The sequence below is a fragment of the Sphingobacterium sp. JUb56 genome, from assembly GCF_014191365.1.
GTDB lineage: Bacteria > Bacteroidota > Bacteroidia > Sphingobacteriales > Sphingobacteriaceae > Sphingobacterium > Sphingobacterium anhuiense.
The window spans coordinates 1-57,671 of record NZ_JACHWL010000003.1 but is presented as its reverse complement, the minus strand read 5'-3'; the positions used below and the strand labels follow the sequence as shown (position 1 = coordinate 57,671).

Genomic DNA, 57,671 nt, shown 5'->3' with positions numbered 1-57,671 from the left:
GATAATAAATTTCAACAAACGAAACACAAAGACCACAGTTTAGCACAGCTGCATGAAAACAGCTGATTATACAGTACATATGTTTTACGATACTATTTCAGACGTGCTATATATATACCACTGCCACTTACAGATGTCACGCGATCAATAAAATCACCAGAGTCATCAAATTCTAGAAAATGGTACTTGTCATCATCTGCCCCAAAATTCGAGTAATATTGCTTTCCATCCACCTCCCCTACAGGATAAAGGGCGCCATAAGTATTTAAATAATCATTAGTTTCCACATTCAGTGTCTCCAAGTTCACCCTTGCAACCTGCGTTGGTCCACTATACCATTCTCCAGGATCTTTAGGTACATTCCAGTCATGCTCAATATATTGAACAAGAGCCTCTTTATTTCTAACATTGATCACCGAAAGAATACAATGTGCATTCAAGATCTTTTCCAGATCTATAAAAAAATCAGGATCATAAGTACCATCTGACCTCATACGTAATATACCACCTATCGGAGGATTGTGCTGAGCCGGAATATAGTCGCGAATACGGGCGATATACTTTGAAGGTCTATAATACAGCTCTCCATTCGCTACATCCTGAGCAAAATTATGATAGCCAATCGACATCCGGCTATCCATATTGTATTTAACTACCTTTGTTTTAGTATTGAATACTGCAACTGACGCACGATCAGGAAATCTGCCAAAATTACCAGGATTGGCTCCTACTGGTAAAAGAACTGTTGTATCATTGGTTATAAATGAATAGTAAGTATTTGTGCCAATTTTAGGATCGGGACCTCCAGGTAAAACATCGGTCACGACTAACTTTGAAACCTTCATCGTACTAGGATCAAACTGCACGACTTTGCCCTCCCCTAGAAAAAAAACATAAGCTTCGGTCTCAGAAATGAAGGCAACAGAACCAAAAGAACTGCGATTAGCTATACCTCCCAGATCTATAGAATCTAGAGCTTCAAGATTCATCTTATTATTTACAGCATACTTTTTTAATCGAGAAGTGGTACCATCCCACACATAGGGATGTTTACCGTAAGAGTAAATAGATACATCACTGCCCAACATAAGCATATCCTGTGCATCCACCTGCTCCGGAATACCAGCGTAAGCCCCAAGATAAAAAACACGTCCTTTTGGTGTATTAACCCGGGTGCCAATCACAATAGTTCCATCATCATCCAGTGGCCTATTGAAAGAATCGCAAGATGTCAGATAAGTAAAGAATAAAAAAAGCAACGTCCACATTCTTTGTTTTTCAATAATTCTCATCGCTCAATCCTATAGGCTAAATTGTCTCTGTAAAAACTTCAACATCACCAGTTACAAACCGCACATAATTATCCTCAGGAGAGAGTGTTTCCTCAGCAATTAAATAATTTCTGCCAGCAATCGTCTCCATATAATAAGTCTCTCCTGGAGCTAACGTATACTTCTCACCATTTGTACATTCAATAGACTTAGGTTCGTGCGATTTATTGATGATTTGAAGATATCCTGAAAATTCAATTCTAAAATGATTGCCCAAAACTTCCATAGGCCCCTTACCGGAAGTAAAGACAACACCTTCAGAAGTAGTATGATCTAATAAAGCCGAATTAAACTTATGATATATTCCAGCACTGAATAAAAATAATAGAACAGCGGCTGCCGCCACTTTAGTATAGAGGCGACTTATCTTTGGAACAGATCTTGAAATAACTCCATTTCCATTCTGAGTGATATTCTGAATATTACTCCAGACCTCCGATCTCATTTCCTGAAGTTCATCGGCCATAAGAGTGCTTTCAGCCTGATCGTCATTTTCAAGCCACAACTCCACCGCGGCATTTTCCGCAACAGTAGCAGTTCCATTATTATAACGCTCTAAAATTTCTGGGTTTATTTCCAAAATAATATATCTTTTAATAAACTAGTTGGCTAACTGGACAAATACCCTTAGTCGGATTTGTTTTTTTTAGACTTTTTTTTCGAGATAATATCTGATGGTCTTTAAAGCCTTTGTTAAATGAGCTTCCACCGTCTTTTCAGCAATAGCAAGTTTTTTCGAAATCTCACGGATGTTTAATCCCTCTTCCCGGCTTAATAAAAATACCGTTCTACATTTAGGAGGAAGTTGATCTGTAATCCCATTGATCTGAAACTTCAGATCATCAAATAAAATAGCGTGCTCTGTTTCCTGAGTTACGCGTACTTGTTGACCTAGAATCTCCTCTAGGTGATGTTTTCTTCGTGATACAGTTTTTAGGTAGTCTAATGCGGCAAGTTTTGCTGATCGATTGAGATAGTGCTCTACAGGAAGATCCAACTTGAGTTCAAATCTTCTTTCCCACAATTTCAAATAGATATTTTGAACCAAACCCTGCGTAACAGATTTATCACCAGTCTGCCGAAAAATAATATGGAATAGTTGATCCGCAGTTCGTCTATAAAGGAGCTCAAATCCTTCAGAGAATCGAAAATCAATACCATTATTATTTTGCTCCTTCATCACTATTTAGAATAAATCTAATTTAATACAAGTATAGGAAAGTCTAAGAAATTATCCTAATATTTTTATTCCTACATTTTAAAAGCTTGATTTGTTGGAGTATCTCCAAACTTTCATTCATGAGATATGGAAAAAGTTTCATCGCGACTTAAAAAATAAAAGGCAAATAAAATAGGTAGAATGAGCGGATTTTTTATTGATAATAAAAACGGAACACAAAAATAAATTACGAAATGTGAACACTAGCAGTAGAAATATTACTGTTAATGTAGACGTTAATCACATTTTCTTTAAAACGTAGCAATCCATTAAAAAAATGTTAAAAATAGGAAAAGTAGTTAGCTCTAATGAGTAAAAGAGAGGGCATCATTTTAAAGTGATTGATGTGCAATTAAGAAGAAATACAATGGAACAAGCCCAAAAACAAAAAAGAGCTATATCAATGTGTTGATATAGCTCTTTACGTATATGAAGATCAGATTAAATTAATCCCTTTTCTCTTAATGTTTCTGCAATTTGAATGGTATTGGTTGCAGCACCTTTACGCAAATTATCCGCAACTACCCACATATTTAATGTATTCGCTTGTGAGTCATCACGACGAATACGGCCGACAAATACTTCATCTCTACCATGTGCATCTTTTGGCATCGGATACTGCAAATTAGCCGGATCATCAACGACAATCACACCGCTTTGAGCAGCTAATGCTTCACGAACATCTGCTAAATCAAAATCACGCTCAAACTCAATATTTAATGATTCAGAGTGTCCACCCATTACTGGAATACGAACGGTAGTCGCAGTCACTTTAATGGAATCATCACCCATAATCTTATTTGTTTCCAAAATCATTTTCATTTCCTCTTTTGTATAACCATTTTCTTGGAATACATCAATTTGAGGAATAACATTTAAATCGATCTCGTAAGCATAAGCTTTCTCGCCATCCTTAATACCCGCACGCTCATTCATCAATTGCTCAACAGCTTTAACACCTGTACCAGTCACAGACTGATAAGTAGAAACGACAACACGCTTAATTTTATATTTGTCATGCAACGGCTTTAAGGCAACTACCATCTGTATGGTTGAACAGTTTGGATTAGCGATAATTTTATCTTCAGCAGTTAATACATCTCCATTAACTTCCGGAACAACCAATTTCTTGGTCGGATCCATACGCCAAGCAGAAGAATTGTCAATAACTGTAATTCCAGCTGCGGCAAATAATGGCGCATACTCTAAAGAAGTACCTCCACCAGCAGAGAACAAAGCAACATCAGGTTTTAAAGCAATAGCTTCAGATGGAGTAACCACCTTATACTTCTTTCCCTTAAAATCAATTTCCTTACCCTTACTACGCTCTGAAGCTACTGGAATTAATTCTGAAACTGGGAAATTGCGCGCTGCTAACACTGTTAACATCTCAGTACCTACAAGGCCTGTTGCGCCGACTACTGCGACTTTCATCTTGCTACTTTTTCTTTAATTTGTTATAAAATGTATTATAAATGTTCTAATGAGAACAATCTTATTTCTCAAACTTACGAAATTAAGGGCTAATATTTAATGATTATTGCAAAAAAATAGATTAATCAATAGTAATATCAATAGCCTAGTCCTATTTTAATAAAATATCTTAAAATAATATCTTGCTGAACTATTCTAAAATTAGAACTTTTAAATATAAAATAGAACAAACTGATAGCACGACAGACGCTGCAAAATAAGCAATCGATTGCTCTCAAATAAAACCATGTTTAATCAAAAATAAAAGCAAATAAAATTTGCTAAAAAATCAGAAAAAAAACGCTAAAACGAAACAGCAAACGGACCGAATATCGTGACAATAAAGACTTTATAAAACTAAAAAAAGAATAACTGTTAATCATTTCAATGGTTTCGAAACATTGATTAGGATAATAAAAATACTATATTTGCATCGATGAAAGAAAGCATTATTATAATCGGTGCAAATGGTCAAATCGGAACAGAATTGGCCACAGCTTTAAGAGAAAAATTTGGTATTGAAAATGTCGTTACTTCCGATATTAGAGAACCTCAAAATTTAAAGGATGGGGAAATCTTTGAAACCCTAAATGTACTTGACAAAAGTGCAGTAGAATCCCTATTCCAAAAATATAAACCAACACAAGTATATTTATTAGCGGCCATGCTATCGGCGACTGGTGAAATCTATCCACAAAAAGCCTGGGACCTTAACATGAACGGTCTGCTCAATGTGCTCGATCTTGCTGTTGAATATAAGGTATCAAAAATATTTTGGCCGAGCTCAATTGCAGTATTTGGACCTCATTCACCTAAAACAAATACAGATCAATACTGTGTGATGGATCCAAATACCATTTATGGAATCAGCAAACTTGCCGGCGAGAGACTTGTAGAATGGTATCAGGAAAACCGTGGATTAGATATCCGCAGTATTCGTTACCCAGGTATTATCTCCTGGAAAGCAGAACCAGGAGGCGGCACAACAGATTATGCTGTTCATATTTTCTATGATGCACTTAAGAAAGGAACGTATGAATGTTTCTTATCTGAAGATACAGCACTACCGATGTTATATATGGACGATGCTATCCGCGGTACTTTAAAGTTGATGGATGCTCCAAAAGAAAGTTTAACGATTCGCTCAAGCTATAATTTAACAGGTGTAAGTTTTACCCCAAAAGAACTAGCTGAAGAAATTAAAAAAATTCTTCCTAATTTTACAATCACTTACTCGGAGAATGATCCTAGACAAGCCATTGCAGATTCTTGGCCAGCTAGTATTGAGGACTCTCCAGCAAGAGCAGATTGGAACTGGAAGCCTGCTTTTGATTTAGCAAAGCTTACTGTCGATATGATAGAGAATCTTAAAACAAACAAAATATAACATGGGAAGAGCTTTCGAATTTAGAAAGGAACGTAAGTTTAAACGCTGGGCCAAAATGGCAATCCAATTTACGCGTTTAGGAAAAGAAATTGCAATTGCGGTGAAGGAAGGTGGTCCTCACCCAGAATCAAATTCTAGATTACGTACAGCGATAAACAATGCGAAAGCTGTAAATATGCCTAAAGATCGTGTAGAAGCTGCTATCAAAAGAGCTTCTGAAAAAGATTCCAAAGGCTATGAAGAATATGTATATGAAGGATATGGGCCTCACGGAGTACCTATCTTAATTGAAACAGCAACCGACAACACCAATAGAACTGTAGCCAATATACGTAGCTATTTCACCAAAGCTGGTGGAACATTGGGTAAAACAGGATCTCTAGACTTTATTTTCAACCGTAAATCTCTTTTTAGATTTCCTGCAACAGAAGATCTGGATGTAGAGGAACTAGAATTAGAACTCATTGATGGTGGTCTTGAAGAATTGTATGTGGAATCTGATGAAGAGGGAAATGATGTAGTTGTTGTCCAAACTTCATTTGAAGATTTTGGAAATATGCAACGTTTACTTGAGGAAAAAGGAATCGCGGTATCTTCAGCAAAATTAGAACGTATTGCTTTATCTCATTCTGAAATTTCGGAAGAAGATGCTGCAGATGTATTAAAACTAATCGACAAGATTGAAGAAGATGATGACGTTCAAGCTGTATACCACAACATGGCTTAATATTTTTCGAACAACATAAAAAAAGAGCGCTTGTCGCTCTTTTTTTATACCCAAAATTATTTCAAAATAGCACTCAAGCTATTAAAGCTTAATAAAATAGTATACATTTGTAATAGACTAAATACTTTCAGGATGACTTTTGAAGAATTTTTCGCTAAAAAAAAGATTGACTTAACTGCTTTAAAAAAAGCGGACAACTCACTTTATGAAGAATTTAAAAAGCACTATGTGGCCATGGGTGCAAAAAGTTTTGACCATACCAAGAAATTTTGGTTCAATAGACTCCGAAAAAGTTATCGATTAGAGGAGCCAATAGTTGACAAGAAAGAAATACAACAACCTGCTCCAATTGTAAAAGAACAACAAGTTGTTGCCGCTGAAACGGCCACTCCATCTACAGGTTTTAAACCACGCTTTAAAACACTGGTAAAACCTGCCATAGCTCCTCCTATTGAAGCAGAAGTGAAAGATGAGGATGTCGAAAAAATCCAGAATGCTGCCATATCACAAGAAGTAACAGCAAAACCGGCCGGATTCAAACCTAGATTTAAAGCCGGAATAACATCGTCCCCTGTATCTGAACCTTCGACCAATACAGAAAGCGTCGACGATAAAAAAGAACAAGCTGATCCTACTGCAGATATCGCGACTAAACCTGCTGGATTTAAACCCAGATTTAAGGCTGGAGTAACAAAACCGGCGACTGCAGCAGAACCGACAGAAGCGGAACAAAATGTAGATGCACAGCTTGATAAAACGGATCAACAGAACACGCCTGCTGAAACAGCAAACAAACCTGCTGGATTTAAACCTAGATTTAAGGCTGGAGTAACAAAACCGACGACTACAGTGGAACCGGCAGATGCGGAACAAAAAGTAGATGCACAGCTTGGTCAAACGGATCAACAGAACACGCCTGCTGAAGCAGCAAACAAACCTGCTGGATTTAAACCCAGATTTAAGGCTGGAGTAACAAAAGCGGCGACTACAGTGGAACCGGCAGATGCGGAACAAAAAGTAGATGCACAGCATGATCAAACGGTCCAACAGAACACGCCTGCTGAAGCAGCAAACAAACCTGCTGGATTTAAACCCAGATTTAAGGCTGGAGTAACAAAACCGGCGACTACAGCAGAACCGGCAGATGCGGAACAAAAAGTAGATGCACAGCTTGATCAAACGGATCAACAGAACACGCCTGCTGAAACGGCAAATAAACCTGCTGGATTTAAACCCAGATTTAAGGCTGGAATAACAAAACCGGCGACTACAGCAGAACCGGCAGATGCGGAACAAAAAGTAGATGCACAGCTTGATCAAACGGATCAACAGAACACGCCTGCTGAAACGGCAAATAAACCTGCTGGATTTAAACCCAGATTTAAGGCTGGAGTAACAAAACCGGCGACTGCAGTAGAACCGACAGATGCGGAACAAAAAGCAGATGTACAGCTTGAAAAAACGGATCAACAGGACACGCCTGCTGAAACAGCAAACAAACCTGCTGGATTTAAACCTAGATTTAAAGCAGGACTAACAAAACAAGCTACTGCAACAGAACCGATAAATACGGAACATAAATCAGAAGAGCAAAAGGATCAAACTGTTAAAGAGGATCCACTTGAACCAGCTAGCAAACCGACTGGTTTTAAACCGCGATTTAAAGCGGGAGTAACGCAGATAAAAAATAAAGATAACGGTTAAAATACTTTTATTTTTTATACCTTCATTTAATTACATTTGTATATAAATTATTTCGACTATATAAACTATCTGTCATGTTAAAAGAGGAAAGACAAGCTTTTATTATACACCAAATAAATCTGCACAATAAAGTATTATCTTCAGATTTAAGCATTCAGCTCAATGTTTCTGAAGACACCATACGTCGTGATTTAAATGAATTAGCGGAAAATGGCAAAGTACTAAAGGTTTACGGTGGAGCCTTATCCAAATCTTTTCAATTTCCTTTTCAAGATGGAAATGTATATGCGAAAGAAGCTAAAAAGGAAATTGCTAAAAAAGCAATTACTTTACTTCAAAATGGCATGACCATTCTTGCTGGTGGTGGAACAACAATGATTGAACTTGCTCGACTAGTACCGGACAGTCTTCAATGTACCATATTTACGATCAGCCCCCTTGTTGCATTAGAATTAGCTGAAAAACCTAACTTAGAGGTTATTTTAATTGGTGGAAAACTTTCTAGAAATACAAATATCGTATCTGGATCTCAAGTAACCAATGAGCTCTCTGATATCAAAGTAGATCTTTGTTTATTAGGAACAAATAGTCTTTCCACTCAAGATGGCGTTACAGATTCTGATTGGGAAGTTGTCCAAATTAAAAAAGCCATGATTAAATGTTCAAGCAAACTAGTTATCTTAAGCATTGCCGAAAAATTAAACTCGGTTCAGAAAATGAAAGTTGTTCCAATTCATGATGTCAATTACCTTGTAACAGACCTTAATCCAACACACCCCAGCTTATCCGAATTCTCCAATACGATTAATGTATTGTAATATTACGGAAGGATTCTCATGCAAACCTCTAAAAAAAATCAGTAGGTTTGCATCATAATGAAAATACCGGCATTACCAGGATTTAATCCAGAGGCATTCGAAAAATATTTCAAAAACACGGGTTGGCTTTTAATGGCCCGTGTAGGATCCCTGTTTATCAAGATGTTGGTCACAACTGTTGCATTACCTTCCTATTTAGGTAGTGCAAATTTCGGTACTTACAGTTATCCCTTAGTTTTGCTTGCTTTCTTTACAGGCATTTCCACAATGGGTACCGATGGCCTCATTACCCGACAAATCATTCAACATCCTGAAAAGGAAAATGAGCTTTTAGGTTCGGCATTACGTATACGTATCATAACGGGTTTACTCGTCTTGCCACTTATTTACATCACTTACTTTTTCATCGCTCAATACGCACCAGAGGCCCCAGCTGCTACCTTCAAACAAATTGTACTAGTCTCCTTTATCTGCATTATACAGGCCGTTCAGATCATCGACAGCTTCTTTCAGGCCAAAGTGAAAGGTAAGATGATTATGATCGTACAGGTAGGAGGAAACATTCTTTCTGCGGCTATAAAACTGATATTAATTCTTTTAAAAGCACCACTAGATGCCTTCATCTGGACTTTAGTGATTGATGTTCTTATTTTACAAATCGGGTATTTAGCACTCTACCGTAAACTGGGGCATCATATTTCCAAATGGAAATATGACGCCACTACCGCTAAAGAATTGATCAAACAGGGCTGGCCATTGGCCTTCTCTTCTTTGTTTATTACCTTTTACATGAAGATCGACCAATTGATGATCGATGCGATATTGGGTAAATCAGCATTAGGAGTTTATACGGTTGTCGTAAATTTTAGCGAAAGTTGGTATTTTATACCTGTTGCTATTTCCACATCATTATTCCCCGCCATAATGAATGCACGAAAAGGGAGTCCTGAGTTATATCAAAAAAGACTTGGAAACTTATATGAGCTTATGGTTTTTGTTAGCGTATCTGTTGCTTTGGTTGTTACATTCCTTGCTCCCTTTATATTTAAATATTATAAGCCAGAGTACGCACCTGGACTGCATACACTTCAAGTACATATTTGGGCAGGGGTTTTTACGTTCTTAGGAACAGCAAGTGCGCAATATCTCATTGCTGAAGGCCTGACAAAGATCACCTTATACCGAACAGCTTTTGGTGCAATTGTTAATGTCGTGCTGAATTATTTCTTCATACCAAAATTTGGAATTATTGGAGCTGCTTACGCAACGCTGATCGCCTATTTTGCTTCGACTTTTTTCCTTCTTTTCATTAAAAGAACTCGCCCAAATGCTATTTTAATGATCAAATCACTTTTTCTTTTAGGGCTTTTATCTACGATAAAAGAAAGATTTTTGAAAATAAATCGCTAAGTTTATTTCCACTAATAAAATCTAAAAAATGGAAAAAACAGGTAGCTATCAATCATTATTCAATAGTAAATTAATTAAGGGGTTATTATCCTTGGCCTTTAAGGGATATTTCGTTCAGACAGGCTGGATCAACTCCTATTTAAACAAAGAATCATTAGATCCGAATGGGAATCCGATCCCTTGGCTCACTTACTCCTTTTTAGATTTTATTGATGGCCGTTTAAATAAGAACTTATTACTTTTTGAATACGGAGCAGGAAATTCAACCTTATTCTATGCCAAACATGTCAAAAAAGTTACTGCTGTAGAACATGATAAAAATTGGTTTGAACGTATTAAAAATCAAATGCCAGCCAATGTTGCCATTAAAAACATTTCACTAGAAAAGGATGACTATATCAACGCAATAAAACAAGAAGAGCAACTTTTTGATATTGTTATTGTAGATGGCAGAAAGCGCGTTTCCTGTTGTAAAAGTGCCATTGAAAAATTAAGTACTGGTGGCGTATTGATATTGGACGATTCTGAAAGGGCACACTACCAACCTGCTATTGACTTTCTTTTACAGCAAGGATTTAAACATATCCCATTTTCAGGTATAGCAATCGGTGCTATACATCGAAAAGCCACATCCCTATTTTACAAAGAAAATAACTGCTTAGGAATATAACCATAATGTCAACAGCTCCCATTATCTTATTTGTTTACAATCGACCAGATCACACTTTACGTACGTTAAAGGCACTGGAAAATAATAATCTGGCTTCCGAGTCTGAATTATTTATTTATGCGGATGCTGCTAAAAATGAGCAATCAAAGGCTGCAGTAGAACAAGTGCGGGAAATTATCAATAGAAATTGGAGATTTAAATCTGTAACCCTTACTTTAAGGGAGTCAAATTGCGGATTAGCAGCAAATGTCATCGACGGTGTCACTAAAATTGTAGAACAATATGGTCAAGTCATTGTTCTAGAAGATGATTTAGTAACCTCCCCATTTGCTTTGGAATACTTTAATGATGCTCTAGAACTTTACCGACATCAAGATCAGGTCATGCAGATATCTGGCTATGGTTATCCCGTAAAAGATATTGAAACTCTACCTGAAACCTTTTTCTTTAGAGTAGCAAATAGTTGGGGCTGGGCAACATGGGATCGCGCTTGGAATCGTTTCAATAGCGATATTAATGCCTTAACAGATGATTTTACTGCTGAGCAAATTCACCAATTTAGTATAGAAGGCAAGGAGAATTTTTGGAAACAGGTGAAAGAATTTAAAACTGGAAAAATCAACTCTTGGGCCATCCGCTGGTATGCATCTGTTTTTAAAAACAACGGGTTAGTGCTTTATCCCCGCAATTCATTGACACAGAATATCGGTAATGATGGATCCGGAACACATACAGCCGCAGAGACGACCTACCAAGTTGTACTAGCAAATAAAAAAATAACACAATTTCCGCAAGAAATTCAAGAGCATGCACAAGCTTATCAATCAATTAAGTATTTTTATGCCCATAGAAAAGGTTCACTTTTACAAAGAGGGATCCGTTTTGCAAAAAAGAAACTCAACGAATTAAAAAAATAATATGTATAATAATCCCACGTTTTCCATCATTACAGTCGTTTACAATAATGTGCGGGATATTGAATATACCTTAAAATCTGTTGTGAGTCAAACCTACAAACATGTAGAGTACATTGTTATTGACGGTTTATCTACAGATGGAACTTTGGATGTGATCGAAAAATATAGACCAGAAATATCCGTTATTTTATCCGAAAAGGATAACGGGATTTACGATGCAATGAACAAAGGTCTAGCGCTGGCCACAGGTGATTATGTCCTATTTTTGAATTCTGGAGATGAGTTGTACAGTAAGGAAACGTTAGCAAGCCTAGCAGAAGTAAGTGAAGGAGCTGATATTATTTATGGTGAAACTTTCTTAATAAACGAACAGCGAGAAATAATTGGTGAACGCCGGCATAAGGTTCCTGCATATTTTAACTGGAAAAGCTTTCGCTATGGTATGAATATCTGTCATCAGGCAATCTATATCAAACGCACTATTGCAGAACCTTATGACTTACAGTACAAATTGTGTGCAGATATAGATTGGGTCATTAAGGCCGCAAAAAAATCATCTATCGCTGTTAATGCCCATCAGCATGTTGCACGTTATTTAGTTGGTGGAATGTCGAAACAAAGACATCGCGAATCTTTGAAAGAACGCTATGACATTTTTCAAAAATACTACGGTACAATTCCCAATCTGTTCAACCACGTTATAATAGCATTGAAAATGATTGTATACCGTATCAAAAATGGTAATCCTGAAGACTAATGATGAACCCTGAAATACTTACTGAACTTGTAACCGTTAAAATGCCTTTTGGAAAATACCAAGGCTATACGCTCTGTAACTTACCCGAACCTTATCTCGTATGGTTCCACCAGAAGGGTTTTCCACCAGGAAAGCTGGGGATTCAGCTGGGTACATTATATGAAATAAAATTAAACGGACTCGAGTATTTACTAGAGCCCCTAAAGAAAAAATGACGAATATCATTGATGTAACGGTTGTAGTTTTTTATGTTCCATACCAATGATCGTCCTTCGAAGGCCGATGTGAAAAAGTTAAAAATTGTATAATTTCCAATTTTTAACTAAATTTGCCCTATAATTCATTTGCATTAAACGCCGTTTGCAGCGGTATCAATGAAAACTATGGCACAATATCAAACTTTACTGTACTATTGCTACAGTCCTATCGCTGACGCTGAAAAATTCGCGGCAGATCATTTAGAATTTTGTAAATCATTAAATTTAGTTGGACGTATTATTGTTGCTGACGAAGGTCTTAATGGAACGGTTTCGGGCTCACCAGAGTCATGCCAAGTATATATGGATGCCATTTATGCCGATGGAAGATTCAATCATACGGAGTTTAAAATAGACGATGTTACGGAACCATCTTTTATAAAGATGCACTGCCGTTACAAAACTGAAATTGTTCACTCGGGGTTACGGGATCCAAAAATTATTGACCCCACTCAGAAAACAGGAATACATCTTGAACCTAAAGACTTCATGGAAATGAAAGACCGAGATGATGTTGTTGTTCTTGATGTACGCTCTAATTATGAACATAATGTTGGTCACTTTAGAAATGCAGTTACTTTAGACATTGAAAATTTCAGAGAATTCCCTGAAAAAGTTAAAGAACTCGAAAAATATAAAGGTAAAAAAATCTTAACCTACTGTACTGGTGGTATCAAATGTGAAAAGGCATCAGCATTATTACTGGCAGAAGGTTTTGAAGATGTTTATCAACTACATGGCGGTATTATCAAATATGGTAAAGAGGCCGGAGGTAAAGACTTCGATGGTAAATGTTACGTCTTTGATAACAGGGTTACTGTTGATGTCAACTCTGTAAACCCCGTAGTAGTTTCAAAATGTAAAAACTGCGGAAAAGAAACACCGAAGATGATTAATTGTGCCAGCCCGATCTGCAATGAGCATTTCACACAATGTGATGCATGTGGTGAAAAACTTGAAGGCTGTTGCTCAACAGCTTGCCAAGAAGATCCGTTGAAGCGTATATATGATGGTACTGGATACTATGTCAAGATCCCTCAACCGGTCAATATCGAAAAAATAAGCAAAAGAAAACATAAAAACTTTCCTCCTAAAGCGCAAGTAGAGGCATAAATAAGAAGGCTCCATCCTAATCGGATGGAGCCTTCTTATTTATGAAATGCATTTCAGAAAAGAATTATATCTGATCGAATGACCATTTAACATAGTTTATATTTTTATCAACAGCCAAATATTTCTTCTCATAATATGTTTTAATAGACAACACCTCATCTACTAAATCAGAATGATACAAATCTGCTGTTTCGACATGTTTAGGCAGTCCTAAGATTTCAATCTGTTCTAAAGTGTAATTATAAAAACCATCGTTGTCAGTTTTCAGGTTCATAAATCCACCATCATTTAAAACAAACTTATAACGGCCTAAGAAAGTTGGATTGGTCAGTCTTTTTTTCTCACGGCTATCCTGCGGTTGTGGGTCTGGGAATGTAATCCAGATTTCAGAAACTTCATTCTCTGCAAAATATTCCAAAATCGTTTCAATCTGAATACGTAGAAATCCAACATTACTAATACCTTCTTCAATAGCAGTTTTTGCTCCTCTCCAAATCCTGTTACCCTTATAGTCAACACCAATAAAATTCTTTTCAGGGAAAAGCTTGGCCAAATTAACAGTATATTCACCTTTTCCACAAGCCAACTCTACAACAATTGGATTATCATTTTTAAAATGCGTTTTAGCCCATTGACCTTTAAGCGCTTTACCTGCATCAAGTTCTACGACATTGTCAAAAGTACCAATTTCTGCAAATTTTCTAAGTTTGTCTTTACCCATTATAATAAAATATCCTGCAAAAATAATCTTATTCTTGCAGTAATCAATAGTATACTAAAATTAAGTGGGGAGTATAACCGATCAAAGTTTAGCCAGGGGTCATGAAATCTTAGATGCCAGTGCAACATTCGAAAGTTCATCTCATAAAATAAGAATTACTATTTTCAACGAAATAACTAAGTATTAGCAGCACTATATGGGGCCAAAGTAAGATAGCTATCGCCAACAGTTCGTTAATAAAGTAAATGGCAACCTTGGCTACACCGACTCTGGGAAACTGGTATCGTACTAATAGGTTTCACTGTAGGAAGGTATACCATATTCATTCACCTGATCTTCAACTACGGGAAGCTTCTCCACATCGACCTGCTTTTTCTTCTTCTTTTTAGGTTTGATAAAATCTGTCACCTTCTCGATAATACTTGAAATTTTATCTTGATTAACCTGACCAAGAGCTTTTTCTGAAGCTAATAGAAGAAGAGCTTTCTTTAAAACACCAGCTTTTTTAAAGAAAAATCTATTCATAACAAAAGGTACACCAATGCGCAGGGCTTTTGTTACCCAATCTGAGTTAGGATTTCCACTACTTTTATTCGAAGCAAAAAGACCTGTTATGATATTTGCACCTGGAATGTTAGATTTAAGCGCATTAAAAATACGTACAGGCGTCTCTATTTTATGATTCAGTAATTTAACTTGAGACTTTAAATATGCTTCCTGTTCGTTTTTTAAAATCTTGAGACGCGCGATTTCAGCCTTAAGCTCTGCGAGGTTATGAATTTTGCTTTTTTTCGTCATCTTCTAAGTTTTCTTGTTTCAAATTATTTTCTTCTTCATCTGCTTCATCATCCCATTTTGCAGAGAATCTGCGGATAGACAAATCCATAAATTTAGTCTCCAATTTTGGTTCTAATACACGAATCAATAACAGTATCACCAAAAATATTACTGCTGTCGCTAAAAATCCTAAAGAATTACTACCTAGTACTTCTCCCAAATAAAAACCAAGGGCAAGACAAAGGAAAAATATAATAAATAAGGTTAAAATAATTTTTGCTCCATCGACAATCAAGCTTGCGATCAAACGGGAAGATCGCTCAACGGTCTTTAGCCGAATTAAATTTAATTGCGAATCTAAATATTCCTTTGTCTTTTGGAATGTTCCACTAAGCGAGAATTTTTCTTCTTCCATTTATTTTTATTTTAACAATCAGAGGCTTTTTAGCCTCTGATAATATGGTCTATAATATTTTTTTAAGCTCTAAAACCAACAGCCACTTACGCGTGTTCTGTTATTTCGTCTTCGAAGATTTCTTCCCCTTTATTGATTTTTGTTTTGAGGGTTGAAACTATTTTTTCTTTGAAGTCATTAAGCTGATCAAACTGCTCTTCTGCGCGTTCACGGATAGCATCTCCCAAATCTGCTAATGATTCATTTAACTTGTCTCTTGTCTCTGTTCCTTTATCAGGTGCGAATAAAATTCCTAAAGCGGTTCCTGCAGCTAACCCTGCCAATAATGCCACTACTACTTTACTAGTATCATTCATATTCTTAAACTTTAAATGTTAATTCTTTGCAATCCGTTCTATTCATTAATAATACAAATAGAGTAGCAAATCGTTTGCCAAAACCAATTATTTTTTGACATATGATAAATATCAATTACTACAATATAATGTATTTTATCTAAAACCACAACTTCATGCTGTTCCTCAAAGGAAAAAAATAATTCTCAAGAAATAGTTAAACCTTTTTATTAACTTTAATGATCAGTTAGACCAATTATATGTTAACAAAGACCTATAGTAGTGCAGTATATGGCATTGAAGCAACTAGTGTAGCTGTTGAAGTAAATATAACAGCTGGAACAAGATATTATATTGTTGGATTGCCCGATAATGCTGTCAAAGAAAGCTTACAGCGTATAGAAAGTGCCATTGTGTCTTGCGGTCTTCGCATGCCCAGACAAAAAATCGTTGTCAATCTTGCCCCAGCAGATATTCGCAAAGAAGGCTCAGCTTATGATCTTGCAATTGCGACAGCAATACTGGCTTCATCTAATCAAATTAATGTCGACAAATTAACGGATTACCTCATATTGGGTGAGCTCTCGCTAGATGGTAAGATTCAAGCTATAAAGGGAGTGCTACCCATCGCTATTCAGGCGCTTAAAGATAATTTCAAAGGAATTATTCTTCCGAATACAAATGCAAGAGAAGCCGCAATTGTTTCTAATTTACAAATCTTCGGCGTTGATAATCTGACGGAAGTTGTGGATTTTTTTAACGATAAGCATGATCTTATGCCAACCGCTATCAATATTGAAGAAGAATTTTTAAAAAAAATCGATCATGCTGAAACTGATTTTGGTGATGTTAGAGGTCAGGAAAACATTAAAAGAGCTTTAGAAATTGCGGCGTCAGGCGGTCACAACGTCATTTTAATAGGCCCGCCAGGAGCTGGCAAAACAATGCTAGCGAAGCGATTAGCGACGATCTTACCCCCATTAACAATAGAAGAATCATTAGAAACTACTAAAATCCACTCTGTGGCTGGACAGCTGTCGGCCAAGGAATCTTTGATGACAACTAGACCCTTTCGGTCTCCCCATCACACCATTTCTGATGTTGCTCTGGTCGGGGGTGGCGCAACTCCTCAACCTGGAGAAATCTCATTATCACATAATGGTGTTTTATTTCTGGACGAACTTCCGGAGTTTAAAAGAACTGTATTGGAAGTGATGCGACAACCATTAGAGTCACGGAATATTACAATCTCAAGAGCAAAATTTTCGGTCGATTATCCAGCAAGCTTTATGTTAATTGCTGCCATGAATCCATGCCCATGTGGATATTACAATCATCCCGAAAAAGAATGCATATGTGGTAGCAATGCCGTGCAACGTTATTTAAGCAAAATATCAGGACCACTACTGGATCGAATCGACCTCCATGTGGAAGTCACACCAGTGGCATTTAAAGAGCTTGTCTCTAATGAAACATCAGAAAAAAGCATAGTGGTGCGACAACGGGTCATTGCTGCTAGAAAAATTCAAAACGAACGTTTTAAACAGTATAGTGAAATTCATAGTAATGCTCAAATGAGCAGTACCCAGGTTCGTGAACGCTGTCAGATAGATCAGCAGGGAACACAGCTCCTTAAGGTCGCTATGGAGAAATTAGGTTTATCGGCAAGAGCATATGACCGAATCTTAAAAGTAGCTAGAACAATCGCTGATATGGAACAAGAAACCAACATCCAAAATCATCATCTTGCTGAAGCAATACAATATAGAAGCTTAGACCGCGAAAACTGGGCAGGATAGTGCTAAAATTGACTTATAAAATGCTTAAAAATCCATGGATAGAGTAACAAGGTTATAATCACTCCCGAGATTGCTCCAAATAAATGTGCATCGTGGTTGACACCGTCTCTTGAATTTTTAGATGCCCAAATACAGTAACCAAGAAAAAGTACAGCAAATATGTATGCAGGCATTGGAATGATCATAAAGATACCGAGCATCATTTTAGGATCAAACATGATATAGCTAAATAAAACAGCACAGATTGCTCCTGATGCACCTAAACTATAATAGCCCGGATTATTTTTGTGCTGGAAAATGGTAGGGATATCACTCAATATTAAACTGGAAATATAAATGATTGCAAACTGAAGGTGTCCCCAATCACTGACCTGTATCAATATTTTTTCTAAGCCAAATCCAAAATAATAAAATGTGATCATATTAAAAAGGAGATGTCCCCAATCTTTATGAACCATGCCGCTGGTTAAAATAGTGTAAATGCGTTTTTTACGATATATACTGTAAGGATGTAACATCATCTCTCCCAATACTTGGGGATTGGAAAAACTATAGATACTTGAAGCCACTGTCAAAGCAAAGATAATACTCGCAACTGGAGTTAAAAAAAGGTATTCCTGTATCATATAATTAAAAACGATCCTCTAATAATAAAACATATAATTCTTTTGGCCCATGAGCCCCCAGGACCAGGCGTTTTTCGATATCTGCCGTACGGGAAGGTCCTGTAACTGTAGAAACCATTGTGGGCATTTCATTGCCATAGCGTCGTTGCATATAGGATAATGCATCTTTAATATCCCATACCATCTGCGAAGCTTTTGCAATCACAATATGGATGGGCGGATAAATTCCCAATCTACGTCCTGATGCATTAGCATTGCTGACCATGATACTACCGTTACGCGCAATCATAACTTCACAAGAAGTTATCCCTGCATCCGCGGCATCAAATTCAGTTTCATCAGTATGTATAGGAAAACCGTAAGGGTTTAAAAGGTCTTGCACACCTTTTTCCCAGGTAAATATTTTTTTTATATTATTTTCCTCCGTCAGGTTAATCAAATTCTCAATCAGTTCAATCTCGCCATCACAATACAAAAACTTACCCCCTACTGCTGTTAATTCGCGTGCAAAGGTCACATCAACAAGCTCATCTTCCTCCTGATATAAAGGTGTTTTCTGAAATTTGGGGTGTGGATTTTCTGTCTTTTCTACCAGAGCTTTTCTTATTTTACTAAGCATTTGCTCTTTGCTGCTGCTATTTTTAACATTCATACGGTGGAACTGATAAAAAATACAGCGCTTCTTTTCAGAAGCGCTGTAGAATTAAAATTTATACGTTTGGATTATCCTCTTCTTTAATACCTACTTTGGGTTCTGCGCTGCTCGCCTCTTCAGGTAACACATCTAACGGAAGATCTGTTTGCGGAACACCGCCACCATCTCCACTATTCACAAACTCATCATACGTTGTTTTTGTATCAAAAGGGCGTTTTCCCAAAATTTCTTCCAGGTCACTTTGAAATAAGATTTCCTTCTCTAATAGTTTTTCGGCGATCGCAATCAAACCTTCTTGTTTATCTAACAATAATTGTTTTGTTCTTGCATAAACGTCAGTAATTAAATTACGTACCTCAGAATCAATTAACTCTGCCGTTTTGTCAGAATAAGGTTTATGAAATTGTTCAGATCCATCTCGGAACGAAACATTCCCAACTTTATCATTCATACCATAGATAGCAACCATCGCGTATGCTAATTTTGTGATTCTTTCCAAATCATTTTGCGCACCCGTCGAGATACGTCCAAATGTGATATCTTCAGCTACACGTCCACCCATTGTCATACACAGACTATCAACTAACTGTTCGGTCGTATATAAGAACTGCTCTCTAGGTAAATACTGCGCATAACCCAGTGCAGCGACGCCGCGAGGCACGATAGATACTTTCACTAATGGATCTGCATGCTCTAAAAACCAACCTGCAATCGCATGACCAGCCTCATGGTAAGCAACAATTTTCTTCTCTTCTGGTGAAATGATTTTATTTTTCTTCTCAAGACCTCCAATAACACGATCTACCGCATCTTGAAAATCTTGCATATCAATTTCTGTCTTATTCTTACGTGCAGCAATTAAGGCAGCCTCATTACAAACATTGGCAATCTCTGCTCCAGCAAATCCCGGAGTTTGTGCCGACAGTTTTTTAGCATCAACTTCTTCCGATAACTTTAGCGGTTTCAAGTGAACTTTAAAAATATGCTCACGACCGATTAAATCGGGTTTATCAATAGAAACCTGTCTATCAAAACGTCCCGGACGTAACAGTGCACTATCTAATACATCAATACGGTTGGTTGCGGCTAAAATAATAACACCTGAATCCGTTCCAAAACCATCCATCTCAACAAGAAGCTGATTTAGAGTATTTTCACGTTCATCATTACCACCCATCATGGAGTTTTTACCGCGTGCACGGCCTATAGCATCAATCTCATCGATAAAGATGATACATGGTGCTTTTTCTTTTGCCTGCTTAAACAAATCACGAACACGAGAAGCACCAACACCCACAAACATCTCAACAAAATCAGAACCTGATAAAGAGAAGAAAGGAACTTGTGCTTCACCTGCCACAGCTTTCGCAAGTAACGTTTTACCGGTTCCCGGAGGGCCTACTAATAATGCCCCTTTAGGAATTTTACCCCCTAGGTTTGTGTATTTGCGTGGGTTTTTCAAGAAATCCACAATTTCCATTACTTCTTGTTTGGCTTCTTCTAAACCTGCAACATCATTAAAAGTAATATTAATAGAAGACTCTTTATCAAACAGCTGTGCTTTAGATTTACCAATATTAAATATCTGACCACCACCGCCAGCGCCACCACCATTCATACGGCGCATCAAGAATAACCATAATAATACCATCACAACAAGAGGTAAAATAAAGGTCACAAAATAATTAGCCCATGGGTTAGAACGATCTTCATAACTTACACTCAATCGCGGTGTACCTGCAGGAAGATTTTCTTGCGCCGCTTTTAAATTTGAAGCCAAAATATCAGCGGAAGCTTCAGTAAAGTAATATTGAGGGCCTACTTCAGGGTTCAATGACAATGCATTAGCTCCTGGAGCAACATTTTTATATTTTTCATCTTTTAAACGATCTTTCTTGATATAAACATCAATATGTACAAGATCATTTTTCTTAGTACCTTCTAATCTTTCTACATCACCTGTTGGTAAAATGGTAGATTCAAATTCACTGTACGTGATTTTTTTAGCCGAATTATCACTAAAAACGTATTGTAGGGCAAAAAAAACCAATATCAAAGCAAAACTAAGCCACATGACATTAAACTTGGGCGGTTTTGGGGTTATTTTACCAGTTGGTATTTTCTTCATTCTTTCTTATTTATATCGTTTTAATTCTATTTTTTCTATCTTAATTAAGCACTTTGAAAGTCTTGAATTTGAGCGTCGCCCCATAGATCCTCGATCGCATAGAGTGCCCTTTTTTCTTTCTTGAAGATATGAACAACTACATCTACAAAGTCAAGGATCAACCATTCGCCAAGACTCTGGCCTTCTTTATATTGTGGGTCTTGACCAAATGTCTTATAGACTTCATCTTCTACACTTTTCGCGATTGCTTGCGCTTGAATATGGGAATCTGCATGACAAATTACAAAATAATCGGAAACAGAACTGTTAATATTTCTCAAATCCAATCGCACTATTTCATTTGCTTTCTTCTCTTGCATTCCATATACCACCACCTCTGACAGTCGTGTTGACAATTCTGAACTTTTATTTTTATCCATTAAAAAAAATTATAGTTTTGACTATTGTATACAATTAAAAAATTATCACCTTGCAAAATAACACATTTTCAGGACTTATTATCGGTCAAAATGTAATTACTGTCGATCGAGTGGCATCCACAAATGATTATTTTAAAGAAAACTTGTCAAAATTCAAGCCACAGGACGAAGGTTCTGCCATTTTAGCAGTAGAACAATTCGCGGGGAAGGGGCAGAGGGGTAACATTTGGAAAAGCGAACCTGGTAAAAATATCATTACATCAATCCTCATTTACCCGCATTTTTTAAGAATAGATCAACAATTTACCTTATCGTGCGCCATATGTCTCGGAATATTTAACTGGTTAAAAACAAAAACCAACCAAAAAGTGCAAATCAAATGGCCAAATGATATTTATATAAATGACCAAAAAATAGTGGGTGTACTAATTGAGAACACGATAAAAGGAAATAAAATCGCAACAAGTATTATTGGGATCGGTATTAATATAAATCAGACTTCATTTGGCGATACGCAACATATTACCTCACTAAAATCGATCACCAAACAAGAAGAACCCTATCACATACGATCGCTAGCGACAGAACTTTATCAATTTTTAAATACAGAGTACAATCGCTTAAAAAATCTGGATCAAGATCAGCAACTATTAGCATTCAATCAAAATCTTTTTAGAAGAAATGAGATGAAAAAATATCTGATCAATGAAACAGAAATTGAAGGGAAAATAATACAAGTACTTTCAAATGGCCTATTACAGATTCAAATCGCAAATGAAATAAAAGAGTTCAATCTCCAGGAGATTAAATATGTCCTTTAAGCAAAAAAATATTTACCCTGCTCCGATAAATATATTATACAAAAAAAGTAAATTTGCTAAAAGAAATTAAACTTTAGCTATTTTCGACGGTCTTATAGCAAGAGCATGATTTGTATAGAAAGTTTTTAATATTAAAATATTCTGATGAAACCATCAATGCCTATCGTTTACTAAAAACAATCAATATGCTAATGATAGCTTTGTAACAATAAAAAAACAAATATATTCCATGAAAAAATTAACATTATTAATAGCAGTATTATTTTTTGCTATTTCAGGAGCAGTAGCTCAAATCCACGATCCTGTTAAATGGACTGTTGCTTCAAAAAAATTAAATGATAAGGAAGCAGTTATCTTTATCAAAGCCACTATTCAGGACGGTTGGCACATTTATTCTCAAAATGTGGGTGAAAATGGTCCTATACCAACCTCATTTACGTTCCCTGCATCTAAAGATTATACGCTAAACGGTAAAACAGCTGAACCTAAAGCTGCAACAAAATACGAAGAGGTATTTAAAATGAATGTAGGCTACTTTAAAAAAGAAGTAATTTTTCAGCAAAAAGTAAAATTAAATAAAGGAGCAACAACTGTAAAAGGAAGTGTAGAGTACCAAGCATGCGATAAGACCCAATGTCTTCCACCAACAGATTACGCATTTTCTGTAGTGATCAAGTAAAAATATAACAGCAAATATTTGCACAAAACGCTATTCAGCGAACCTCAATATGGTTAGTTGAATAGCGTTTTCTTATTAGCGTGGAAATCCAAATCACTTCATGAAATGTTAATTTTCTGCGATTTATTATAAGTACGCCTGTGATGAAGGATAAATGCCTGTAAGATTACCTTTAGATAGTAAAATTGACTTTACAACTACTAAACAATAAGGTGATTCTCAATGTCTTTTTTTAATTTTACAAATTATCTTAGAACTCTATATATAATGGCTAAAAAGAAACTATTTTTAATCTACTTCGTTATTTTCAGTTTATTTATTCCTGTTCTTTCTTTTGCAACAGCACAAGACTCATTACTTAGTGTAGAAGGAATCGAATTTTCAGAATCAGCTGATACAACATCCCCTGTGGAAGTGACAGAGGATTTGGTTTTCTCTGAAAGTCCTGATACCCTCAGTCAGGATACAACTAAAGCCCTGACGCAATCAGCAATTGATCAAGCTCCCGAAGAAAAAAAATCACTCTGGGGTATTTTCATCGCAGGTTTAGTTGGAGGTTTTATGGCATTATTGATGCCTTGTATCTTTCCGATGTTACCGTTGACCGTCAGTTTCTTTACAAAACAATCAGGATCAAGAGCCAGTGGAATAAGTAAAGCTTTACTATATGGATTATTTATCATCATCATCTACGTTGCACTGGGCATGATCATTACCATTTTATTTGGTTCTGATGCTCTTAATGCACTTTCTACAAATGGTATCTTTAATTTCTTATTCTTCCTACTACTAGTCGTCTTTGCAGCATCATTTTTTGGCGCATTTGAAATCACACTACCAAGTTCATTTGTCAATAAAATGGATGCAAAATCAGACAAAGGTGGTTTGGTAGGTCTATTTTTCATGGCATTTAGCCTTTCTTTAGTTTCCTTTTCCTGTACAGGACCTATTATAGGTACGTTGTTGGTAGAAGCAGCCTCTAAAGGCGAGCGCTTAGGACCAGCAATCGGTATGCTTGGTTTTTCTATTTCATTAGCAATTCCTTTTGCATTATTCGCAATGTTCCCTTCATTATTAAAATCCCTTCCAAAATCAGGAGGCTGGTTAAATAGTGTCAAAGTAGTCCTCGGATTTCTGGAGTTAGCCTTAGCATTAAAATTCCTATCAAATGTTGATCTTGCCTACCATTGGAATTGGTTTGATCGTGAAGTATTCCTTTCTTTATGGATCGTTATATTCGGTTTAATGGGTCTCTACCTGATTGGTAAAATTAAGTTTTCTCATGATAGTGAGCTCAAATTCTTATCCGTACCACGTACATTTTTAGCGATAACAGTCTTTGCTTTTGTGATGTACATGATACCAGGACTATGGGGAGCTCCTTTGAAATCCATATCCGCATTTTTACCACCATCAGCAACTCAGGATTTTGATTTATCTGCTGGAGTAGCAAGTACGCCAACGCACTCGGACGGTAAAGTAAAAAAATATGCAGAGATATTCCACAAACGCGGTACTCCCAAAGGATTTGATCCTTACTATGACTATGACCAAGCCTTAGAAGCCGCTAAAGAATTGAATAAACCTGTTCTAATTGATTTTACAGGTTGGGGTTGTGTCAATTGCCGTGAAATGGAAGCAAATGTTTGGACCGACCCCGGAGTTGCAAAATTATTGAAAGAGGAATTTGTTATGGCGGAGTTGTTTGTTGATGATAAGACAGATCTACCGGCAAACGAGCAATTTGTATCTAAATATAGTGGCAAGAAAATTAAAACAATTGGCAATAAAAATAGTGATTTTCAAGCTTCGGCTTTCAATAGTAATTCTCAGCCTCTATATGTTATTGTAGATGCATCAGGCAAAGTATTAGTCCCGCAGTCAGGTGCCAATAGAAATATTGCTGAATATAAAGCTTTTTTACAAAGTGGTATTGATGCATTCCATGCAAAAAAATAAAGACTCTATGGGGCGTTGATTTTGTTGAATCGCCCGCAGTACGAGCAAAGAATAAACGCAATCGCAACTTATTTGGGTGATCAATTTACAAATAGATAACCCAAATAAGTTGTTTTTTTCATTCAACTGGTTTATATTGCAAATCGAAATAAGATTTATTAAGTTTGAATTATGAGTAATATTAAAAATATAGCAGTATTAACTTCTGGAGGAGATGCTCCAGGAATGAATGCTGCCATTCGCGCGGTAGTTAGAGCAGGTATATATAATGGTTTAAATGTTTTTGGTGTTAAAAGAGGTTATGACGGCCTGGTCAGTGGTGATATGTATGCCATGGACGTTAAATCTGTCGCGAACATTATACAACGCGGTGGCACCATTTTAAAAACAGCAAGAAGTGATGAATTCAGAACTATTGAAGGTCGTCAGAAAGCTTATGAAAATGTAAAAGCGGCCGGTATCGATGCTTTAGTCGTAATTGGTGGCGATGGAACTTTTACAGGTGCATCCAAATTTCTAGAGGAATTTGATATTCCTATCATCGGTCTTCCGGGTACAATTGACAATGATCTTGCTGGTACTGACTTTACAATAGGTTATGATACAGCTATAAATACTGTTATTCAAGCCGTTGATAAAATTAGAGATACAGCAGAATCTCATGACCGTCTTTTTGTAATTGAAGTGATGGGTAGAGATTCGGGATTGATTGCGCTAAGATCGGGTATCAGTACTGGTGCTGAAGCCGTTTTAATCCCTGAGTTTAATGTGGATTACGACGCCATCATGAAACGCTTAGATAAAACACGCAAAAGCAAATCTTCACGTATCATCATTGTTGCCGAAGGCGATTCGGAAGGTGGCATGGTTGTGTCAGAAAGAATCAAAGCAAACTTTCCTAAATATGATGTTCGTTTATCGATATTAGGTCATATACAACGTGGTGGAAGCCCAACATGTATGGATAGAGTATTGGCCAGCAGATTAGGAGTTGCCGCTGTGGAGGCCCTGCTAGAGGGACGCAAAGGTGAAATGGCAGGTTTAGTTCATGGCGAAGTACAATTTATATCTTTCAACAAAGCAATTAAACACATTGATTCAATCAATCAGGATTTATTAAGAATAGTTGAAATTCTATCTTTATAAAAGCTAACAACATAAAAAAACCGGGGTTAAAATATTAACCCCGGTTTTTTTTATGTTGTTAGCATGATACGCGCCAAGCTTTATATTGATTTATCAAACCATTTGTCGACGAATCATGTGTCGTAATGATATCTTCTGACTCTAATTCAGGTAAAATTTGACCGGCAAGTTGCTTCCCTAATTCTACTCCCCATTGATCGAAACTAAAGACATTCCAGATAATCCCCTGTACAAATATTTTATGCTCATAGAGCGCAACCAAAGTACCCAAAGAACGTGGTGTTACTTTTTTAAGTAAAATAGAGTTACTAGGTCTGTTTCCTTCAAACACTTTAAATGCTTTCAGCTTTTCAATTTCTTCTTCCGATTTACCCGCGGCTCTTAGTTCAGCAACAACAACTTCCTCAGATTTTCCATTCATTAATGCTTCTGTCTGAGCGAAAAAATTAGAAAGTAACATCTGATGATGCTTGCCTATAGGATTTAAGCTAATAGCAGGTGCAATAAAATCACAAGGGATTAATTTAGTTCCTTGATGTATCAATTGATAAAAAGCATGCTGTCCATTTGTACCAGGCTCACCCCAGATAATTGGACCTGTTTGATAATCCACAGCATTACCGTTACGATCCACACACTTACCATTACTCTCCATATCTCCCTGTTGGAAATACGCTGCAAAGCGATGTAAATATTGATCATATGGTAAGATTGCGTGACTTTCTGCTTCAAAAAAATTATTATACCAAATACCTAACAATGCCAAAGTAACCGGAATATTCTCTTCAAATGCTGCTGTTCTAAAATGCTCATCGGCCTCAAATGCGCCCGTTAATAATTCTTTGAAATGATCAAAACCAACAGCTAAACTGATCGATAAACCGATCGCAGACCATAGCGAGTAACGTCCACCAACCCAATCCCAAAATTGGAACATGTTTTTAGTATCGATACCAAATGCGGCAACAGCAGCGGTATTCGTACTCAACGCTGCAAAATGCTTCGCAACATCAGTCTGTTGTGCCCCACTCTCTAAGAACCAATCCCGAGCAGTATTTGCATTTGCCATCGTTTCCTGTGTTGTAAAAGTTTTTGATGCAATCAGGAACAAGGTTGTCTCTGGATCAAGGTTTTTAATAGCCTCTGCAATATGCGTTCCATCCACGTTAGATACAAAATGCATATTTAAATGTGTGCGATAAGCCTTTAAAGCCTCTGTCACCATTACTGGACCTAGATCAGATCCTCCGATACCTACATTCACCACATCGGTAATCGTTTTTCCAGTATAGCCTTTCCATTCACCTGATAAAATGCGGTTCGTAAATGACTCCATCTGTGCCAAAACAGCATTCACATCTTTCATCACGTCTTGACCGTCAACAAATATTGCTTTACCAGATTGATTACGCAAAGCCGTATGCAATACCTGACGCCCTTCCGTTTCATTGATTTTTTCACCCTGAAACATTGCTTCTATAGCTTCGCTTAATTGGCATTCTTTTGCCAACTGACGTAACAAAGCTAACGTCTCATCGTTCACTCTATTTTTTGAATAATCTAAGAGCAAATCATTAAATTCAATACTATATTTCTCAAATCTAAAGTCATCTGCAGCAAATAAATCTTTCAAGCTATGCTCGTTTATGCGAATATAATGATCGGCTAAATAGCGGTAAGCCGCTGTCTCAGTAAAATCTATTTTTGGTAACATATTTTTCTATTTTAATCAAACTTAGATAAATTTGTTTTATTTACAATGTTAATTGTACCATATCTATAAACAAAGTTATCGATTTCTCCTCTTCCAATAAAAACTATACTATTGAGGAAATATAAAAATTTATCCCGATTACCGAAGTTCATATCGCAGCTTTTTGGGCATTTCCTATAGAAAGCCGTATCTTTGTTATTATGACCAAAGAACAAATTCAAGATTTGAGGGATCGTGTAACTTCCCTGAGGAGGCATCTTTGACATCGATGTCAAAAAAGAACTGCTAGAAAAAGACCAAGAAATTACCTTACAGCCTAATTTTTGGGACGACTCAAAAGCTGCAGAAAAAATATTACAGTCTATCAAAGTACAGAAGGTATGGACGGATCACTTTGATTCGGTCGCGGCAGCTGTCGATGATACGGGTGTATTATATGAATTCTATCAAGCCGGCGACGCTACGGAAGCGGAGCTCAATGAACAGTATCATATTGCTTTAGAAGCGGTGGAAGAATTAGAATTCAAGAACATGCTAAGTGCCGAAGAAGATCAGCTAGACGCCATTCTGCAGATTACTGCTGGAGCCGGCGGAACAGAAAGTTGTGACTGGGCGGCCATGTTGATGCGTATGTATATCATGTGGGGTGAGAAAAATGGTTATAAAGTAACTGAACAGGATTCGCAAGAGGGAGAAGTTGCAGGAATAAAAACTGTCACACTCCAAATTTCCGGAGATTTTGCATATGGTTATCTAAAGGGTGAAAATGGTGTCCACCGTTTAGTTCGTATTTCACCCTTTGATTCAAACGGCAAGCGTCATACTTCATTTGCCTCTGTATATGTCTATCCATTAATTGACAACAACATTGAAATCGAGGTCAAAGATTCCGAAATTGAGTGGGATACTTTCCGTGCAGGTGGTGCTGGAGGTCAAAACGTAAATAAAGTAGAAACTGCAGTACGATTACACCATAAGCCAACTGGTATTATCATTAAGAATCAGGAATCTAGATCACAATTACAAAATAAAGAAAATGCCTTTCGACTTTTGAAATCACAACTGTATGAAATCGAAATGCGGAAACGCCAAGAGGCAACCGACGCAATCGAAGGTAATAAAAAGAAAATCGAGTGGGGATCTCAAATAAGAAACTATGTATTACACCCCTATAAATTAATTAAAGATTTAAGAACCAATTACGAAACCTCTAATACACAATCTGTGCTAGATGGTGACTTGGACGAATTCTTAAAAGCCTATTTAATGGAATTTGGAGGTTAAGCAGATTTCAAACGAAAAGAGCAAAGATTTTAAAGTCTTTGCTCTTTTTTATTTTAAAATGAGTTTTTCCACATCATAGACTCCACAGGCTTGGTCGTCTTGGTATTATATTTTGCATTACCCTTTGTATTATACAGAGTTTCCACCTCTCCCTCAACTACGAAATAAATAAGTTGTCCTATCGGCATTCCCGCGTAGATGCGAACAGGCTGTGCACAGGAAATTTCCAATGTCCACGTATTACAAAATCCAACATCACCCTTTCCGGCAGTAGCATGAATATCGATACCTAAACGACCCGTACTCGATTTTCCTTCTAAGAAGGGAACATGTTTATGTGTTTCGGTATATTCTAACGTAACCCCGAGGTATAATGTATTGGGCTCTAAAACAAATCCCTCTTCCGGAATTTCAAAATGATCAATCTCATTATGATGTTTCGCATCCAAAACACGGTTTTTATAGGTCGCCAGATGTTTACCTAAGTGAACATCGTACGAGTTTGTCCCCAAGCATTTACGATCATATGGTTCAATAACGATATTGCCATTTTCTATTTCTTCTAGTATACGTTTATCCGATAAAATCATGATTATTCAATATTTGTATAGGTTAAAGCTGACTCCCAATCGTTTAGAAAAGTGAACAGCAACCATTTTTTTCAAAAATACGGTAATCGTTGATATTTTACAGCATTTCCTAATATTTCTTATGGAAATATTAGGAATTAATTTTTATCATACTTCTTCAGGTCATAGTAAGTTCATATCAAAAAATAAAGCTGAAAAACCGCTTATTTACAGACGAAGCTCCTTTTAAATGAAAACAAATTTAACTAAGTTTGATTATGAGCTTAGTATACCTACGAGAATTGGATCAGCATACCAAATTTGCAATTTGGCGTATTGAAGAAGATGAACAAACATTGTCTAATCAACTGCAATTAGACGCGCTAGAAGAACAGAAACTCATCAGCCTATCCAATGGTAAACGTCGTTTACATTGGCTCGCTACACGCGTCCTTTTACGCACGTTATTGAACACGACTGCTTATATTGATTGTCCTTCTGATGCAAATGGAAAACCATACCTAGCTAATTTTCCTCAAAAAATATCACTCACTCATTCTTTTGATTATGCAGGAGCGATCATCAGTTCGGTGGGCGAGGTAGGTATTGATATGGAGCTTATCAAATCCAAAGTGGAACGCATTGCACATAAATTCTTAAAAGAAGAAGAACTGGACTTTATCACCTCAGGCGAAAACCGTATAGCGCAGCTCTATGCTTGTTGGAGTGCTAAAGAGGCTGTGTATAAATTGCAGGGTAATAGTGGCGTCTCCTTTCTACATAATATGACCATTGCTCCTTTTCAATATCAGGATGAAGGAATTTTGAAATTACATTTAAAAAGTGAATATCACGATTGTCACTTCGATGTTCATTATGAGAAGTTCAATGCGTATTTACTAGCTTATGTGGTCGAATAAGCTTGATTTATTCTCAAATAAAGACCTTGTAAAAAAATAATTTTATTCAAATTCAAAGAGTTACGTAAAAGGGGCCACATTTATTTTGCAAGAGTAAAAAATGCGCTTATCTTTGCATCACATTAATAAACAAATGGCCCGTTCGTCTAGGGGTTAGGACGTTAGATTTTCATTCTAGAAACAGGGGTTCGATTCCCCTACGGGCTACGAAAAGCGACTTCAAAAGAGTCGCTTTTTTTATTGATCAAAATTTGAGATGCAAATAATGCCACACCTCCCTCATGATAAGATTGCGTAAAACATCTTATCTTTATGCAGTTTCTTAAATAATATTTTTTCAAATTAATGAACATAAAATCTTTCCTAACCCTATTTGCGCTCATCATCTGTTATCGAGCAGTTGCTCAAAAACCAGCGATAAGCCACATTGTTACGCATAACCGTGCAACTATTATTTGCGATCCTATTAAAGGAGAAAATCCATACCCTGCATGGGGTCTATTTCCCAAAACAGATGCCTCCATCAGAAAAATAACCATGCACGTTACTCTGGGAAGCCCCGATAGCCTTCATACTGCCCACTGGGATTATTTAGATCATATTATATTGCGTCGCAAAGGCGGTGCAAACGCTCCTGAACTTTCCTATGAACTGGGTAGAATGCTCACGCCATATGGAAGTATTTACAACAAAGGATGGAATTGGAAATGGCAGGTCGATGTCACAGACTTCGCCCCGTTTCTCCGAGATAGTGTGGAAATTGTATATGTGCATTCAGGCTTTGAAGATAAAACAGTCGGTTGGGCGCTTACGATAGATTTTGAAATCTTATCAGGTCCTCCCGTTGTTACACCACTTGGTATAAAACCTTTATGGAATAAGGCCTATAAATATGGAGATCCCAACGAGAAGATTGAGGATAATCTTTTACCGGTAAATTATAATTCTACAGCTGGAGCGGCATTAAGCAGAATACGCATACAGCACACCGGTCACGGTATGGACAAACCACGTGGATGTAGTGAGTTTTGCAGCCGCTGGCGCGAAATTTCTGTGGACGGAAAAATCGTTGATAAACGTGATATGTGGAAAAAATGTGGCGACAACCCGCTCTACCCACAAGGTGGTACCTGGATATTTGACCGCGCGTACTGGTGTCCCGGAGACCTACAACAACCTGATGTGATCGATGTATGGACAAAGCCAGGTAGTCATCAAGTCTCTTTATTAATGGAACCTTATACAGCCACCGACAACATACAGGCTGCTGAAAATATAGCGGCATATTTGTTTGAGTACACCGCCCCGAATCAAAAAACAGATGTCGCTGTGGAAGCTATAATGGTCCCCAATGATGAACAACGATTTTCCCGTTTAAATCCGGCTAGCTCAGACCCTCGTATAATGTTTAGAAACTTAGGATCAGACCCTGTTCGTTCACTAACTATTGTATATGGAACACAGGGTTTTCCGACTAAAACATTCCATTGGAAAGGAAATCTTCCTTTCAATCAAGTTGCCGAAGTGATACTCCCCGGTGAGATTCAGGAAAAAGATGGCGAAAATCTATTTCTTGTCACGCTTAATCAACCCAACGGAAAGAAAGATGCTTGGTCCGGAGACAATAACATGCAAACGACCTTTACTGCTGCACAGAAATTTCCAGCAACTTTTGTCCTACAATTATTAACGAATAATAAGCCTAAAGACAACAGTATTTTCCTTTTAAATGCTAAACAAGATACGATCTTTCAAAAAACCGCGGCGCAATTAGAACCTGTAACCCTATACACTGATACGATACGCCTCTCGGAAGGTAAACATTCACTACGTCTTGTCGATACTGCAGGCAATGGGTTACAATTCTGGGCACAGCCGGCAAATGGAGATGGTCATCTTCGCATATTTGATCTGAAAGGAAATTTGATCCATGCATTCGAAAGCGATTGTGGGACCGGTGAAATGTTCAGTTTCAATGCTGTGAAGGGGTTAGAATTCAATACCACAACAGGCAGATACGCATTTTCTCTCTATCCACGATCAGTAGTGGACCACACGCAATTGAATGTCGTATCGAATAAAGCAAGCGATATGACCGTTCAGATCACTGTGGATGGCACCGTATGGCAGAAACATGAGTATAAAGCTATTAAAAATGCCACATTCGACTATGATCTTAAACACCTCCCTGCAGGAAGAATAATTGTGGAAGCCTTTATGGATGGAATTAGCCAATTTAAAGGCCGCATCAACAAAAGATAATAGTAGGAAAGTAGTTACAATCTTCAACTTCTCCCTCTAAAAAAAGCGACCTAACCGTCGCTTTTTTTAGAGGGTATATACTTTCATAACATTTTGTATTACTCTTTGCTAAGTCAAATATTCGTTCACAACTTTAAATATGCAATTAACTCTCTTGCGGCTGCCCCTCCAGCACGATTAGCTCCAATTGTAGAAGCTGACGGACCATACCCTGTTAAGTGAATGCGTGGATCCTTTGTAACCTGCGTGGCCAGTCTTCCTGATAGCTCGATACCGCCCTTATCGTTGATCAGACTTAGTGGAGCAAGGTGATCCAGAGTATGCTTAAAACCTGTATTCCAAAAAATAACAGCAGCATCTAAAGTCGTCCCATCTTCCCATCTTACACCTGTTTCGGTAATCTCTTTAAACATTGGCTTACGATCCAGAACACCATCACGTAACATTTTTTCAATAGCTGGTGTAAGAGGCAAGCCTGTGACCGATACAACCGAGTTTGGAGCCAAACCTTCACGTACTCTTTTTTCTACGAGAGCAACAGCCTCCCTTCCCGCATCGGGAGTGAATTCATCTTTTCTAAAATTTACGGGTTTACGGGTTACCCATGTGGTCTGGGTAACCTGAGAAATTTCACCCAGTAGTTGAATGGCTGAAATTCCACCACCTATAACGATAACATGCTTTCCAACAAACTCATCCGAATTTATATATTCTCCAGTGTGCAACTGTCTTCCTTTAAACTTTTCCCACCCCGGATACTTAGGACAATTGGGAGTTTTCCAGGTTCCGGTTGCATTTATCAATCCGCGAGCACTAAATTGAATACCATTCGTATGTATCATAAATCGTCCATTACGCGCTGTTACTTCACTCACCCGAACAGGACGAATAATCGGAAGTTCAAACTTTTTTTCATATAGTTCGTAATATTTCGGAATAGCGGTATTCGCTTGCAGTGTAGTATCCGTGGTATCCACGGCATCCGAAAATCCCATTCCCGGCAAATCATTAATCCCATTGACATTATCAAGCGTTAATGAATCCCAACGATGTTGCCAAGCTCCACCTGCGGCAAACTCATCATCCAATACGACAAACCCCTTCCCTGGCTCGATTCCCAACTTTTTGAGATAATAGGCCGCAGATAAACCCGCCTGCCCTGCACCAATAACAATAATATCGACCTTGTAGAAAAGATCAGGACGTATATTTTTAAGTGTTTTATGAGCTTCCATTTTAATTATTTTTGATTTAATTTGGTCACTTTAGCCATTTTAGGGTTCATCACAGTTTATCATCTCTAAATATACAGCATGTAAAATAGGATATTTAATTTTTTGGGACAAATTTCATCACTAGTATTATACCATAAAAACATGTTACCATTCCTAGAAAAGAAACTATAAGTATATATTAAGAACGCATTTAATTTCATGTAACCTTCATTTCGCGCTGTGGCGGAACGAATCTCCCGAGTGCCTGGTTCATTCCCCTGAGAGGCGAAATCGTTTCGACCTACGGCTGATTCATTTCCCCGCGTTGCAAAATCATTTCGACAACCGGCTGTGTCATTTTCCCGCGTAGCAGAATCGTTTCGACAACCGGCTGTGTCAGTTCCCCACATGGCAGAATCGCTTCGACCTCTGTCTGCATCAGTTCCCCAGGAGGCGAAATCGTCTCGACCTACGTCTGTGTCATTTCCCCACGTAGCAGAATCATTTCGTCCTATGCCGAAAGCTTGCCGCCATAGTGCGAAGACACGCTCCCGTTGCGCAATAACGTTTAGATCAACATCGATCTCGACCACCTTCAAGACGCTATCGGCCATCTCTACCTTGGCGCCAACTTGCCATCCTTGCATCTTTCAAATAACCTTGGCTTCTATTTGTTGAGATACGACAGCATGGTCATCATGGTCATACCTGTCAATACACGATACCGCGACGCTATATGCCTATAAAACAAATGTCCACAGAAGAGAAAAAAAATACTGCTCCAGCTATCATCATTCAGTTATCCATCAAACAAAGACTAATCATCCAAGCAAACGTCTTATGAACTACAGGTAAGGCAATGATTAGTTTGGTAGCAGACGGGATGGATAGAATGATGTGAGACGATGATCAATAAATATAATAGCTTAAAACGCGATATGAAGAAGCAAATAATAACTAGAAGTTTGGCTTTCTCTTGGTTAAAAAGGCATCAACACCTTCTTTAAAATCACGCGTTACAAAAAGTTCAGCAAAATGATTAATCTCCACCTGAAAGCCATCCCTTGTTTGTTCGTTTGATGCATTAACCGCATCTATTGCTGCTGTTACCGCCGTTCCTGATCTTGAAAATATACGTTCCAAAACCTCTTCCACTCGATTCATTAAATGAGCAGCATCCAGTACTTCATTAATAAGCCCGATTCTCAGTCCTTCTTCAGCACTGATCATATCGGCTGTCAGGATCATCTGTAATGCACGTCCACGTCCTACCAATTGCGTCAATCGTTGTGTGCCGCCATAACCTGGAAGAAGACCTAAAGAAACTTCTGGAAGACCCAATTTTGCGTTTGCTGAAGCAAAGCGCATATGACAGGCAAGCGCTAATTCTAAACCACCGCCTAGCGCAAATCCATTTATTGCGGCGATGACAGGTTTCGGTGATTGTTCGATCAATTCCGTAAAAATATAATGCCCCTTTTGTGATAGAAGTTTCGCTTCGGCCTCACTTAAATCTATAAATTCTTTAATATCAGCTCCTGCTACAAATGCTTTTTCACCTGCGCCTGTAATAATAATTCCTTTGACATCATGATCCTTCTTTGCTTCGACAAGCGTTGCTTCTAGCTCTCTCAATGTTTGTTGGTTCAAAGCATTCAACGCTGATGCTCTGTTGATTGTAATATAAGCAATATGCTTATCCACTTGATATAAGAGATGTTGATATTCCATAATTTCTAAAAATTTAAATGAAGTGATACACCATAGGTATCACGGGATACATTTGGATAATTTAAATACGTTAATCTTCTTTTATATTCAACTCGAAAAATTTTAAAAATATTGTCAATGCCTACTATTCCTTCCATGTAAGGTTGATTGCCCATAACCCGCGTTTTAACAAGACCATCGTCATCACGGTCAAACTGAATCTGATTTTCATTAAATTCCGGATTATTTCGATCACTGATTTGTCCATAGTAAAACTTGAAACCTGTTACTTCGCGCCACTTTAAACGTTGCAATAAAGGTATCCTGTTGAATATGTAGCCATCCCAATGGTGATAATAAGCAAGCTTTACAAAACGATCTGCAACAAATTCCATATTTGATATCAAATCAAAATTTTGCAAAGGACCCGATTTATCCGTTTGAATATCTGGCATCTCTAATAGTGGATAATAGACCGTGCCCCATATCTTACCAGCACTAAATTCGATATCAGCTGTTCCTGCAGGAGACATAAATATCTTTTTAAAGATCTTAAACCTCAAAGCATCATAACGTTGATTTGCATTCCAGAAACCATCTAGTCCTTTGTTATATTGCAAAGTCAGAATCGGAAATTTATTCCTGATCTGCGTTCGCTCTAAATTTCTATAATAAAACTGTTCTCCAGGTGCCCAACGTAACTTGATCTGTATATCATTTGTGTTGATCGCTGCAATCGTATCTGGCGAAGCGTTTCCTGTCACAAAAGACAAGGTCCCAGCGGCCTGTCTTTCATGTCTTGTCAACATGGTACTCACACTAAAATGATTTCCAAATTCAATTAAATGCTCAAGACGGTAGATATCATTCCATAACCATTTAGTCGGTTTATTCTTTCGAAAGGACTGAAAAAAACCATCGCCTTTCAGATAACTTAAACCTCGACCAGGTTCCATAACATCATGTTGAATCGTTGCCGATAGATAATGGGCAGGAAACTGTACGATAGATTTTCCATTTAAAGACTGCGCTACATTGAGGTAATATTTAAATTCCTGATCTCGTGTACCATAGGCAACATAACCCTCAAAAAAGAATTTATTCGAAAGCAATTCCGTTGTTCTACCCCCTAATCGAATTCTACTTCCTTCTATTTCATTAAAACTGTAGGTATATTCTAAAGGACCAAACTCAAATTTTCCAACATTATAATAACTTCTTACTAAAAAATATCCAATTGAGATTAATCGATTAATCGATTTCATTTCTGAAAGAGAATCAATATTGACGTAAGTCTTAGCTTCAGTTTCTGTAAGCGGCACTACTCTCACCCGATCCCATTGTACAGAATCTTTTTGTTCCAGATAGCGCTTCTCAATCGGAATGCCTTTAAATAGCTCATCATTTATCGCTTCATCTTTATATTTTGAGAAATAAGTCTCCTTTTTCCCGTACAGGGCATTCCCCTTATCTGTACCGAATAAGATCTGTAGGTTAGCGCGTTTTGGCAACATTTGTCCTGCAGGATGCTTTTCAAACTCAAGACCTATATTAATTCCATTGACCCAATTAATATTGGCCTCTTCACCAAGTTCCATTTCTGCGTAATAAACGGCATAACGGTCATCATCGGAGACCCATATTGATCCCTTAAACAACACGTCCATCTTTGATTTTGCTTCAAAATGTAATTCGATATAGCGTACACCATCTTTAACTAACGTATCCCTAATTGTATACTTATAATAAGAAGGAGCATTACCGGCTATCGGACTTAAAAAGGCTTTACTTATCAGCTGGATATTATTCTCGTAGAGATCAATATTTCTAAATTGATCTTGAAAATAACTTTGGATATTGGCATTATTGATATAACGCTTGTTTAATTCTGTCACCTTATGTCCAGTAATAATTTTTTTCTTCCGAGAAGGTTTAAATGTAGAATAGACTTCCGAGACACTTTCTTCTAAGAAAAAAGGTAAAATAGAACTACCAGGTATACTAACTGTATCTTTATTTTCAAACAAAAATCTTAATTTACCTGGCAATCTTCCTGGCTTTACTTTAAAATCTACCGTACCAAATTGTGATTTTTCATATTCCTCATATTGAATATGATTTAATCTAGAGATATGATTTTCATCCTTATGAGAAATGACATTTTCAATTAGTGCTAAGGCAGGATCTTTATACTTACGACCTTTGGCATTGACAACCACCTCTCCAATTTTATTGTCTTTGCCAAAAAGTAATACATTTAATACCGAATCTTGAACCGCATTAAGATCAATTAATTTAATCTCATAACCGACCGCCCGAAAGGCAATCTGGTCATATTCATTCCGGAGGACAATATTGAAATTACCAAGTGTATCTGCCGAAGTGCCTCCACTATGACCACTCCAGGAGATACTAGCTAAAGGAATTCCTTTTCCAGTTTTACCGTCAATGACACGACCTTTAACATTTCGCTGTGCAAATCCTAGGCTTGTTAAAATACCCAGCACAACAGCAATAATAAAAAGTCTTTTTATTGTAGTTATAATCGGTATTAAAAACTTCATGAATATCAGCAATTACTTATTCCTACTGACAATATACAATTTGTCTTTAAATTATAAGGCATGAAATCAAAATAAAAAATGCATAGCTTTTACAAACTATGCATTAAGTATATTAATTAACCTCCCTTTAAATTAACTCTATAAAGCAATTCGGATAGACTCCGATTAAAATCGTTAAAAAAGTAGTCACAATAAATAGAATAACGTAATTTGAATTTATTGGAATACTTTTTCCCTCTGCAGTCCTGAAATACATCGATACAACCACTTTTAAATAATAATACACCGCGATCGCTGCATTTAAAACCGCAATGAGCAAAAGCAAAATATGGTACTGTGCCATTACTGAACTGAACATCATAAACTTACCAATAAAACCTGCTGTTAACGGAATACCTGCTAAAGACAGCATGGCAATAGTGAGGATTGCTGCTAAATAAGGATTCTTTTTCGCCAATCCATTGAATGATTCGAAATGATCAGAGCCAACAGCCCGTTTTACTAAAATCAAAGCCGCAAAGGCAGTAACAGTAGCTAAAGAATAAGAAGCTCCATAAACAAAAATTGAATTCGCAGAGCTAGCTCCAATACCAATCACAGCAAAAAGCATATAACCTGCATGTGAAATACTTGAGTAAGCTAACATCCTCTTAAATGAGGATTGCATTAAAGCTGAAAGATTACCAATAAATAATGTAAGCACGACAATTCCTAAAAATATAGGTGTCCAAAAATCTTGCAGTGGCAAAAGCGAAAAGGTAAATAATCTTAATAGGCCAGCGAAGGATGCTACTTTAACCACTGTGCTCATAAAGCTCGTAATTAAGATCGGTGCCCCATCATATACGTCTGCCGTCCAGAAATGAAAGGGAGCGGCACCAACTTTAAAAGTCAGACCAATAATCATCAACAACACTCCTCCGTAAAATAAAGGTGATATCGCACCTGGATGCATCGTTACATAGTCTCTAATCATCATCAGATCAAAAGATCCGGATGCGCCATACAAGAGGGTTATTCCAAATAGTAAAAACCCCGTAGAGAAAGCCCCCATGATAAAATATTTGATCGCGGCTTCATTGGAAGCTGGATCTTTCTTACGTATTCCGACCAAGATGTAAAGCGCAACAGACATGATCTCTATTCCTAGAAATAATAAGGCTAAATTGTGATAACTACTAACAAGAACAGCCCCAAGTAATGAGAACAACAATAAAGTATAATATTCAGCCACATGATCGCTTGAAGACGTAAAATATCCTTTAGAAAGTATGAAAATCAATATTGTCACGAAAGTACATAATATTGAAAAAGCAATAGCATAGTGATCAAATAATATCATCCCATTGTATAATGGAGACGCATCTATTTTCCAATCTTTAATTAATAGTCCACTAACAACAAGCAAGCCCACTAAACCTACTGGTAATAATGATTTATTTGCTTTAAATAATCCTAAGTAAAGTACCAATAATGCTAATATTGATAATGTAATAATCGCCCCCATAATCGAATCTATTATTCGTAAAGTTTAAGTCTAAAATTATCTCCCCAGGAACGTAGCCAAAACGGATACAGACGCTGAAGAAATATGCAATAAGCTGTTTGGAAAAATTCCTAAATAAATAATCACTGCTGAAATGATAATCAAAGTATACAATTCGACACCCGAAATATCAACAAAATGCGCTGTTCGTTCGGAGGTCGTGCCAAGCATTGTTCTTTGATACAAACGAAGCATGTAAACAGCACCAAGAATAAGTGTTAAGCCACCAAAAACAGCGAACCAAACGCCATATTCATAAATCCCTTTCAAAAGCAAAAACTCTCCAATAAAACCATTTGTCAGTGGTAAACCAATCGCGCCCATGATAATAATTAAAAATACGATCGCTAAGCGAGGCGCTTTCTTGGCTATGCCGCCTAAGTCTCGCAAATCTCTTGATCCGGTACGATCCTGAATAATATCAAGCACAAAAAATAATCCGACGACAGAAACTCCATGGTTGATCATTTGGATCATGGCACCACTCATTCCGGTCACATTCCAAGTAAATACCCCAGCACTAATTAATCCAACGTGAGCAATAGAAGAATAAGCAATAAGTCGTTTCGAATCTTGCTGTTGTATCGCAATAATAGATGCGTACACAACTGCAAAAACACATAAAATCATTGCCAGCTGACCGTAAATAGCAACCGCTTCAGGTACAACAGGTAAAAGCCAGCGCATCAGACCATAAATACCCATTTTTAACATAATTCCGGCTAAAAGCATCGTTCCCGCCGCAGGAGCATGAGTATAAGTTCCCGGCTGCCATGTATGGAAAGGAAAAATTGGAATTTTTATTGCAAAAGCAATAAAGAAGGCCCAAAATATCCACCTTTGCGTAGAGGCATCTAAATCTAAGGAAACAAATGAATGCCATTCAAAGTCATTGGTCGCGACTTGCTGATGTAGATATAAAATTGCTACCAGCATCAATAAACTGCCAAAGAATGTATAGATAAAAAATTTCAAATTGACCCGGATACGGTCCCCGTCTCCCCAAAGAGCACAAATAAAATAGATCGGAATCAAGGCAACCTCCCAGCCCACATAAAATGTGAAAGCATCCATAGCTGAAAAAACCAACATCAAACCACTTTGCATGAAAAACATTAAAGCATAGAAATTGCCTTTAAAGACTTTCTTAAAAGTGGTCAGAACAATGAGTGGGACTAAAAAATTAGTCAGTGCTAACAAAGGCAAGCTAATACCATCAACCCCAATATGGAAGTTAACACCAAAAGCAGTTATCCAAGGATAAGACTGTTCATAATTAAAGTCGCCTTCAGGATTGAATTGACAGATAAAAGGAATAGTCAGACCCAGCGTAATCAAAGACAATACCAGTGCTCCTCTTTTCGCTAATGTATGTTCACATACAAAGGACAAAAAAATAGCACCGATAATAGGAGTTAGAATAAGTAAAAATAGGTTATCCATTGATGATCAAATAGCTATTACAATGTTAAAAACTCAATAAACCGTATAAAAAGATGGCTATCGCTCCAACGACCATCAGTAAAAGATAGAAACCCACATTTCCACTTTGTAAAAGGCGAACTCCTTTTCCAGTCATAAAGGACGATTTACCAATTCCATTGACTAAACCGTCTATCCCTAAGCTATCAACTATTCTTGCTAGAAATACGGAAAGCCAATTAATCGGTTTTATAATTAATAATTCATAAATCTCATCCACATAAAACTTATGGTAAGAAAGTTTTGCAAGGCCTGTTCTGCTCACCTGATCATGCTCAGGAACCGATCCTTGTTTCACATATTTGTTATAGGCAACAAATGCCATAACCAAAACTCCTACTACAGAAACTCCCATTAACATATATTCAGTACTGTGGGTTATTGTATGCATGTGTTGCAAACTTGCTCCATCAGCAAATACAGGAGACAAAAATGTTGCGAGCCAAGCCTGACCTCCCAATGCCTCAGGAAGATTAAACGTACCACCAAAGATAGACAGCACAGCCAACACGATTAATGGTAAAGTCATGGATTTAGGCGATTCATGAAGATGATGTTTCTGCTCCTCCGTACCCCTAAAAGAACCAAAGAAAGTTAAATAAATCAACCTAAACATGTAGAAGGAAGTCATCAATGCCCCAATAAACCCCAATACCCAATAAACTGGATTAGCAGCAAAAGCATGTGCTAAAATCTCATCTTTAGAGAAAAAACCAGCAAATGGAGGTATACCTGAAATGGCAATGGTACCGATCAGCATGGTCATATACGTGATGGGTAAAGCCTTTTTAAGACCTCCCATTTTTCGCATGTCTTGCTCATCACTCATACCATGTATCACAGAACCTGCACCCAAGAAGAGTAAAGCCTTAAAAAAGGCATGTGTTAAAACATGAAAGAAAGCACCTGTAAATGCACCAACTCCTAATCCCAAGAACATATAACCCAATTGTGAAACTGTAGAATAGGCTAACACCTTTTTAATATCGTTCTGTGTCAGCGCAGTTGCTGCAGCAAATAGAGCGGTACAAACGCCGATTATCGCAATGATCTGAAGCGTCAAAGGTGATAATACAAATAAGATATTTGAACGGGCAATCATGTAAATCCCTGCGGTGACCATCGTTGCTGCGTGTATTAAAGCAGAAACGGGAGTTGGACCAGCCATCGCATCGGGCAACCAGGTAAATAAAGGAATCTGAGCCGATTTACCGGTTGCTGCTACAAAGAGTAATAGCGTAATGGTTAAAATCGTCACATCTCCTACAGGAAAGCTTTTTGCTGACTGAAACACGGTAGAAAATTCCAAGGATCCAAAAGTATTTAAGATAAAAAAGATCGCAATTAAGAAACCTAAATCTCCGATACGATTCATCACAAAAGCTTTCTTAGCCGCGGCACCATAATCACTGTTTTTATACCAAAACCCGATCAGTAAATAAGAACAAAGTCCAACACCTTCCCAACCAATAAACATGACCAAATAATTGGATCCCATGACTAAGATCAACATGAAAAAGATAAAGAGATTTAAATAAGCAAAATACTTTGCAAATCCTCCATCATGTTGCATATAACCTATCGAATAGATATGTATCAAAAAGCCAATTCCTGTCACTACTAATAACATAATCGCACTTAAAGGATCCACTAAAAAGGAAAGTGAGACTTCCAAATTCCCGATTTTAATCCAATCAAATATATGTTGGCTAATCCTACCTGTTTCACCAAGTGCACGCGCCTCATAAATGGATACAAAAAGAGTACAGCTCAATAAAAACGAAATAAATACGGTACCGCTACCGATAAATCCAACTAAACTTTTTGAAAGCACCTGTCGTCCTATTCCATTGATGACAAAACCAATCAACGGCAATAAAGGAATTAACCAAATTAAATCATGCATAGCTACTATCTTTCTTTTTTTAATGCTTTAAATTACCAACGAAGTTTATGTAGTGATTCAATGTCTATCGACTTCGTATTGCGATACACCATAATAATAATAGCTAGACCCACCGCCACTTCGGCTGCTGCCAGAGCCATAATAAAAAATACAAAAACCTGTCCCGAAGCATCACCATGATGAACAGAGAATGCTGCTAATAAGAGATTTACTGCATTTAACATCAATTCAATTGACATCATCATAATGATAACATTACGACGTATCAATACTCCGATCACGCCAATCGCGAAAATCAATCCACAAAAAATCAGATAATGATTTATAGGAACACCTTGTAATTGTTGAACTGCTGTTTCCATCATATTTTTTTTGGTTCTTTTTTCCCCAATAATACTGCTCCAATAATAGCCGTTAACAAAAGAATTGAAGACAATTCAAACGGGAGCAAAAACTCTTTAAATAATACTTTTCCCAAATTTTTCACCAGCCCAATATCAGGATCTTTAGCGACCAATGGATTGGAGATGTCAAAAACTCGTAATGCACCAAAAAGAACAACAACAAGACAACAACCAGCAATAACACCCATCATTTTTACAAGATTTGATTTCATGGGTTCCGTATCCTTATTCAGATTCAGTAACATCAACACAAATAGAAAAAGAACCATAATAGCCCCCATATAGACGATAAAATTAACCGCAGCAAGGAATTGTGCATTAAGTAAAATATAATGAATGGTAAACGTGAAAAACGTAATCACAAGATATAAAACACTATGCACAGGATTTTTCGTGAAGATGGTCATCAGCGCGAAAAAAATCGATAAGAAAGCAACTAAATAAAAAACAGTCATAGGTTTGTGGTTAACTATTCAATTTTGTAATATCAAATTTTGGCTCTACCAATTTATCCTTACCATAAATAAAATCTTTACGAAGATAATCGGCAGTAACATGTGGACCATCCAAATAAATGGCTTCTTTAGGACACGCCTCTTCACATAGACCACAAAAAATACAGCGCAACATATTAATCTCATACACGGCGGCATATTTTTCTTCACGGTACAAATCCTTTTCTTCGTTAGTTCTCTCCGCAGCAGTCATAGTAATGGCCTCCGCAGGACAAGATAGGGCACATAAACCACATGCTGTACATCTTTCACGTCCCTCTTCATCTCGCTTTAAAGAATGTTGCCCTCGAAAGTTCTTAGAATAAGGACGCTGTTCCTCTGGATATTTAACAGTTGGTATTTTCTTAAAAAAATGCTTTAGAGTAATGGACAAACCTTTTATAATAGCTGGAAAATAGATCCGCTCCATAAAATTCATTGGTTGTTGTGCCAAAACTTTTTTTCTATTACTTAATGGTTGCATAACGGTTCCTTTCTATGAAAAATATGTATCCTTAATCAATGTAATTATTCCCGTCAACACAATATTTGCAATTGCTAAAGGAATCAGCATTTTCCACCCTAAATTCATCAGTTGATCGTATCGGAATCGTGGCAAAGTCCAACGCACCCACATAAAGAAGAAGATAAATGCAAATATTTTGACGAAAAATGCGAGAACGCCTATAATCGTTATCCAATTTTCAGACAGTCCTAAGTCGTGCATGAAAGGGAAGTTATATCCTCCGAAATATAATGAGGCCATCAATGCTGAAGACACAAACATATTGATATATTCTGAAAACATGTACAGTCCCAGTTTCATGGAAGAATATTCGGTATGATAACCTCCGACCAATTCGGTCTCACATTCTGGCAAATCAAAAGGAACCCGGTTACACTCAGCAAAAGCACAAACCATAAAAATGATAAATCCTAAAGGTTGCGCCCAAATGTTCCAATTCAAAAAACCTGATTGCTGGGCAACAATATCTCTTAAAGATAGCGATTGCGTCACCATCAAAAGTGCTATAATCGAAAGCCCCATAGCAATCTCATAACTGATACTTTGTGAAGCCGCTCTAACAGCTCCCATAAGCGAAAACTTATTATTGGAAGCCCAGCCACCTAACATAATACCATACACGCCAAGTGCAATAACACCGAACATATAAAGAATGCCCACATTGACATCGGCAACCTGCAGTGAAATAACGCGATCACCGATCGTTAACGATTGCCCCCAAGGTATCACCGCAGAACTAATGCAGGCAGTAATAATAGCGATCGTGGGTCCAAGAATAAACAAGGCTTTGTGCGCTCCGGCGGGAATTATTTCCTCTTTAAAGAAAAACTTACCACCATCACATAAAGGTTGTAATAAACCAAATATTCCCGCTCGATCAGGACCATAACGATCCTGCATAAAGCCGGCGATCTTACGTTCTGCCAATGTTGAGTACATCGCAATCACAAGCGTGATCACAAAAACTAAAGTAACAAGGACGAATTTTTCTATGACAAATGACAACTCCATATTATTTCAATTTTTCTGTTCTAGCCAACTGTTCTAAATTTTGTTCCTGCAGTACAGGATCTATTTTGATAACAGCTGGTGGATTAAAGCGTGTATAATGATTAGATGCAATCACGGACTGGTCACTAATTGGGGTAGGTTCCTCTAACTTCCAGTCGATGGTTTCTTTTTTATCATACCGACAGGTATTACAAATAAATTCTTCTACCTCTCCAAACTCATCTTTGCGTGCAGTGACACGTATCACGTCAGATCCTTTGTACCATAAAGTCACCTTGCCCGAACAAGTTGGGCAATCGCGATGAGCATCTACCGGTTTTGTAAACCAAACCCTATTTTTAAAGCGGAATGTTTTATCTGTTAAAGCCCCCACAGGACAAACGTCAATTACATTTCCTGAAAAATCATTCTCTACCACATTTTGAATATAAGTTGAGATTTCGGAATGATCTCCGCGGCCAATGATACCGTGCACGCGTTTATCAGTAATCTGATCTGCAACAAACACACATCGATAGCACAAAATGCATCGATTCATATGCAGTTGAATTTTATCTCCTATATCAATACGTTCAAATGTTCTTCGATCAAACTCATATCGCGTCTGCGCAGAGCCGTGCTCAAAACCTAAATCTTGCAATTTGCATTCTCCAGCCTGATCACAAACAGGACAATCTAGAGGATGATTAATCAGTAACATCTCCACAATCGCTTTTCTTGCTTCCACAACATCTGGAGAAGTGATGTTCTCTACTTCCATTCCATCCATCACAGTCGTACGGCAGGATGCGACCAACTTAGGCATGGGACGTGGATCTTTTTCAGATCCCTTCGAAACTTTAACTAAGCAGGTACGGCATTTACCACCTGTACCTTCCAACTTAGAATAATAGCACATAGCTGGAGGAACGATATCGCCACCAATTTCACGTGCTGCATTCAAAATTGTTGTTCCTGGCGCTACTTCTACAGGAATACCATCTATAATAACTTTCAATTTTACCTCTTCTGCCATCTTCGTATCGCGTTTATCACAATCTAATTAAGAAACAATCGGTACTAAAGGATCTGCATAATGCGCCAATCCAAAATTACGAGTCAATGCATCCTCCGGATGATTGATATGCCATTCAAACTCATCTCTAAAATGGCGTATGGCCGCAGCCACTGGCCATGCCGCAGCATCACCTAACGGACAGATCGTATTTCCTTCAATACGTCTCTGAATATCCCAAAGCAATTCAATATCAGATAAATTGCCATGTCCCATCTCGATCTTGTGCAACACTTTCTCCATCCATCCTGTTCCTTCTCTACAAGGAGAGCACTGCCCACAACTCTCGTGATGATAAAAACGGCTAAAATTCCACGTATTGCGCACAATACACTGATCCTCATCGAAAGCAATAAAACCGCCTGATCCCATGGAACTTCCTGTTTGGAAACCTCCATCAGCCAATGATTCATAAGTCATTAAGCGGTTATTGCCATTTGCTGTTTTTAAAATTAAATTCGTTGGTAAAATAGGAACTGATGAACCGCCGGGGACTACCGCCTTTAACCTTTTCCCATTTGCGATGCCACCACAATACTCATCTGAATAAATAAATTCTTCTACAGATAAGCCTAAATCAATCTCATATACACCTGGCTTTACTAAATTTCCACTGGCCGAAATTAATTTTGTTCCTGTACTCCGCTCTATACCTATCTTCGCATATTCTTCTCCACCATCATTAATAATCGGAACAGTCGCGGCAATCGATTCAACATTATTCACTACTGTAGGACAGCCGTATAATCCTGCTATCGCGGGAAAAGGAGGCTTTATCCTCGGATTTCCTCTTTTACCTTCCAAAGACTCCAATAAGGCAGTCTCTTCACCACAGATATAAGCTCCAGCTCCCGGCTGTACATAAATTTCTAAATCATAACCTGACCCCAAAATATTCTTCCCCAAAAACCCTGCAGCTTTCGCCTCCTCAATGGCACGTTCAAGAATACGGATCTGAGGCATCATTTCACCTCGAACATAGATATAAGAAGTCTTAGCTCCTAAAGCATAGCTAGAGACAATCATTCCCTCCAACAAAGCGTGAGGAATATGTGTCATCAAATAACGGTCCTTGAAAGTACCTGGCTCAGATTCATCTCCATTACACACTAAATAACGAGGAACACCTTCCGGTTTTGCTAAGAAACTCCACTTCATCCCAGTAGGAAAACCAGCTCCACCTCTTCCACGAAGGCCTGATTTCTTAACTTCTTCAACAACATCATCAGGGGACATCGTTTTGAGTGCTTTTTCAACCGCCCGATATCCGCCATGTTGACGATAAACATCAAAAGTTTGAATCCCTGGAACATCAATATGTGTTAACAAAAGTTTACGCGCCATATTATTTAGTTTTTGAGCTTAAATCATCTATTAATTGATCAACACGATCTTCAGTTAAGTTTTCGTAGAAAGTGTATTCAGGTCCGATCTGTAAGACAGGTCCATAGCCACAGGCTGCTAAACACTCGACTCCTCTCCATGAAAACAATCCATCGGCCGTCACTTCTCCTTCTTTAACACCCAATTTATGTTCAAGATGGCTCATAATACGTTCCGCTCCGACCAGGCAACAGGGACCAGTTCTGCATATTTCCAAAACATACTTCCCTTGTGGTTGCAATAGATACATCGTATAAAAAGAAGCAACTTCATAAACTTCGATAGGCTCTATACTTAAATAATGAGCGATCTTATCCATAGCATCAGGACTTAACCACCCAAACTCCGCTTGTACTAAATGCAGTATAGGAAGCAATGCCGATTTTTGTCTCCCTTCCGGAAAACGTCCCACTACTTCAGCAAATTGATTTAGCAATGTTGAAGAAAACTCAACATATTCATTATTTTTTATACTAAGCATCTAATTCTCCTGCAATAACGTTAAGACTACTCATATTAAGAATCGCATCCGAAAGCAACATTCCTGCACTCATCGGAGCAAACATTTGGTAATTGACAAAGGAAGGCCTTCTGAAATGTAAACGATAAGGGGTACGACCACCATCGTGTACCAGATAAAATCCCAATTCTCCATTGGCACCTTCGACAGCATGGTAAACTTCAGCCTTAGGGGTATCAACTTCTCCCATCACAATTTTAAAATGATAGATTAATGCTTCCATATTGGTGTACACCTGTTCTTTTGGAGGTAAATAAAACTCCGGTACATCAGCATGAAAAACTCCCTTAGGTTCTTTCTCTATTTTAGCTAAAGCCTGTTCAATAATGCGTAAAGATTGCCACATTTCTTCATTACGCACCATGTAGCGATCATAAACATCTCCTTTTGTACCTACAGGGATATCAAAATCGAATTCATCATAGGAACAATAGGGGTTTTGAACCCGAATATCATAATCCACACCTGTAGCACGTAAAATAGGGCCAGACCAGCTATAATCTAAAGCTTCTTCCGGCGTAACGGCCGCAATTCCAGATGTTCGCTCTATAAAAATTCGGTTTCGGTCAAATAGCTCCATAAATTCTGTCAGAACCGGAGGAAATCTTTTTAAAAACTCTTCAATCTTTGCAAATGCAATGGCATTAAAGTCTCTTTCAAAACCACCGATACGACCAATGTTAGTCGTTAAACGGGCACCACATATTTCTTCAAAAATTTCATATATAAACTCCCGCTCCTGCATAACATACAAAAAGCCTGAAAATGCCCCGGTATCAACACCGAGAATACCATTACAGATAATATGGTCAGCAATACGAGCCAATTCCATTACGATAACCCGCATATACTGGACTCGCTTTGGAATCTCAATTTTTAATAACTTCTCAACGGTCATATGCCAGCCCATATTATTAATGGGGGCAGAACAATAATTCAATCTATCGGTGAGAGGCGTAATCTGATAAAATGGTCGATGTTCAGCAATTTTTTCAAATGCCCGATGGATATAACCGATTGTTGAAACACCACTAACAATACGTTCACCATCAATTTGAACTACATTTTGAAATACACCATGAGTTGCAGGATGTGTAGGACCAATATTTAAGGTTATTAACTCATCCTGGGGATCATTATCATCGTAAACAGGTTTATTTGGGGATATCTTGGTAATATAATCGTTCATAACTGGTTTCCTTTCTAACGTTAACGTCCAAAATAGAGATCTTTCTTGTCTACACGGTTGGGGTCTTCTAAAGGGTATTCCTTCCGCATAGGATAAACCTCCATCTCATCTACATTTAATATCCTCCTTAAATCTGGATGACCTAAAAACTGTATACCATAAAAATCATACGTTTCTCGCTCCATCCAATTTGCACCTTTCCAAATGGTAGTTGCCGTAGGAATTTCCGGATTTTGTCCGTCTATCGCCACTTTAATCCGAATCCGAATATTATGCACGAGGCTATTGAGATGATATACCACTTCAAATGACTGTTTCTGCTGAGGATAATGAACTGCCGTAATATCTGTTAAGTGAATAAACTGCAATTCCGCATCATGTTTCAAAAAAGTCAACACAGCATGAATAGCATCAATATGTACATTCACCGTTAATAGATCATAGTCATCAACCAGTTGTGACACATCAGAACCGAATGTAGAACCCAACTTCTCCCACAAATAGGTATTATCTAGCTTATTCATAAGTTTCAATTCCGTATTTTTCTAATAAAGCGCGGTATTCAGGTGTATTTCTCCTATTCAATGATTCATTTTTAACAATATCCTGCAAGCGTAAAACGCCGTCTAATATTGCTTCTGGCCTCGGCGGACATCCGGGCACATATACATCAACAGGAATAATTTCATCGATTCCCTGTAAGACAGAATACGTATCAAAAATCCCTCCGCTTGAGGCGCATGCACCAACCGCAATCACCCAACGAGGTTCAGCCATTTGCATATATACCTGTTTTAAAACAGGAGCCATCTTTTTAGCAATGGTCCCCATCACCAATAACATATCAGCTTGGCGAGGAGAAAAACTTGGTCTTTCTGCGCCAAAACGAGCAAGATCATATGTTGAACCCATTGTAGCCATAAATTCGATCCCACAACAAGAAGTAGCAAAAGGCAAAGGCCATAAAGAATTTGAACGTGCCAAACCAATCGCTTTATCTAAACTCGTGGCAAAAAAACCAGCGCCCTCAACTCCCGGAGGTGCTTTGGCCAACTTAATATCGCTCATGGAAATATAATTTAAAGTGGTTTACAGTTGTGTGCTATCGCACATATCAAAACTAACATTTTCTAGATAAAAATCAAGCCGTTAGCGCAATTTAGAACTATTCTAATCCCAGCTTAAGGCTTTCTTTTTAATGACATAAATGAAGCCTAAAAGCAACATAGCCATAAAAATAAACATCTGGATCAAACCTTCAAATCCAAATTCTCGAAAATTAACTGCCCACGGATACATAAAGATAACTTCGACATCAAAAATGACAAACAAAATAGCAACAAGAAAATACTTAATCGAGAAAGGCTGTCTTGCATTTCCAACAACTTCAATACCCGACTCAAATGAACTAAGCTTATTTGCAGTTCTTACTTTTGGGCCAATGAGATGTGTGATGATGATCGTTCCAATACCAAATCCAGCAGCAACAATGAGCTGAAATAAAATTGGCAGATAGTCAATAGGTGCACTCGCACTAACTTGCTCCATATCAAAATGTTTATATTGGTAAAACCTAAATTTAAGAAAAATATAGCTAAAAACAAAAAAGGGGAGAACAAATGTCCTCCCCTCTTTCTTAAAAATAATACGCTTATTTTATCCCTTCTAAATAAGATTTAGCATTCTCATTTTCAGGGTCTAATTTCAATACTTCTTGGAAACTAGCTTTTGCTTTAGCCATTTCATTTTTACTGTATTGGAAGAAACCAATATAAGTGTAAGCATCGATTAAATATGCTTTATTTTTCTCTTGTGTTCCTCTTTCGTTGATAACCTTAATTAATTTTTCGAAAGGAGCCACAAAATCACCCTTTGGAGTTTCCAAATTATCCGTACCTAAAGCAGAAAAAGCTTTGTAGTATAGCGCTGGAACCAAGTATTTCTCTAATACCTCAGGTTTATTCGCATTTTCGATAACAGTTAACTGTGCTTGCGATTTTACAAAAGCGGCAACAGCTTGATCTTTTAGAGCTTGATCAGTTACATTACCTTCCTCATCCTTACTTTCCTGATCCTTTTTAAAGCCAATTTGGTAATTACCTTCTCCAGCATAATAATTAGAATCGAAGTAATAATCAGTATCAGGATATTTAGCAATAATCTCAAATAATGCTACTGCAGTTGCAGTCTCTTGATCTTGATATTTTGCAAATGCTGTTTCAGCAACCTCTGCTAACAATTCTTTATCTTGATCAATTGCTTTTTGAATAAATACAATACCCGATTCCACTTTATTATTAGCGACATCAGATAAACCTGCATACATATTATCCAAAGGAATTACACGTAGAGGATCCATTTTTGCAAACATCTTTTGGATATTCTCAGATGCTTTAGCGTAGTCTTTATTTCTAAAAGCATTGTATGCTAAATAACGATAGATCTTAGGATCTACATCTGGATTTTTCGCTAATTCTTCAGAAACTGCTCCTAACTCATCATATTGTCTAGCATAAACCAAGAAATCGGCATAACGGATCTTTGCTTCCAAAGAGTTATCGCCATTGACTTCTAAATACTTTTTATATTGCTCAACACCTTTTTTATTTAATTCCACATACTTCTCGTCAGATGTGCCGGGTGCTTTTGACCACATATTGTAAGTCTCCGCCAGTTCACGGTATGTCGGAGCATAAGTAGGTGACGCTGTAGTAATCTCAGTCAATTGAGCAACTGCCTCATCAAAAGCTTGTGCACCACGAACAATTACTGCAAGTCCAATTTTAGCGCGAGTTGAATTCGGATCCAAATCAGTTGCTTCACTATAACTTGAGTAAGCGCTACTTGCTTCCTTCAATCCTCTATAAGCATCTCCCAATGCCAACGGAATAGCGGCATCTTTAGCATTCTTTGCTTTGGCTTGTGTTAAATAATCCAACGCTTTCGCATAGTCTGGCTCTGGCGCCTTAATATAAGCACGACCAATTTCCAACAATTCTTCGTAATCTTTTTTCTTTAAGTTTGCACTAGCTGCCGAAAATTTAGCTTCAGCGGAAGCTTTATCTTTTTTCAACAAATCAATGTAGCCTAAACCAACGTTATTAATCTGTGATTTTGGATCAGCAGTCAAACCTTGATTGAAGAAAATTGCCGCAGAATCAGGCTTATCATTGACTAAATAAATCTGACCTAAATAGAAGTAATTATCACCAACCTTAGCTTGTTTACTTACTAATTGTTGCAAAATTGTTTTTGCTTTACCGTAGTTTTCTGTTTCAATAGCCGCTCTAGCATCCTTTAAACTTTGTGCACTTGCTGTGCCAACAGAACCTGCTAATAACAGACTAAATAATAATTTACTGTTTGTCATAATCTATTGTTGTACTATTTTATACTCTAATTTAAACTGTTTTCTTCTCTAATAATAATATCACGTCCCGGCATTGTTGCAGGCAAAAGTCCAGCTTTTAAAAAAATACGCTGACCTCTATCTCCTGTCAAAAAGGCACTGAAGCCTAGGCCTAAGCCCATGTTCGGTTGATAATTCAATACATATATAGGCCGTGTAAAAGGATACACACCTAAAGATATATTGGATTGCGAAGGTTTGTAGAACAAACCGTCTTTCTTAGCTCCTAAAGCATTTTCTACGCTCAATGTACGAATTTTATTCAATAATTCAGATTTTTTTTGAGTCATATCCAATATCCAATTGAAACCTACAATTCCGATACTTCCTTTATTCTCACTCACATATTTGATCACATCAATATTATTCTCTAATGCAGAAATCGCTGTTGGATCAATTTTATCGATAGATAAATATTCCTTTAAAAATCGTAAAGTACTTGAGTTTGCATTATCAAAAACTACTTTGTACTTACCTTTAAGTGTGCCGTTTAACAATGATTTAACGTCAGAAAGTGTGATGATAGTATCTGCATCACCAACATTATTTATCAAAGCGATTGCATCACTCCCAATTTGATATTCCTTTGGAACAATTTTTCGGTCCTTAAAGTTTTTCCCCTCAGCGGCTGTCAACTTACGTGTTAAAATAATCACATTTGAAGTATCCGCCAACAAAGCATTTATGGCTTTAATTTCAGGTTTGGCCAACAATTGAATAGTAGCATCTGAGTATGAACTTTGAAATACATCAACCTGTTCTTTAATGATTGGATACAAGGTCTCATCAACAAGCACATTTACCTTACCACGCAAGATATCCTCGCTGGGAGCTGTTGGAGCTTGCTTCCCATTACGATTACAACTCACTAACATTAAAACTCCAAAAATTGAAAATAAAATTATTTTTAAGCTGTTTTTCATAGGGCAATCATTTAATAAATAGGTTGCAAAAATTAAGGCAATTCTAATTTCGTAATGAGACTAGTTAAAATTACTTTGCCACAATCTGACGAAACGAAGGAAAGAATAAACAATCAGAACAACTCCAAACAATGTTCTATACGTTGGATTGATGTCCAAGGGTAAATCTTTCCAAAAAATAACCAGTAAGCCCAGCCCAAAATATAGGCCAAACATAAATAGTCCTAAAATAGACAGAAATCGCTTTATAGGCGATTTCTGTCTGTAATTTGTATTATTCGAATTAAAGTTCGCCACTAATTACTGATTTTGTGTGTTTAAGCGAATAGGTAATGTATAAGCTACACGAACAGGACGACCATTTTGAATACCTGGTTTCCATTTCTTAGCTTTTTTCAACATTCTAACTGCAGCATCACCAGTTCCGTATTTAAGATCGCGTTTTACAGAAATATCTGTTAAACTACCATCTTTTTCAACAACGAAAGATACTTCAACTACACCCATGATACCATTTTCTAAAGCTCCAGAAGGATATTCATAAGTTTCTCCTACCCACTTCATAAAAGCAGCCATACCTCCAGGAGGCAATGGTTGAACCTCTACTGCATTGAAGGAAATTAATCCATCTGGATCACCATTTGGATCACCTTTCTTAACACCTGTAATAGCACCATCCTGTTTTTTAGTACCGAACTCACCACGAGCTACTGAAGAACCTGTTGCGCTACCTTTTAAAGTTAAACGAGCAGGAGTTTTTTTATCATCCTTAAACTCTTCTTGAGCAGCAACTTCTTCTTTCACTTGTGCAGCCGGAGCTACTTTTGGTTCTGGAAAACGTACCAAATCTTCTTTTGGTATGTCCATAGCCACTTGCTGAGGCTTCTCCTCCTCAATCGGAAGTGGTTCTTCTTCTTCTGGTTCAGGTGGTTTAATTTCCTCCAAATCCTCTAAAGTCACTTCAGTAACAACTGGAGGGGCTTCAACAGGTTTATCAGGAAATAAGCTACCTCCAAATAATCTAAGAAGACTCAATAGTACCACAGCAACAACTACAGCCAACAAACCTACGTTTGTAGCTTTAGGAGCAAGCTTACGAAGCTCGTAAGCACCATACTCCTTGTTTCTGCCTTGAAATACTACATCAAGCCATTCCTTTTTAAAAATATCTAATTTTGACCCAATCATATTTCTATAGTTTTCGTGATTTCTATAATAACTAACTTAGTCATTATAAATATTATCACGTTTTAAAACATCTATTTCTTCAGGACTAATCTTCGCAATCATATAACGCTTAATATCTACAATCTTCATCTCATCAAGAATATCAACAAGATCTTTTTGTGTAGACATATCACTAGGTCTGATAATCACGATTACATCTTTTCCGCCAGAAACACGAGGAACGTAAGCTTTTTTCTCAATTAAAACCTTGCGTATTCCATCTGCTCCGAAACCTGTAACCGTTGGACCTTCAATAGGTGCTTTTACCTGTCCATAATACCAAGAAACTTTGTTGTCAGATCCTAATAAAATCGTTACGGAACGGTTATCTGCTGTTAGTACTTCAGATTGTTCATCCTTAATTTTATTTTTATCAGGCATCGCAACGTCCATTGCTTGTGGTTTATTTAAAGACGTAGTTAACATGAAGAAGGTAATTAATAAGAATGCTAAATCTACCATGGCTGTCAAATCGACTTTACCACCGTTTTTCTTAGATCTTACTTTTCCGCCTTTGCCACCCTTACCACTGTCTTGATTTAATTCTGCCATTTATGTCTTTTTATTAAATCAACATTATTTATCTTCAGCACGTAAACCAGTAATGAAACTGAATTTATTTTGCTTTTGATTACGTAATGTTTCGATTACCGCATTAATTGAAGGATACTTTTCCGTTGCGTCAGCTCTGATAGCAATTTTCAATGGTCCTGGATAAACAAAATCCTTTTCCCCTTCTTTTGCCTTATTTACCTCTTCTGCAGCTAAACGTGCTGTTTGTATCCATTGGTATAATTCATTAGATAATGTTTCTGTACTATCGACAGGAATACCATTCTGAACACCAGGCTCAAGACGTTTGCTTGGCTCCATTGCCAACACTTGCTTGATCGCTTTCATAGGAGTACCGACATTTTCCATCAACGCAAACTGGTCGTAATCTTGTTGAGAAAAGTTAACGCCATATCTTGATGACATTTTCTCTAAAGTTTTAACCCTAACATCGCGGTCTGTCGCACCAAAAAATATTTTACCTTTATCTCCAACCGTAATAATACCTACGTTTGAATCTGGTAATTTATCTTTCGTGGTAGACGCCGGCGTATCAACCTCGAATGCTTCCGGTTGTTTCGCTGTAGATGTCATTACGAAGAATGAAAGAAGCAAGAATGATACGTCACACATCGCGGTCATATCAATGGATGTACTGGCTCTTTTTATTTTTGCTTTACCCATTTTAAACTTCTTTATAAATTAATTATTCAATCTCTTTCTATATGATGCTAATGAAACAATTATTCCATAAAATAATTTTCAAAAACATCATATAATTACTATTTGTGGTTCGCAGCGTATGTTTGTACGATTGAGAATCCAGCTTCGTCGATTGAATAAGTTAATTTATCAATTTTAGCTGTTAAGATATTGTACATTACAATCGCAATTGTAGAAGTACCGATACCTGTCGCTGTATTGATTAGGGCCTCAGAAATACCATTTGCTAATTTAGCTGAATCAGGAGTACCACCTGTTGCTAACGCACTGAAGGCCTTGATCATACCTGTTACTGTACCTAATAAACCTGTTAATGTACCGATAGAAACTAATGTAGCGATTACGTTTAAGTTTTTCTCTAACATCGGCATTTCTAATGCTGTTGTTTCTTCGATCTCTTTTTGAATCGCAATTGTAGCTTTTTCTGTATCTACAGCAGTATCAGCAGAAACTGATTTGTATTTTACTAAACCAGCTTTGATTACGTTTGCAACAGAACCTTTTTGTTTGTCACACTCAGCAATAGCTGAATCTAAATTACCGCCATTAATTAATACTTGTACTTTTCTTACGAAATTACCAACATTTCCTGTTCCAGAAGCTTTTCCAATTACAATGAAACGCTCAATAGAGAATACCCATACCATGAAGAATAAACCTAATAAAACCGGTACTACAGCACCTGCGTGATAAACCATTCCTAAATAGTTACCTGGTAAAGGTTGGTTCTCTGGATTATTATCAAGAAAGTTTGAAGGACTACCCATCACAAATTTCCATAAAAGGTAACCGAGAATGAAACAAATGATAATTGCAGCTTGA

General features: G+C 37.4%; 55 protein-coding genes and 1 tRNA gene. 19 read left to right on the top strand and 37 right to left on the bottom strand.

The genetic code is table 11. From position 1 onward, the window contains the following. Window positions 1-92 precede the first annotated feature (92 nt). The 4 genes from FHR29_RS24585 to FHR29_RS24570 form a co-directional block, all read right to left on the bottom strand. Entirely contained in the window at window positions 93-1,292 is a 1,200-nt protein-coding gene (locus FHR29_RS24585) for a hypothetical protein (protein ID WP_183917906.1), read from the bottom strand. 16 nt (window positions 1,293-1,308) lie between these two features. Then, entirely contained in the window at window positions 1,309-1,911 is a 603-nt protein-coding gene (locus FHR29_RS24580; RefSeq protein WP_183917904.1) for a hypothetical protein, read from the bottom strand. A 66-nt stretch (window positions 1,912-1,977) separates the two neighbouring features. Beyond that, window positions 1,978-2,511, bottom strand: a complete 534-nt coding sequence (locus FHR29_RS24575) for a sigma-70 family RNA polymerase sigma factor (RefSeq protein WP_260293026.1) — start codon at window positions 2,509-2,511, stop codon at window positions 1,978-1,980. 480 nt (window positions 2,512-2,991) lie between these two features. Beyond that, window positions 2,992-3,984 (bottom strand): aspartate-semialdehyde dehydrogenase, encoded by a 993-nt coding sequence (locus FHR29_RS24570; protein WP_021190281.1) that lies wholly within the window; start codon window positions 3,982-3,984, stop codon window positions 2,992-2,994. Window positions 3,985-4,459: 475 nt separating this feature from the next. Here FHR29_RS24570 and FHR29_RS24565 point away from each other — a divergent pair, with 475 nt between their 5' ends. The 10 genes from FHR29_RS24565 (at window position 4,460) to FHR29_RS24520 (ending at window position 13,783) form a co-directional block, all read left to right on the top strand. Next, a complete protein-coding gene (locus tag FHR29_RS24565) occupies window positions 4,460-5,410 on the top strand; it encodes an NAD-dependent epimerase/dehydratase family protein (protein WP_183917901.1) in 951 nt (316 codons plus the stop codon). Window position 5,411: 1 nt separating this feature from the next. Beyond that, entirely contained in the window at window positions 5,412-6,137 is a 726-nt protein-coding gene (locus FHR29_RS24560) for a YebC/PmpR family DNA-binding transcriptional regulator (protein WP_132844318.1), read from the top strand. Window positions 6,138-6,269: 132 nt separating this feature from the next. Next, on the top strand, window positions 6,270-7,841 hold the full coding sequence (locus FHR29_RS24555; RefSeq protein ID WP_183917898.1) for a hypothetical protein: 1,572 nt from the start codon (window positions 6,270-6,272) through the stop codon (window positions 7,839-7,841). Between the two features lie 74 nt (window positions 7,842-7,915). Next, window positions 7,916-8,659 carry a DeoR/GlpR family DNA-binding transcription regulator gene (locus FHR29_RS24550; RefSeq protein WP_132844321.1) on the top strand — a complete coding sequence of 248 codons (744 nt, stop codon included), beginning with the start codon at window positions 7,916-7,918 and terminating at the stop codon, window positions 8,657-8,659. A gap of 57 nt (window positions 8,660-8,716) precedes the next feature. Then, window positions 8,717-10,069 (top strand): flippase, encoded by a 1,353-nt coding sequence (locus FHR29_RS24545; protein ID WP_021191413.1) that lies wholly within the window; start codon window positions 8,717-8,719, stop codon window positions 10,067-10,069. A gap of 28 nt (window positions 10,070-10,097) precedes the next feature. Continuing rightward, on the top strand, window positions 10,098-10,739 hold the full coding sequence (locus tag FHR29_RS24540) for an FkbM family methyltransferase (RefSeq protein ID WP_132844322.1): 642 nt from the start codon (window positions 10,098-10,100) through the stop codon (window positions 10,737-10,739). A gap of 5 nt (window positions 10,740-10,744) precedes the next feature. Continuing rightward, the gene (locus FHR29_RS24535) at window positions 10,745-11,656 is read left to right on the top strand and encodes a glycosyltransferase (RefSeq protein WP_221197945.1); all 912 of its coding nucleotides are present in this window, start codon (window positions 10,745-10,747) and stop codon (window positions 11,654-11,656) included. Between the two features lies 1 nt (window position 11,657). After that, complete coding sequence (locus FHR29_RS24530) at window positions 11,658-12,413, top strand: glycosyltransferase family 2 protein (protein ID WP_132844325.1); 756 nt, start codon at window positions 11,658-11,660, stop codon at window positions 12,411-12,413. Continuing rightward, the gene (locus tag FHR29_RS24525; protein WP_021191410.1) at window positions 12,413-12,628 is read left to right on the top strand and encodes a DUF3820 family protein; all 216 of its coding nucleotides are present in this window, start codon (window positions 12,413-12,415) and stop codon (window positions 12,626-12,628) included. The genes FHR29_RS24530 and FHR29_RS24525 overlap by 1 nt, the downstream gene beginning before the upstream one ends. Window positions 12,629-12,796: 168 nt before the next feature. Then, window positions 12,797-13,783 (top strand): rhodanese-related sulfurtransferase, encoded by a 987-nt coding sequence (locus FHR29_RS24520; RefSeq protein ID WP_183917896.1) that lies wholly within the window; start codon window positions 12,797-12,799, stop codon window positions 13,781-13,783. 64 nt (window positions 13,784-13,847) lie between these two features. Here the strand turns inward: FHR29_RS24520 and trmB are convergent, their stop codons facing one another. The 4 genes from trmB to FHR29_RS24500 all read right to left on the bottom strand — a co-directional run bounded on the left by trmB (window position 13,848) and on the right by FHR29_RS24500 (window position 16,052). Beyond that, a complete protein-coding gene (trmB, locus tag FHR29_RS24515; RefSeq protein WP_132844328.1) occupies window positions 13,848-14,504 on the bottom strand; it encodes a tRNA (guanosine(46)-N7)-methyltransferase TrmB in 657 nt (218 codons plus the stop codon). Between the two features lie 288 nt (window positions 14,505-14,792). Continuing rightward, window positions 14,793-15,302, bottom strand: coding sequence for a hypothetical protein (locus tag FHR29_RS24510; protein ID WP_132844330.1), 510 nt, complete (start codon window positions 15,300-15,302; stop codon window positions 14,793-14,795). Further along, complete coding sequence (locus tag FHR29_RS24505) at window positions 15,277-15,696, bottom strand: hypothetical protein (RefSeq protein ID WP_132844332.1); 420 nt, start codon at window positions 15,694-15,696, stop codon at window positions 15,277-15,279. The genes FHR29_RS24510 and FHR29_RS24505 overlap by 26 nt, the downstream gene beginning before the upstream one ends. 86 nt (window positions 15,697-15,782) lie before the next feature. Beyond that, window positions 15,783-16,052 carry a YtxH domain-containing protein gene (locus FHR29_RS24500; protein WP_021191406.1) on the bottom strand — a complete coding sequence of 90 codons (270 nt, stop codon included), beginning with the start codon at window positions 16,050-16,052 and terminating at the stop codon, window positions 15,783-15,785. Between the two features lie 239 nt (window positions 16,053-16,291). On the opposite strand from FHR29_RS24500, the gene FHR29_RS24495 reads away from it, so the two are divergent. Beyond that, the gene (locus FHR29_RS24495; protein ID WP_183917894.1) at window positions 16,292-17,830 is read left to right on the top strand and encodes a YifB family Mg chelatase-like AAA ATPase; all 1,539 of its coding nucleotides are present in this window, start codon (window positions 16,292-16,294) and stop codon (window positions 17,828-17,830) included. Window positions 17,831-17,832: 2 nt separating this feature from the next. Here the strand turns inward: FHR29_RS24495 and FHR29_RS24490 are convergent, their stop codons facing one another. The 4 genes from FHR29_RS24490 to rsfS are packed head-to-tail and all read right to left on the bottom strand — an operon-like array spanning window position 17,833 to window position 21,658. After that, a complete protein-coding gene (locus FHR29_RS24490; RefSeq protein WP_132844336.1) occupies window positions 17,833-18,456 on the bottom strand; it encodes a rhomboid family intramembrane serine protease in 624 nt (207 codons plus the stop codon). A gap of 4 nt (window positions 18,457-18,460) precedes the next feature. Beyond that, window positions 18,461-19,108, bottom strand: coding sequence for a lactate utilization protein (locus FHR29_RS24485; protein ID WP_132844337.1), 648 nt, complete (start codon window positions 19,106-19,108; stop codon window positions 18,461-18,463). A gap of 58 nt (window positions 19,109-19,166) precedes the next feature. Next, window positions 19,167-21,239 (bottom strand): ATP-dependent zinc metalloprotease FtsH, encoded by a 2,073-nt coding sequence (ftsH, locus tag FHR29_RS24480; RefSeq protein WP_183917892.1) that lies wholly within the window; start codon window positions 21,237-21,239, stop codon window positions 19,167-19,169. Window positions 21,240-21,283: 44 nt separating this feature from the next. Next, a complete protein-coding gene (gene rsfS / locus FHR29_RS24475; RefSeq protein ID WP_021191401.1) occupies window positions 21,284-21,658 on the bottom strand; it encodes a ribosome silencing factor in 375 nt (124 codons plus the stop codon). 50 nt (window positions 21,659-21,708) lie between these two features. On the opposite strand from rsfS, the gene FHR29_RS24470 reads away from it, so the two are divergent. The 4 genes from FHR29_RS24470 to pfkA all read left to right on the top strand — a co-directional run bounded on the left by FHR29_RS24470 (window position 21,709) and on the right by pfkA (window position 26,263). Beyond that, window positions 21,709-22,479, top strand: coding sequence for a biotin--[acetyl-CoA-carboxylase] ligase (locus FHR29_RS24470; protein ID WP_221197944.1), 771 nt, complete (start codon window positions 21,709-21,711; stop codon window positions 22,477-22,479). A 229-nt stretch (window positions 22,480-22,708) separates the two neighbouring features. Continuing rightward, complete coding sequence (locus FHR29_RS24465) at window positions 22,709-23,158, top strand: protein-disulfide reductase DsbD domain-containing protein (RefSeq protein WP_132844341.1); 450 nt, start codon at window positions 22,709-22,711, stop codon at window positions 23,156-23,158. Window positions 23,159-23,425: 267 nt separating this feature from the next. Further along, a complete protein-coding gene (locus FHR29_RS24460; RefSeq protein WP_183917890.1) occupies window positions 23,426-25,117 on the top strand; it encodes a protein-disulfide reductase DsbD in 1,692 nt (563 codons plus the stop codon). A 171-nt stretch (window positions 25,118-25,288) separates the two neighbouring features. Further along, the gene (pfkA, locus tag FHR29_RS24455) at window positions 25,289-26,263 is read left to right on the top strand and encodes a 6-phosphofructokinase (protein ID WP_132844344.1); all 975 of its coding nucleotides are present in this window, start codon (window positions 25,289-25,291) and stop codon (window positions 26,261-26,263) included. A 58-nt stretch (window positions 26,264-26,321) separates the two neighbouring features. Here the strand turns inward: pfkA and pgi are convergent, their stop codons facing one another. Beyond that, a complete protein-coding gene (pgi, locus tag FHR29_RS24450; protein ID WP_183917888.1) occupies window positions 26,322-27,977 on the bottom strand; it encodes a glucose-6-phosphate isomerase in 1,656 nt (551 codons plus the stop codon). A 200-nt stretch (window positions 27,978-28,177) separates the two neighbouring features. Here pgi and prfB point away from each other — a divergent pair. Beyond that, a protein-coding gene (prfB, locus tag FHR29_RS24445) for a peptide chain release factor 2 (RefSeq protein WP_132769946.1) occupies window positions 28,178-29,261 on the top strand; the annotation gives its coding sequence in 2 pieces (ribosomal slippage) (window positions 28,178-28,237 and window positions 28,239-29,261; 1,083 coding nt in all). Between the two features lie 53 nt (window positions 29,262-29,314). On the opposite strand, the gene dcd is transcribed toward prfB, so the two are convergent. Beyond that, complete coding sequence (gene dcd / locus FHR29_RS24440; RefSeq protein ID WP_021191395.1) at window positions 29,315-29,851, bottom strand: dCTP deaminase; 537 nt, start codon at window positions 29,849-29,851, stop codon at window positions 29,315-29,317. 257 nt (window positions 29,852-30,108) lie between these two features. On the opposite strand from dcd, the gene FHR29_RS24435 reads away from it, so the two are divergent. From FHR29_RS24435 to FHR29_RS24425, 3 genes are all read left to right on the top strand, one after another. Further along, complete coding sequence (locus tag FHR29_RS24435) at window positions 30,109-30,750, top strand: 4'-phosphopantetheinyl transferase superfamily protein (RefSeq protein WP_021191394.1); 642 nt, start codon at window positions 30,109-30,111, stop codon at window positions 30,748-30,750. Between the two features lie 135 nt (window positions 30,751-30,885). After that, window positions 30,886-30,957 (top strand) — tRNA-Glu (locus FHR29_RS24430). Between the two features lie 138 nt (window positions 30,958-31,095). Next, window positions 31,096-33,012 carry a peptide-N-glycosidase F-related protein gene (locus FHR29_RS24425; RefSeq protein ID WP_021191393.1) on the top strand — a complete coding sequence of 639 codons (1,917 nt, stop codon included), beginning with the start codon at window positions 31,096-31,098 and terminating at the stop codon, window positions 33,010-33,012. Between the two features lie 125 nt (window positions 33,013-33,137). Here FHR29_RS24425 and FHR29_RS24420 read toward each other — a convergent pair whose 3' ends face one another. The 23 genes from FHR29_RS24420 to FHR29_RS24310 all read right to left on the bottom strand — a co-directional run. Continuing rightward, on the bottom strand, window positions 33,138-34,247 hold the full coding sequence (locus FHR29_RS24420) for an NAD(P)-binding domain-containing protein (protein WP_183917886.1): 1,110 nt from the start codon (window positions 34,245-34,247) through the stop codon (window positions 33,138-33,140). Window positions 34,248-35,183: 936 nt separating this feature from the next. After that, on the bottom strand, window positions 35,184-35,957 hold the full coding sequence (locus tag FHR29_RS24415; RefSeq protein ID WP_183917884.1) for an enoyl-CoA hydratase/isomerase family protein: 774 nt from the start codon (window positions 35,955-35,957) through the stop codon (window positions 35,184-35,186). 5 nt (window positions 35,958-35,962) lie between these two features. Then, window positions 35,963-38,500: a DUF5686 family protein gene (locus tag FHR29_RS24410; protein WP_183917882.1), complete on the bottom strand. Its 2,538-nt coding sequence runs from the start codon at window positions 38,498-38,500 to the stop codon at window positions 35,963-35,965. Window positions 38,501-38,627: 127 nt separating this feature from the next. Further along, window positions 38,628-40,007, bottom strand: coding sequence for an NADH-quinone oxidoreductase subunit N (locus FHR29_RS24405; protein WP_183917881.1), 1,380 nt, complete (start codon window positions 40,005-40,007; stop codon window positions 38,628-38,630). 36 nt (window positions 40,008-40,043) lie between these two features. Beyond that, on the bottom strand, window positions 40,044-41,489 hold the full coding sequence (locus FHR29_RS24400) for a NuoM family protein (RefSeq protein ID WP_183917879.1): 1,446 nt from the start codon (window positions 41,487-41,489) through the stop codon (window positions 40,044-40,046). A 25-nt stretch (window positions 41,490-41,514) separates the two neighbouring features. Next, complete coding sequence (gene nuoL, locus FHR29_RS24395) at window positions 41,515-43,434, bottom strand: NADH-quinone oxidoreductase subunit L (protein WP_183917877.1); 1,920 nt, start codon at window positions 43,432-43,434, stop codon at window positions 41,515-41,517. Window positions 43,435-43,466: 32 nt separating this feature from the next. Beyond that, window positions 43,467-43,796 carry an NADH-quinone oxidoreductase subunit NuoK gene (gene nuoK / locus FHR29_RS24390; RefSeq protein ID WP_132769964.1) on the bottom strand — a complete coding sequence of 110 codons (330 nt, stop codon included), beginning with the start codon at window positions 43,794-43,796 and terminating at the stop codon, window positions 43,467-43,469. Next, window positions 43,796-44,293, bottom strand: coding sequence for an NADH-quinone oxidoreductase subunit J (locus tag FHR29_RS24385; protein ID WP_132769965.1), 498 nt, complete (start codon window positions 44,291-44,293; stop codon window positions 43,796-43,798). Before FHR29_RS24385 ends, nuoK begins: the two co-directional genes overlap by 1 nt. Before the next feature lie 10 nt (window positions 44,294-44,303). Continuing rightward, a complete protein-coding gene (locus tag FHR29_RS24380) occupies window positions 44,304-44,816 on the bottom strand; it encodes an NADH-quinone oxidoreductase subunit I (protein ID WP_021190697.1) in 513 nt (170 codons plus the stop codon). 12 nt (window positions 44,817-44,828) lie between these two features. Further along, window positions 44,829-45,869, bottom strand: coding sequence for an NADH-quinone oxidoreductase subunit NuoH (gene nuoH, locus FHR29_RS24375; protein WP_021190698.1), 1,041 nt, complete (start codon window positions 45,867-45,869; stop codon window positions 44,829-44,831). 1 nt (window position 45,870) lies between these two features. Then, complete coding sequence (locus tag FHR29_RS24370) at window positions 45,871-46,884, bottom strand: 2Fe-2S iron-sulfur cluster-binding protein (RefSeq protein WP_183917876.1); 1,014 nt, start codon at window positions 46,882-46,884, stop codon at window positions 45,871-45,873. A 27-nt stretch (window positions 46,885-46,911) separates the two neighbouring features. After that, a complete protein-coding gene (nuoF, locus tag FHR29_RS24365) occupies window positions 46,912-48,267 on the bottom strand; it encodes an NADH-quinone oxidoreductase subunit NuoF (protein WP_132844361.1) in 1,356 nt (451 codons plus the stop codon). 1 nt (window position 48,268) lies between these two features. Continuing rightward, entirely contained in the window at window positions 48,269-48,787 is a 519-nt protein-coding gene (nuoE, locus tag FHR29_RS24360; RefSeq protein WP_132844363.1) for an NAD(P)H-dependent oxidoreductase subunit E, read from the bottom strand. Continuing rightward, a complete protein-coding gene (locus FHR29_RS24355) occupies window positions 48,780-50,015 on the bottom strand; it encodes an NADH-quinone oxidoreductase subunit D (RefSeq protein ID WP_021190702.1) in 1,236 nt (411 codons plus the stop codon). Before FHR29_RS24355 ends, nuoE begins: the two co-directional genes overlap by 8 nt. 20 nt (window positions 50,016-50,035) lie before the next feature. After that, a complete protein-coding gene (locus FHR29_RS24350; RefSeq protein WP_183917874.1) occupies window positions 50,036-50,539 on the bottom strand; it encodes an NADH-quinone oxidoreductase subunit C in 504 nt (167 codons plus the stop codon). Next, on the bottom strand, window positions 50,532-51,083 hold the full coding sequence (locus FHR29_RS24345) for an NADH-quinone oxidoreductase subunit B (protein WP_132769974.1): 552 nt from the start codon (window positions 51,081-51,083) through the stop codon (window positions 50,532-50,534). The genes FHR29_RS24350 and FHR29_RS24345 overlap by 8 nt, the downstream gene beginning before the upstream one ends. Window positions 51,084-51,185: 102 nt before the next feature. After that, on the bottom strand, window positions 51,186-51,563 hold the full coding sequence (locus FHR29_RS24340; protein ID WP_183917872.1) for an NADH-quinone oxidoreductase subunit A: 378 nt from the start codon (window positions 51,561-51,563) through the stop codon (window positions 51,186-51,188). A 103-nt stretch (window positions 51,564-51,666) separates the two neighbouring features. Continuing rightward, window positions 51,667-53,385, bottom strand: coding sequence for a tetratricopeptide repeat protein (locus tag FHR29_RS24335; protein WP_132769978.1), 1,719 nt, complete (start codon window positions 53,383-53,385; stop codon window positions 51,667-51,669). 26 nt (window positions 53,386-53,411) lie between these two features. Beyond that, window positions 53,412-54,347 (bottom strand): PstS family phosphate ABC transporter substrate-binding protein, encoded by a 936-nt coding sequence (locus FHR29_RS24330; protein ID WP_183917870.1) that lies wholly within the window; start codon window positions 54,345-54,347, stop codon window positions 53,412-53,414. Window positions 54,348-54,647: 300 nt separating this feature from the next. Beyond that, window positions 54,648-55,535 (bottom strand): energy transducer TonB, encoded by an 888-nt coding sequence (locus FHR29_RS24325; RefSeq protein WP_021190707.1) that lies wholly within the window; start codon window positions 55,533-55,535, stop codon window positions 54,648-54,650. 36 nt (window positions 55,536-55,571) lie between these two features. Continuing rightward, entirely contained in the window at window positions 55,572-56,126 is a 555-nt protein-coding gene (locus tag FHR29_RS24320) for a biopolymer transporter ExbD (protein WP_021190708.1), read from the bottom strand. A gap of 24 nt (window positions 56,127-56,150) precedes the next feature. Then, the gene (locus FHR29_RS24315) at window positions 56,151-56,810 is read right to left on the bottom strand and encodes a biopolymer transporter ExbD (RefSeq protein WP_021190709.1); all 660 of its coding nucleotides are present in this window, start codon (window positions 56,808-56,810) and stop codon (window positions 56,151-56,153) included. Window positions 56,811-56,908: 98 nt separating this feature from the next. Further along, window positions 56,909-57,671, bottom strand: a 763-nt coding sequence (locus FHR29_RS24310) for a MotA/TolQ/ExbB proton channel family protein (RefSeq protein ID WP_260292896.1), incomplete at its 5' end; no start/stop codon positions are given.

Excerpts from the sequence above, each read along its gene's own strand:
- FHR29_RS24585 (WP_183917906.1), bottom strand. The coding sequence starts at position 1,292 with ATGAGAATTATTGAAAAACAAAGAATGTGGACGTTGCTTTTTTTATTC.
- FHR29_RS24575 (WP_260293026.1), bottom strand. The coding sequence starts at position 2,511 with ATGAAGGAGCAAAATAATAATGGTATTGATTTTCGATTCTCTGAAGGA.
- FHR29_RS24570 (WP_021190281.1), bottom strand. The coding sequence starts at position 3,984 with ATGAAAGTCGCAGTAGTCGGCGCAACAGGCCTTGTAGGTACTGAGATG.
- FHR29_RS24565 (WP_183917901.1), top strand. The coding sequence starts at position 4,460 with ATGAAAGAAAGCATTATTATAATCGGTGCAAATGGTCAAATCGGAACA.
- FHR29_RS24560 (WP_132844318.1), top strand. The coding sequence starts at position 5,412 with ATGGGAAGAGCTTTCGAATTTAGAAAGGAACGTAAGTTTAAACGCTGG.
- FHR29_RS24555 (WP_183917898.1), top strand. The coding sequence starts at position 6,270 with ATGACTTTTGAAGAATTTTTCGCTAAAAAAAAGATTGACTTAACTGCT.
- FHR29_RS24550 (WP_132844321.1), top strand. The coding sequence starts at position 7,916 with ATGTTAAAAGAGGAAAGACAAGCTTTTATTATACACCAAATAAATCTG.
- FHR29_RS24545 (WP_021191413.1), top strand. The coding sequence starts at position 8,717 with ATGAAAATACCGGCATTACCAGGATTTAATCCAGAGGCATTCGAAAAA.
- FHR29_RS24540 (WP_132844322.1), top strand. The coding sequence starts at position 10,098 with ATGGAAAAAACAGGTAGCTATCAATCATTATTCAATAGTAAATTAATT.
- FHR29_RS24535 (WP_221197945.1), top strand. The coding sequence starts at position 10,745 with ATGTCAACAGCTCCCATTATCTTATTTGTTTACAATCGACCAGATCAC.
- FHR29_RS24530 (WP_132844325.1), top strand. The coding sequence starts at position 11,658 with ATGTATAATAATCCCACGTTTTCCATCATTACAGTCGTTTACAATAAT.
- FHR29_RS24525 (WP_021191410.1), top strand. The coding sequence starts at position 12,413 with ATGATGAACCCTGAAATACTTACTGAACTTGTAACCGTTAAAATGCCT.
- FHR29_RS24520 (WP_183917896.1), top strand. The coding sequence starts at position 12,797 with ATGGCACAATATCAAACTTTACTGTACTATTGCTACAGTCCTATCGCT.
- trmB (WP_132844328.1), bottom strand. The coding sequence starts at position 14,504 with ATGGGTAAAGACAAACTTAGAAAATTTGCAGAAATTGGTACTTTTGAC.
- FHR29_RS24510 (WP_132844330.1), bottom strand. The coding sequence starts at position 15,302 with ATGACGAAAAAAAGCAAAATTCATAACCTCGCAGAGCTTAAGGCTGAA.
- FHR29_RS24505 (WP_132844332.1), bottom strand. The coding sequence starts at position 15,696 with ATGGAAGAAGAAAAATTCTCGCTTAGTGGAACATTCCAAAAGACAAAG.
- FHR29_RS24500 (WP_021191406.1), bottom strand. The coding sequence starts at position 16,052 with ATGAATGATACTAGTAAAGTAGTAGTGGCATTATTGGCAGGGTTAGCT.
- FHR29_RS24495 (WP_183917894.1), top strand. The coding sequence starts at position 16,292 with ATGTTAACAAAGACCTATAGTAGTGCAGTATATGGCATTGAAGCAACT.
- FHR29_RS24490 (WP_132844336.1), bottom strand. The coding sequence starts at position 18,456 with ATGATACAGGAATACCTTTTTTTAACTCCAGTTGCGAGTATTATCTTT.
- FHR29_RS24485 (WP_132844337.1), bottom strand. The coding sequence starts at position 19,108 with ATGAATGTTAAAAATAGCAGCAGCAAAGAGCAAATGCTTAGTAAAATA.
- ftsH (WP_183917892.1), bottom strand. The coding sequence starts at position 21,239 with ATGAAGAAAATACCAACTGGTAAAATAACCCCAAAACCGCCCAAGTTT.
- rsfS (WP_021191401.1), bottom strand. The coding sequence starts at position 21,658 with ATGGATAAAAATAAAAGTTCAGAATTGTCAACACGACTGTCAGAGGTG.
- FHR29_RS24465 (WP_132844341.1), top strand. The coding sequence starts at position 22,709 with ATGAAAAAATTAACATTATTAATAGCAGTATTATTTTTTGCTATTTCA.
- FHR29_RS24460 (WP_183917890.1), top strand. The coding sequence starts at position 23,426 with ATGGCTAAAAAGAAACTATTTTTAATCTACTTCGTTATTTTCAGTTTA.
- pfkA (WP_132844344.1), top strand. The coding sequence starts at position 25,289 with ATGAGTAATATTAAAAATATAGCAGTATTAACTTCTGGAGGAGATGCT.
- pgi (WP_183917888.1), bottom strand. The coding sequence starts at position 27,977 with ATGTTACCAAAAATAGATTTTACTGAGACAGCGGCTTACCGCTATTTA.
- dcd (WP_021191395.1), bottom strand. The coding sequence starts at position 29,851 with ATGATTTTATCGGATAAACGTATACTAGAAGAAATAGAAAATGGCAAT.
- FHR29_RS24435 (WP_021191394.1), top strand. The coding sequence starts at position 30,109 with ATGAGCTTAGTATACCTACGAGAATTGGATCAGCATACCAAATTTGCA.
- FHR29_RS24425 (WP_021191393.1), top strand. The coding sequence starts at position 31,096 with ATGAACATAAAATCTTTCCTAACCCTATTTGCGCTCATCATCTGTTAT.
- FHR29_RS24420 (WP_183917886.1), bottom strand. The coding sequence starts at position 34,247 with ATGGAAGCTCATAAAACACTTAAAAATATACGTCCTGATCTTTTCTAC.
- FHR29_RS24415 (WP_183917884.1), bottom strand. The coding sequence starts at position 35,957 with ATGGAATATCAACATCTCTTATATCAAGTGGATAAGCATATTGCTTAT.
- FHR29_RS24410 (WP_183917882.1), bottom strand. The coding sequence starts at position 38,500 with ATGAAGTTTTTAATACCGATTATAACTACAATAAAAAGACTTTTTATT.
- FHR29_RS24405 (WP_183917881.1), bottom strand. The coding sequence starts at position 40,007 with ATGGGGGCGATTATTACATTATCAATATTAGCATTATTGGTACTTTAC.
- FHR29_RS24400 (WP_183917879.1), bottom strand. The coding sequence starts at position 41,489 with ATGGATAACCTATTTTTACTTATTCTAACTCCTATTATCGGTGCTATT.
- nuoL (WP_183917877.1), bottom strand. The coding sequence starts at position 43,434 with ATGCATGATTTAATTTGGTTAATTCCTTTATTGCCGTTGATTGGTTTT.
- nuoK (WP_132769964.1), bottom strand. The coding sequence starts at position 43,796 with ATGGAAACAGCAGTTCAACAATTACAAGGTGTTCCTATAAATCATTAT.
- FHR29_RS24385 (WP_132769965.1), bottom strand. The coding sequence starts at position 44,293 with ATGACTGTTTTTTATTTAGTTGCTTTCTTATCGATTTTTTTCGCGCTG.
- FHR29_RS24380 (WP_021190697.1), bottom strand. The coding sequence starts at position 44,816 with ATGCAACCATTAAGTAATAGAAAAAAAGTTTTGGCACAACAACCAATG.
- nuoH (WP_021190698.1), bottom strand. The coding sequence starts at position 45,869 with ATGGAGTTGTCATTTGTCATAGAAAAATTCGTCCTTGTTACTTTAGTT.
- FHR29_RS24370 (WP_183917876.1), bottom strand. The coding sequence starts at position 46,884 with ATGGCAGAAGAGGTAAAATTGAAAGTTATTATAGATGGTATTCCTGTA.
- nuoF (WP_132844361.1), bottom strand. The coding sequence starts at position 48,267 with ATGGCGCGTAAACTTTTGTTAACACATATTGATGTTCCAGGGATTCAA.
- nuoE (WP_132844363.1), bottom strand. The coding sequence starts at position 48,787 with ATGCTTAGTATAAAAAATAATGAATATGTTGAGTTTTCTTCAACATTG.
- FHR29_RS24355 (WP_021190702.1), bottom strand. The coding sequence starts at position 50,015 with ATGAACGATTATATTACCAAGATATCCCCAAATAAACCTGTTTACGAT.
- FHR29_RS24350 (WP_183917874.1), bottom strand. The coding sequence starts at position 50,539 with ATGAATAAGCTAGATAATACCTATTTGTGGGAGAAGTTGGGTTCTACA.
- FHR29_RS24345 (WP_132769974.1), bottom strand. The coding sequence starts at position 51,083 with ATGAGCGATATTAAGTTGGCCAAAGCACCTCCGGGAGTTGAGGGCGCT.
- FHR29_RS24340 (WP_183917872.1), bottom strand. The coding sequence starts at position 51,563 with ATGGAGCAAGTTAGTGCGAGTGCACCTATTGACTATCTGCCAATTTTA.
- FHR29_RS24335 (WP_132769978.1), bottom strand. The coding sequence starts at position 53,385 with ATGACAAACAGTAAATTATTATTTAGTCTGTTATTAGCAGGTTCTGTT.
- FHR29_RS24330 (WP_183917870.1), bottom strand. The coding sequence starts at position 54,347 with ATGAAAAACAGCTTAAAAATAATTTTATTTTCAATTTTTGGAGTTTTA.
- FHR29_RS24325 (WP_021190707.1), bottom strand. The coding sequence starts at position 55,535 with ATGATTGGGTCAAAATTAGATATTTTTAAAAAGGAATGGCTTGATGTA.
- FHR29_RS24320 (WP_021190708.1), bottom strand. The coding sequence starts at position 56,126 with ATGGCAGAATTAAATCAAGACAGTGGTAAGGGTGGCAAAGGCGGAAAA.
- FHR29_RS24315 (WP_021190709.1), bottom strand. The coding sequence starts at position 56,810 with ATGGGTAAAGCAAAAATAAAAAGAGCCAGTACATCCATTGATATGACC.